The organism is Paenibacillus sp. PvP094 (assembly GCF_040546835.1).
GTDB classification, from domain to species: Bacteria; Bacillota; Bacilli; order Paenibacillales; family Paenibacillaceae; genus Paenibacillus; species Paenibacillus illinoisensis.
On record NZ_JBEPOM010000001.1, the window covers coordinates 3,973,261 to 4,030,746 of the forward strand.

General features: G+C 47.5%; 59 protein-coding genes and 4 tRNA genes (1 of these 63 only partly in view). 52 read left to right on the top strand and 11 right to left on the bottom strand.

Annotation, left to right across the window (positions count from 1 at the left end; translation table 11 throughout):
* Together ileS and ABIC22_RS18255 are read left to right on the top strand one after the other, a co-directional pair.
* Window positions 1-2,858 carry the 3' portion of an isoleucine--tRNA ligase gene (ileS, locus tag ABIC22_RS18250; protein ID WP_354482888.1) on the top strand. It extends 241 nt beyond the left edge of the window, so only the last 2,858 of its 3,099 coding nucleotides appear in the window; the start codon falls outside the window, past its left edge; it ends in the stop codon at window positions 2,856-2,858.
* Between the two features lie 224 nt (window positions 2,859-3,082).
* Window positions 3,083-3,433: a DUF5665 domain-containing protein gene (locus tag ABIC22_RS18255; protein ID WP_193723821.1), complete on the top strand. Its 351-nt coding sequence runs from the start codon at window positions 3,083-3,085 to the stop codon at window positions 3,431-3,433.
* 13 nt (window positions 3,434-3,446) lie between these two features.
* Here the strand turns inward: ABIC22_RS18255 and ABIC22_RS18260 are convergent, their stop codons facing one another.
* Window positions 3,447-4,190 (bottom strand): TraR/DksA C4-type zinc finger protein, encoded by a 744-nt coding sequence (locus ABIC22_RS18260; RefSeq protein WP_354482891.1) that lies wholly within the window; start codon window positions 4,188-4,190, stop codon window positions 3,447-3,449.
* Between the two features lie 219 nt (window positions 4,191-4,409).
* Between ABIC22_RS18260 and lspA the strand changes: the two genes are divergently transcribed.
* From lspA to ABIC22_RS18300, 8 genes are all read left to right on the top strand, one after another.
* On the top strand, window positions 4,410-4,904 hold the full coding sequence (gene lspA, locus ABIC22_RS18265) for a signal peptidase II (RefSeq protein WP_127537794.1): 495 nt from the start codon (window positions 4,410-4,412) through the stop codon (window positions 4,902-4,904).
* 55 nt (window positions 4,905-4,959) lie between these two features.
* Window positions 4,960-5,877 (top strand): RluA family pseudouridine synthase, encoded by a 918-nt coding sequence (locus ABIC22_RS18270; RefSeq protein ID WP_371859957.1) that lies wholly within the window; start codon window positions 4,960-4,962, stop codon window positions 5,875-5,877.
* Window positions 5,878-5,986: 109 nt separating this feature from the next.
* On the top strand, window positions 5,987-7,240 hold the full coding sequence (locus ABIC22_RS18275; protein WP_110821237.1) for an LL-diaminopimelate aminotransferase: 1,254 nt from the start codon (window positions 5,987-5,989) through the stop codon (window positions 7,238-7,240).
* A 182-nt stretch (window positions 7,241-7,422) separates the two neighbouring features.
* The gene (locus ABIC22_RS18280; protein WP_483312552.1) at window positions 7,423-8,337 is read left to right on the top strand and encodes a decaprenyl-phosphate phosphoribosyltransferase; all 915 of its coding nucleotides are present in this window, start codon (window positions 7,423-7,425) and stop codon (window positions 8,335-8,337) included.
* A gap of 36 nt (window positions 8,338-8,373) precedes the next feature.
* Window positions 8,374-9,006 carry an HAD family hydrolase gene (locus ABIC22_RS18285; protein ID WP_354482896.1) on the top strand — a complete coding sequence of 211 codons (633 nt, stop codon included), beginning with the start codon at window positions 8,374-8,376 and terminating at the stop codon, window positions 9,004-9,006.
* Window positions 9,003-9,323, top strand: coding sequence for an EamA family transporter (locus ABIC22_RS18290; protein WP_095359818.1), 321 nt, complete (start codon window positions 9,003-9,005; stop codon window positions 9,321-9,323). The genes ABIC22_RS18285 and ABIC22_RS18290 overlap by 4 nt, the downstream gene beginning before the upstream one ends.
* Window positions 9,310-9,630 (top strand): DMT family transporter, encoded by a 321-nt coding sequence (locus ABIC22_RS18295; protein ID WP_246058217.1) that lies wholly within the window; start codon window positions 9,310-9,312, stop codon window positions 9,628-9,630. The genes ABIC22_RS18290 and ABIC22_RS18295 overlap by 14 nt, the downstream gene beginning before the upstream one ends.
* Before the next feature lie 55 nt (window positions 9,631-9,685).
* A complete protein-coding gene (locus tag ABIC22_RS18300; RefSeq protein WP_354482899.1) occupies window positions 9,686-10,987 on the top strand; it encodes a DUF6080 domain-containing protein in 1,302 nt (433 codons plus the stop codon).
* 136 nt (window positions 10,988-11,123) lie between these two features.
* On the opposite strand, the gene ABIC22_RS18305 is transcribed toward ABIC22_RS18300, so the two are convergent.
* Window positions 11,124-13,799 carry a YhgE/Pip domain-containing protein gene (locus ABIC22_RS18305; RefSeq protein WP_354482902.1) on the bottom strand — a complete coding sequence of 892 codons (2,676 nt, stop codon included), beginning with the start codon at window positions 13,797-13,799 and terminating at the stop codon, window positions 11,124-11,126.
* Window positions 13,800-14,459: 660 nt separating this feature from the next.
* Between ABIC22_RS18305 and pyrR the strand changes: the two genes are divergently transcribed.
* The 15 genes from pyrR to ABIC22_RS18380 all read left to right on the top strand — a co-directional run bounded on the left by pyrR (window position 14,460) and on the right by ABIC22_RS18380 (window position 31,690).
* Complete coding sequence (gene pyrR, locus ABIC22_RS18310) at window positions 14,460-15,023, top strand: bifunctional pyr operon transcriptional regulator/uracil phosphoribosyltransferase PyrR (RefSeq protein ID WP_239299962.1); 564 nt, start codon at window positions 14,460-14,462, stop codon at window positions 15,021-15,023.
* Window positions 15,023-15,934: an aspartate carbamoyltransferase catalytic subunit gene (locus tag ABIC22_RS18315; protein ID WP_371859958.1), complete on the top strand. Its 912-nt coding sequence runs from the start codon at window positions 15,023-15,025 to the stop codon at window positions 15,932-15,934. The genes pyrR and ABIC22_RS18315 overlap by 1 nt, the downstream gene beginning before the upstream one ends.
* Window positions 15,935-16,058: 124 nt before the next feature.
* A complete protein-coding gene (locus ABIC22_RS18320; protein WP_354482905.1) occupies window positions 16,059-17,363 on the top strand; it encodes a dihydroorotase in 1,305 nt (434 codons plus the stop codon).
* A gap of 344 nt (window positions 17,364-17,707) precedes the next feature.
* A complete protein-coding gene (gene carA / locus ABIC22_RS18325; RefSeq protein ID WP_095359436.1) occupies window positions 17,708-18,850 on the top strand; it encodes a glutamine-hydrolyzing carbamoyl-phosphate synthase small subunit in 1,143 nt (380 codons plus the stop codon).
* 1 nt (window position 18,851) lies between these two features.
* On the top strand, window positions 18,852-22,070 hold the full coding sequence (gene carB / locus ABIC22_RS18330; protein WP_127537803.1) for a carbamoyl-phosphate synthase large subunit: 3,219 nt from the start codon (window positions 18,852-18,854) through the stop codon (window positions 22,068-22,070).
* A 101-nt stretch (window positions 22,071-22,171) separates the two neighbouring features.
* A complete protein-coding gene (pyrF, locus tag ABIC22_RS18335; RefSeq protein ID WP_127537804.1) occupies window positions 22,172-22,912 on the top strand; it encodes an orotidine-5'-phosphate decarboxylase in 741 nt (246 codons plus the stop codon).
* Window positions 22,909-23,550, top strand: coding sequence for an orotate phosphoribosyltransferase (gene pyrE, locus ABIC22_RS18340; protein ID WP_127537805.1), 642 nt, complete (start codon window positions 22,909-22,911; stop codon window positions 23,548-23,550). Before pyrF ends, pyrE begins: the two co-directional genes overlap by 4 nt.
* A 451-nt stretch (window positions 23,551-24,001) precedes the next feature.
* Window positions 24,002-24,763 carry an ABC transporter ATP-binding protein gene (locus ABIC22_RS18345; protein WP_483312595.1) on the top strand — a complete coding sequence of 254 codons (762 nt, stop codon included), beginning with the start codon at window positions 24,002-24,004 and terminating at the stop codon, window positions 24,761-24,763.
* On the top strand, window positions 24,726-25,847 hold the full coding sequence (locus tag ABIC22_RS18350) for an efflux RND transporter periplasmic adaptor subunit (protein ID WP_127537806.1): 1,122 nt from the start codon (window positions 24,726-24,728) through the stop codon (window positions 25,845-25,847). The genes ABIC22_RS18345 and ABIC22_RS18350 overlap by 38 nt, the downstream gene beginning before the upstream one ends.
* A complete protein-coding gene (locus ABIC22_RS18355; RefSeq protein WP_354482913.1) occupies window positions 25,847-28,771 on the top strand; it encodes an ABC transporter permease in 2,925 nt (974 codons plus the stop codon). The genes ABIC22_RS18350 and ABIC22_RS18355 overlap by 1 nt, the downstream gene beginning before the upstream one ends.
* Window positions 28,772-28,773: 2 nt before the next feature.
* On the top strand, window positions 28,774-29,637 hold the full coding sequence (locus tag ABIC22_RS18360; protein ID WP_127537808.1) for an ABC transporter ATP-binding protein: 864 nt from the start codon (window positions 28,774-28,776) through the stop codon (window positions 29,635-29,637).
* A gap of 20 nt (window positions 29,638-29,657) precedes the next feature.
* Window positions 29,658-31,106: an ABC transporter substrate-binding protein gene (locus ABIC22_RS18365; RefSeq protein WP_354482916.1), complete on the top strand. Its 1,449-nt coding sequence runs from the start codon at window positions 29,658-29,660 to the stop codon at window positions 31,104-31,106.
* A 146-nt stretch (window positions 31,107-31,252) separates the two neighbouring features.
* Window positions 31,253-31,417, top strand: a complete 165-nt coding sequence (locus ABIC22_RS18370; RefSeq protein ID WP_164764226.1) for a hypothetical protein — start codon at window positions 31,253-31,255, stop codon at window positions 31,415-31,417.
* Between the two features lie 69 nt (window positions 31,418-31,486).
* Window positions 31,487-31,560 (top strand) — tRNA-Met (locus ABIC22_RS18375).
* A 56-nt stretch (window positions 31,561-31,616) separates the two neighbouring features.
* Window positions 31,617-31,690 (top strand) — tRNA-Ile (locus ABIC22_RS18380).
* An 85-nt stretch (window positions 31,691-31,775) separates the two neighbouring features.
* Here ABIC22_RS18380 and ABIC22_RS18385 read toward each other — a convergent pair.
* Window positions 31,776-32,447 (bottom strand): SOS response-associated peptidase, encoded by a 672-nt coding sequence (locus tag ABIC22_RS18385; protein ID WP_127537810.1) that lies wholly within the window; start codon window positions 32,445-32,447, stop codon window positions 31,776-31,778.
* Window positions 32,448-32,714: 267 nt separating this feature from the next.
* Here ABIC22_RS18385 and ABIC22_RS18390 point away from each other — a divergent pair, with 267 nt between their 5' ends.
* From ABIC22_RS18390 to ABIC22_RS18410, 5 genes are all read left to right on the top strand, one after another.
* On the top strand, window positions 32,715-33,140 hold the full coding sequence (locus tag ABIC22_RS18390; protein ID WP_127537811.1) for a hypothetical protein: 426 nt from the start codon (window positions 32,715-32,717) through the stop codon (window positions 33,138-33,140).
* A 197-nt stretch (window positions 33,141-33,337) separates the two neighbouring features.
* Entirely contained in the window at window positions 33,338-34,891 is a 1,554-nt protein-coding gene (locus tag ABIC22_RS18395; protein WP_354482921.1) for a tetratricopeptide repeat protein, read from the top strand.
* A gap of 37 nt (window positions 34,892-34,928) precedes the next feature.
* Window positions 34,929-35,594 (top strand): hypothetical protein, encoded by a 666-nt coding sequence (locus ABIC22_RS18400; RefSeq protein ID WP_354482924.1) that lies wholly within the window; start codon window positions 34,929-34,931, stop codon window positions 35,592-35,594.
* Window positions 35,595-35,695: 101 nt separating this feature from the next.
* Window positions 35,696-35,821 carry a sporulation protein YjcZ gene (locus tag ABIC22_RS18405; RefSeq protein ID WP_095359426.1) on the top strand — a complete coding sequence of 42 codons (126 nt, stop codon included), beginning with the start codon at window positions 35,696-35,698 and terminating at the stop codon, window positions 35,819-35,821.
* Window positions 35,822-35,989: 168 nt separating this feature from the next.
* Window positions 35,990-36,319 (top strand): DUF1904 family protein, encoded by a 330-nt coding sequence (locus tag ABIC22_RS18410; RefSeq protein WP_354482927.1) that lies wholly within the window; start codon window positions 35,990-35,992, stop codon window positions 36,317-36,319.
* Window positions 36,320-36,840: 521 nt separating this feature from the next.
* Here ABIC22_RS18410 and ABIC22_RS18415 read toward each other — a convergent pair.
* Together ABIC22_RS18415 and ABIC22_RS18420 are read right to left on the bottom strand one after the other, a co-directional pair.
* Window positions 36,841-37,230, bottom strand: a complete 390-nt coding sequence (locus ABIC22_RS18415; protein ID WP_354482930.1) for an MFS transporter — start codon at window positions 37,228-37,230, stop codon at window positions 36,841-36,843.
* Between the two features lie 170 nt (window positions 37,231-37,400).
* A complete protein-coding gene (locus ABIC22_RS18420) occupies window positions 37,401-37,589 on the bottom strand; it encodes a DUF6199 family natural product biosynthesis protein (protein WP_127537815.1) in 189 nt (62 codons plus the stop codon).
* Window positions 37,590-37,880: 291 nt separating this feature from the next.
* Between ABIC22_RS18420 and ABIC22_RS18425 the strand changes: the two genes are divergently transcribed.
* Window positions 37,881-39,035: a sensor histidine kinase gene (locus ABIC22_RS18425; protein ID WP_354482933.1), complete on the top strand. Its 1,155-nt coding sequence runs from the start codon at window positions 37,881-37,883 to the stop codon at window positions 39,033-39,035.
* A gap of 119 nt (window positions 39,036-39,154) precedes the next feature.
* Window positions 39,155-39,640: a NucA/NucB deoxyribonuclease domain-containing protein gene (locus ABIC22_RS18430; protein WP_110821222.1), complete on the top strand. Its 486-nt coding sequence runs from the start codon at window positions 39,155-39,157 to the stop codon at window positions 39,638-39,640.
* A gap of 83 nt (window positions 39,641-39,723) precedes the next feature.
* Here the strand turns inward: ABIC22_RS18430 and ABIC22_RS18435 are convergent, their stop codons facing one another.
* Complete coding sequence (locus ABIC22_RS18435; RefSeq protein WP_095290050.1) at window positions 39,724-39,960, bottom strand: hypothetical protein; 237 nt, start codon at window positions 39,958-39,960, stop codon at window positions 39,724-39,726.
* Between the two features lie 227 nt (window positions 39,961-40,187).
* Here ABIC22_RS18435 and ABIC22_RS18440 point away from each other — a divergent pair, with 227 nt between their 5' ends.
* The 7 genes from ABIC22_RS18440 (at window position 40,188) to ABIC22_RS18470 (ending at window position 46,683) form a co-directional block, all read left to right on the top strand.
* Window positions 40,188-40,646, top strand: coding sequence for a general stress protein (locus ABIC22_RS18440; protein WP_354482938.1), 459 nt, complete (start codon window positions 40,188-40,190; stop codon window positions 40,644-40,646).
* 283 nt (window positions 40,647-40,929) lie between these two features.
* A tRNA-Leu gene (locus tag ABIC22_RS18445) sits at window positions 40,930-41,015 on the top strand.
* 273 nt (window positions 41,016-41,288) lie between these two features.
* The gene (locus ABIC22_RS18450) at window positions 41,289-44,210 is read left to right on the top strand and encodes an insulinase family protein (RefSeq protein ID WP_354482941.1); all 2,922 of its coding nucleotides are present in this window, start codon (window positions 41,289-41,291) and stop codon (window positions 44,208-44,210) included.
* A 303-nt stretch (window positions 44,211-44,513) separates the two neighbouring features.
* Window positions 44,514-45,182, top strand: coding sequence for a uracil-DNA glycosylase (gene ung / locus ABIC22_RS18455; protein ID WP_127537819.1), 669 nt, complete (start codon window positions 44,514-44,516; stop codon window positions 45,180-45,182).
* 19 nt (window positions 45,183-45,201) lie between these two features.
* The gene (locus ABIC22_RS18460; RefSeq protein WP_354482944.1) at window positions 45,202-45,621 is read left to right on the top strand and encodes a hypothetical protein; all 420 of its coding nucleotides are present in this window, start codon (window positions 45,202-45,204) and stop codon (window positions 45,619-45,621) included.
* 229 nt (window positions 45,622-45,850) lie between these two features.
* Window positions 45,851-46,438, top strand: coding sequence for an LOG family protein (locus ABIC22_RS18465; protein WP_354482947.1), 588 nt, complete (start codon window positions 45,851-45,853; stop codon window positions 46,436-46,438).
* A 113-nt stretch (window positions 46,439-46,551) separates the two neighbouring features.
* Window positions 46,552-46,683 carry a YjcZ family sporulation protein gene (locus tag ABIC22_RS18470; protein WP_217506391.1) on the top strand — a complete coding sequence of 44 codons (132 nt, stop codon included), beginning with the start codon at window positions 46,552-46,554 and terminating at the stop codon, window positions 46,681-46,683.
* A gap of 170 nt (window positions 46,684-46,853) precedes the next feature.
* Here ABIC22_RS18470 and ABIC22_RS18475 read toward each other — a convergent pair whose 3' ends face one another.
* On the bottom strand, window positions 46,854-47,147 hold the full coding sequence (locus ABIC22_RS18475) for a hypothetical protein (RefSeq protein ID WP_251642453.1): 294 nt from the start codon (window positions 47,145-47,147) through the stop codon (window positions 46,854-46,856).
* 239 nt (window positions 47,148-47,386) lie between these two features.
* On the opposite strand from ABIC22_RS18475, the gene ABIC22_RS18480 reads away from it, so the two are divergent.
* From ABIC22_RS18480 to ABIC22_RS18500, 5 genes are all read left to right on the top strand, one after another.
* A complete protein-coding gene (locus tag ABIC22_RS18480) occupies window positions 47,387-48,121 on the top strand; it encodes a glycerophosphodiester phosphodiesterase (RefSeq protein WP_354482951.1) in 735 nt (244 codons plus the stop codon).
* A 234-nt stretch (window positions 48,122-48,355) separates the two neighbouring features.
* On the top strand, window positions 48,356-49,411 hold the full coding sequence (locus tag ABIC22_RS18485) for a FecCD family ABC transporter permease (protein WP_127537824.1): 1,056 nt from the start codon (window positions 48,356-48,358) through the stop codon (window positions 49,409-49,411).
* 2 nt (window positions 49,412-49,413) lie between these two features.
* On the top strand, window positions 49,414-50,445 hold the full coding sequence (locus ABIC22_RS18490) for a FecCD family ABC transporter permease (RefSeq protein ID WP_127537825.1): 1,032 nt from the start codon (window positions 49,414-49,416) through the stop codon (window positions 50,443-50,445).
* A gap of 180 nt (window positions 50,446-50,625) precedes the next feature.
* Entirely contained in the window at window positions 50,626-50,946 is a 321-nt protein-coding gene (locus tag ABIC22_RS18495; RefSeq protein ID WP_354482955.1) for a hypothetical protein, read from the top strand.
* A 94-nt stretch (window positions 50,947-51,040) separates the two neighbouring features.
* On the top strand, window positions 51,041-51,628 hold the full coding sequence (locus tag ABIC22_RS18500; protein WP_354482958.1) for a DUF3221 domain-containing protein: 588 nt from the start codon (window positions 51,041-51,043) through the stop codon (window positions 51,626-51,628).
* 79 nt (window positions 51,629-51,707) lie between these two features.
* On the opposite strand, the gene ABIC22_RS18505 is transcribed toward ABIC22_RS18500, so the two are convergent.
* Window positions 51,708-52,610: a manganese catalase family protein gene (locus ABIC22_RS18505; RefSeq protein ID WP_127537828.1), complete on the bottom strand. Its 903-nt coding sequence runs from the start codon at window positions 52,608-52,610 to the stop codon at window positions 51,708-51,710.
* Window positions 52,611-52,825: 215 nt separating this feature from the next.
* Here ABIC22_RS18505 and ABIC22_RS18510 point away from each other — a divergent pair, with 215 nt between their 5' ends.
* From ABIC22_RS18510 to ABIC22_RS18525, 4 genes are all read left to right on the top strand, one after another.
* Window positions 52,826-53,119 (top strand): hypothetical protein, encoded by a 294-nt coding sequence (locus tag ABIC22_RS18510; protein ID WP_127537829.1) that lies wholly within the window; start codon window positions 52,826-52,828, stop codon window positions 53,117-53,119.
* Window positions 53,120-53,172: 53 nt separating this feature from the next.
* The gene (locus ABIC22_RS18515) at window positions 53,173-53,493 is read left to right on the top strand and encodes a DUF3889 domain-containing protein (protein WP_127537830.1); all 321 of its coding nucleotides are present in this window, start codon (window positions 53,173-53,175) and stop codon (window positions 53,491-53,493) included.
* A gap of 146 nt (window positions 53,494-53,639) precedes the next feature.
* Window positions 53,640-53,852: a hypothetical protein gene (locus ABIC22_RS18520; RefSeq protein WP_127537831.1), complete on the top strand. Its 213-nt coding sequence runs from the start codon at window positions 53,640-53,642 to the stop codon at window positions 53,850-53,852.
* Entirely contained in the window at window positions 53,846-54,127 is a 282-nt protein-coding gene (locus ABIC22_RS18525; RefSeq protein WP_174818689.1) for a hypothetical protein, read from the top strand. The genes ABIC22_RS18520 and ABIC22_RS18525 overlap by 7 nt, the downstream gene beginning before the upstream one ends.
* Window positions 54,128-54,209: 82 nt before the next feature.
* On the opposite strand, the gene ABIC22_RS18530 is transcribed toward ABIC22_RS18525, so the two are convergent.
* The 3 genes from ABIC22_RS18530 to ABIC22_RS18540 all read right to left on the bottom strand — a co-directional run bounded on the left by ABIC22_RS18530 (window position 54,210) and on the right by ABIC22_RS18540 (window position 55,495).
* Window positions 54,210-54,446: a DUF3892 domain-containing protein gene (locus ABIC22_RS18530; RefSeq protein WP_095359408.1), complete on the bottom strand. Its 237-nt coding sequence runs from the start codon at window positions 54,444-54,446 to the stop codon at window positions 54,210-54,212.
* Window positions 54,447-54,572: 126 nt separating this feature from the next.
* A complete protein-coding gene (locus ABIC22_RS18535; protein WP_354486020.1) occupies window positions 54,573-55,016 on the bottom strand; it encodes a GNAT family N-acetyltransferase in 444 nt (147 codons plus the stop codon).
* Between the two features lie 233 nt (window positions 55,017-55,249).
* On the bottom strand, window positions 55,250-55,495 hold the full coding sequence (locus tag ABIC22_RS18540; RefSeq protein WP_127537833.1) for a hypothetical protein: 246 nt from the start codon (window positions 55,493-55,495) through the stop codon (window positions 55,250-55,252).
* 140 nt (window positions 55,496-55,635) lie between these two features.
* On the opposite strand from ABIC22_RS18540, the gene ABIC22_RS18545 reads away from it, so the two are divergent.
* From ABIC22_RS18545 to ABIC22_RS18560, 4 genes are all read left to right on the top strand, one after another.
* Window positions 55,636-55,708, top strand: a tRNA-Val gene (locus ABIC22_RS18545).
* A gap of 251 nt (window positions 55,709-55,959) precedes the next feature.
* Window positions 55,960-56,379, top strand: a complete 420-nt coding sequence (locus ABIC22_RS18550) for an organic hydroperoxide resistance protein (RefSeq protein WP_095290080.1) — start codon at window positions 55,960-55,962, stop codon at window positions 56,377-56,379.
* A 188-nt stretch (window positions 56,380-56,567) separates the two neighbouring features.
* The gene (locus ABIC22_RS18555; protein ID WP_127537834.1) at window positions 56,568-57,143 is read left to right on the top strand and encodes a YdhK family protein; all 576 of its coding nucleotides are present in this window, start codon (window positions 56,568-56,570) and stop codon (window positions 57,141-57,143) included.
* Between the two features lie 99 nt (window positions 57,144-57,242).
* The gene (locus ABIC22_RS18560) at window positions 57,243-57,425 is read left to right on the top strand and encodes a hypothetical protein (RefSeq protein WP_354482965.1); all 183 of its coding nucleotides are present in this window, start codon (window positions 57,243-57,245) and stop codon (window positions 57,423-57,425) included.
* The last annotated feature ends 61 nt before the right edge of the window (window positions 57,426-57,486 follow it).

The following is a 57,486-nucleotide window of genomic DNA, read 5'->3' on the forward strand; positions in this document are numbered from 1 at the left end:
AAGCTGGCTGGGATACACATGGATTGCCTGTTGAGCTTGGTGTACAGAAGAAGCTCGGCATTTCCCATAAGTGGGAGATCGAAGATTACGGCGTGGAAAAATTCATCAATGAATGTAAAGCGAGCGTATTTGAATATGAACAGCAATGGCGTGATCTGACAGAAGGTATTGCTTACTGGACGGATATGGATAACCCGTACATCACGCTGGACAACAATTACATTGAGAGTGTATGGAATATCCTTGCTACGATTCATGAAAAAGGACTTCTCTACCGCGGACATCGTGTGAGTCCGTACTGTCCATCTTGTCAGACTACCCTGAGTTCCCATGAAGTGGCCCAAGGGTACAAGGATGTCAAAGACCTAAGTGCCACAGCCAAATTTAAGCTGGATGACAGCGGCGAATTTGTGCTTGCCTGGACGACTACGCCTTGGACACTGCCTTCACACGTTGCACTCGCGGTTAATCCGGACATGGATTACTCCCGTGTACGCCAGGGCGAAGAAGTGTACATCATGGCAACCAATCTCGTGGAAAAAGTCATGAAGGACTCGAAAGGCGAGTATGAAGTCATCGGTACACTGAAAGGCTCTGATTTAGTTGGTAAAACGTATGATCCTCCATTCAACTACGTGCAGGCTGAAAAAACAAATGTCATTCTGGGTGCGAGCTTTGTAACGGATGCAAGTGGTACAGGGATTGTACACATGGCACCAGCACATGGTGAGGACGATTACCGGGTATGCCGCGAGAATGGCATCAGTTTTGTCAACATGGTGGACCTTGAAGGTAAATTTGTGGCACAGGTTACGGATTTCGCGGGACGCTTCGTAAAGGATTGCGATATTGATATCGTGAGAAGTCTGTCCGAGAAAGGCCGACTGTTCAGCAAAGAGAAATATGAGCACAGCTACCCATTCTGCTGGCGTTGTGATACACCGCTTCTCTACTATGCAATGGACAGCTGGTTTATCCAAACCACAGCGATCAAGGATCAACTGATTGCAAACAACAGTGAAGTGGAATGGTACCCAGGCCACGTTCGTGAAGGACGTTTCGGAAAATTCCTGGAGGATCTGGTGGATTGGAACATCAGCCGTGATCGCTACTGGGGAACACCGCTGAACATCTGGGTATGTGAAGAGACTGGCGAACAGTTCGCTCCGCACAGCATCGCTGAGCTGCGTGCACGTGCCGTTGGAGATGTACCAGAGAACCTGGAACTGCACAAACCATACGTAGACGAAGTCAAAGTACTCAGCTCCTGTGGTAAATATGAAATGAAACGTACTCCGGAAGTGATTGATGTCTGGTTTGACAGTGGATCCATGCCATTTGCTCAGCAGCACTATCCGTTTGAAAATAAAGAAACGTTTGAACAGCAATATCCGGCAGATATGATCTGCGAAGGAATTGACCAAACACGTGGCTGGTTCTACAGCTTGCTGGCTGTATCTACTCTGTTGACAGGCAAAGCACCTTACAAGGCGGTTATGGCAACAGGCCACGTATTGGATGAGAACGGACAGAAGATGTCCAAATCCAAAGGCAATGTTATTGATCCATGGGAAGTCATTGAAGAATATGGTACAGATGCGTTCCGTTGGGCTCTGTTGTCTGACAGTGCACCGTGGAACAGCAAACGTTTCTCCAAAGGTATTGTGGGTGAAGCGAAATCCAAAATGGTGGATACATTGGTTAACACGCATGCATTCCTGACGTTGTATGCGACCATTGATGGTTTTGATCCACAGGAACATCCGTTTAAGCCTTCAGCGCACAAGCTGGATCGCTGGATCCTGTCAAGACTGAACAGTCTGATCATCGTTGTGGAAAAGGCACTGTCCGTCAATGACTATCTAAATTCATCCAAAGCGATTGAAGCCTTCGTCGATGAGCTGAGCAACTGGTACATCCGTCGTTCCCGTGACCGTTTCTGGGGAAGTGGATTGACCGAAGATAAACTGGATGCTTATCGCACACTTACAGAGGTGCTTGTAACTACAGCCAAGCTGGTTGCGCCATTTACACCGATGCTTGCGGAAGATATCTATCTGAACTTGACTACAGGTGAAAGTGTCCATATGGAAGATTACCCTGCAGCAAATGAAGCGTTGATCGATCTGGATCTGGAACAGGATATGGAGACAGCTCGCCGAGTGGTCGAACTCGCTCGTAACGTGCGTAACGAAACAGGTATCAAGAATCGCCAGCCGTTATCCGAGTTAATCGTTTCGCTTGATAAAGGATTTGATCTGGCGAGCTATGAAGAAATCATCAAGGATGAGATCAATGTCAAAGGTATCCGTACGGAGCATAACGATGCCGAATTCGTTGATTTCACATTGAAACTCAATCTGAAAGTAGCGGGTAAAAAATACGGCAAGAACGTAGGCTTCCTGCAGAACTTCTTCAAAGGCATGTCAGCAGAGGAGACACGCAAAGTGGTGACAGAGGGTGTGCTGAATGTGGTTTCTCCGGAAGGAGAAGAGCTGCAAGTGACAAGTGAGGAACTGCTGGTAGAGAAACAAGCCAAGTCCGGTTTTGCTTCGGCATCCGGGTACGGGTTGACGGTAGCACTCAACACCGAAATCACAACTGCATTGGAACAGGAAGGCTGGGTACGTGAAGTTGTACGTTCCGTACAAGACACACGTAAAAAATTGGATCTGCCGATTGAGAAGAGAGTACGCCTGACACTGGATGTTGATCCTGAGCTCCAGGCTGCAATCGAGGCATTTGATGAGGTCCTGCGTGAGAATGTACTCGTTACTGAAGTCACATTTGGTACCCATGAAGCTATGGAACGCATTGAAGCTGGCGGTAAGGCAATGGGCGTTTATATCGAGGTGTAACCTCATTCTCTTTGATACAAATGAATCGATGAACTCAAGTTACAAATGGATCCCAAATGAAGTAGAGTATCTCTATTCCATTTAGGAAAGGATATAGAGTATAGCAAACGAGCCTTAGACTCAGGGAACAATCCCTGTATCTTGGCTCGTTTGGTTTTTATGCAAATGGGCAATGATTTCTATTGTGCAGTTACTCTATGATACCAAAGGAACTGAGCGAACACATGAATGAAGACAAGCAGGCATCGTCCGCTTCACCATCCAATCCACCACGCAGCGATAATGACAAAATTGAGGAACTCCATACCCTGACGAACCGACTCGCTAACGAGCTTGAGCGTTCACGTATTGCACAATATACGGAATTGTTAAATCGGCCGTGGAAACTGATTGGGCTCAACCTGTTATCAGGCGCAGCACGAGGTGTAGGGATCGCCATTGGTTTTACTTTTTTTGCGGCCACCATCATTTATGTGTTACAGGTGCTGGGAGCCCTCAATCTGCCAATCGTAGGAGATTATATTGCAGATATCGTCCGTATCGTACAGCGTCAGCTTGAATTGAACACATATTAGAGATGCAGCATGTCTAGTACATGTCATATGGATCAGAATCGTTGTCCATTTCGAGCAAGCCTTCACCCTCACGATTCTCCAAATACTGCCGGTACTGTCTGTTGCGAACGATGGATACGTCATGACCATAAATATCGGTTGCTACGAAGCTCTCATAAGCTTCGACGCAGCCTTCAACCTCATCTGTAGCTTCAATGGCCATCACATCGTAACTGTCAATATCGCGACCTTCAGCCATGGCTGGTGTGTTCGATGTGCCCCAACTTTCAACGATCTGCCATGCATCTTCACCATCGAAGCCGTTCTGATCATCGCGCTCATCGAGACTCGTGCGTCCAAAGGCCGGAGCGAGGAACTCTTCTTCCACTGGGCGGTTATCGGATACTACCGTTTCAGGCTGATGTTTTTTGCAATACTTGGTGTAAGGAACGGCTTGCATACGCTCGTAAGGAATGGGCTGCTGACAAACTGCGCAAGTTCCGTAATGGCCTTCTTCGATGGAATGCAGGGCAGAGTCGATACGCTCCAATTGGAATTCATCATGCTCCAAAAGGGAAATATCTTTCTCCCGGTCATACATTTCGGTAGCTACATCACCGGGATGATTATCGATAGGGGATAATTCACCCGTTTGAAATCTCATGGATCCACTGAGGCCGTAATGGTCATTTTGCTCAAGCCGATGTTCAATACCACGTTTTTCAGCCATCAATTGGGAACGCAAGGATTGGATTTGTTCTGAAGTAAGATGTGCCATCGTTTTCCCCTTTCTGTCCGTCTGGAATCCGAATTTGGTCTCTGGTCTAGGATGTGCCAATGAGCCCTTGATTACAGAAGGGAAATGTTATCGATTTTGCCATTAAGAAAGGGAAAACGCCTGTCGTGGACGACTTCCAAACAGCTGTGCTACAATGAACAAGTCTGGCGTAAAGCCTGGTATGGTTTGGAAAAGACAAGAACGGAGTGACGAACAAACGTGGTGTATTATATCCTCGCTTTTATCGTATTTTTGGTGGATCAGGGAACAAAGTATTTAATTGCGACGCAAATGGAACTACGGGAAGAAATTCCGGTTATAGGCAATTTCTTTGTCATCACTTCACATCGCAACTCAGGCGCAGCTTTTGGTATTTTGCAGGACCAACGCTGGTTCTTTATCGTCGTTACCGTGATCGTGGTGATTGCTTTGGTCTGGTACTTGCAAAAAGTGAAAAACTCCCCGCACAAATTGCTGCCAGTAGCACTTAGTCTGGTGCTTGGTGGAGCCATCGGGAATTTTCTGGATCGCGCTTTGACGGGTGAAGTCGTGGATTTTGTGCAGCTTAATTTTGGCAGTTATACGTTTCCGATTTTCAATATCGCCGATTCAGCCATCTGTATCGGGGTTGCACTGATTATTGTGGAGACGTTTCTTGAGGGGCGGCGCGAGAAGGCAGCCGCGAAGATTGAAGGGAATGAACATCATGAGTAAAATGCACAATGAAGAACAAACTACTGGGGATACGTCTGTACAAGACGATGACCTGATGACCAATGAACGATTGGAATGGACTGTTTCTGCTGAACATAAGAAGGAACGCGTTGACAAATATATTACTGAAGCAATGGATAATGTCTCCCGCTCTCAGGTCCAACTATGGATCGGAGATGGTCTGGTTACCGTAAACGGAGCTGGTGTAAAGTCTAATGCCAAATTGGCTGAGGGTGATCGGATTGAACTTCAGATTCCTGAACCGACGGCTGTAGAGATCATTGCCGAAGATATTCCACTTGAAGTGGTATATGAGGACAGCGATGTCATCGTCATTAACAAACCACGTGGTCTTGTAGTGCATCCGGCACCGGGACATACATCAGGTACACTTGTGAATGCACTCATGTATCACTGTAAAGATCTTTCCGGCATTAACGGAGAGCTGCGTCCTGGAATTGTGCACCGGATCGACAAGGATACGTCAGGCCTGCTGATGGCTGCCAAAAACGATCGTGCTCACGCCTCACTGGCTGCCCAGTTGAAGGATCACAGTGTAAACCGCCGGTATATTGCACTTGTTCATGGTCATTTGAGTCATGATCAGGGAACGATCGATGCCCCTATTGGGCGCGATACGAATGATCGTAAAATGTATACCGTGACCGAACGTAACAGCAAACATGCTGTCACGCATTTTAATGTTACGGAGAGAATTAACGATTATACACTGCTTGAACTGAAACTAGAAACAGGTCGAACGCATCAAATACGTGTGCATATGAAGTTTATTGGTCACCCGCTTGTGGGAGATCCAATCTATGGACGCAATAAAGGTATCAAAATGAACGGACAGGCATTGCATGCCGCGGTTCTTGGTTTTGTTCATCCGGCAACAGGCGAATACATGGAATTCTCAGCTCCGCTTCCACAAGACATGGAAGATGTCCTTGCATCACTGCGCAGCCGCTGACCCCTCGGGAAAGTACAAATGTTCGGATAATTTGTCCATGGCTATACATGGGCAAATGCTTCATATTAGATTGTAGAAATTTGCGTCAAATGAGGAGATGAACATGAGTATGAGTATCGATAAATATCAAGAAACATACATTCAAACCAATTTTGCCGACCGTATTGGCGGCTCCAACTATGGTAAAGACACCAACATTTATAAATTCGAGAAAATCAAACGCGCCAAAGCTTCGGCAAAGAAAGATTTTCCAAATGTTGAACTGATCGACCTTGGCGTAGGCGAACCGGATGAGATGGCTGATGCAGGCATCGTAGCTGCACTCGCGCAAGAAGCTTCCAAACCGGAGAACCGTGGTTATGCTGATAACGGAATCCCTGAATTCAAGGAAGCGGCAGCCGCTTACCTGAAAAATGTATTCAATGTTGAAGGCATTGATCCGGCAACGGAAATTGTGCACTCCATTGGGTCCAAGCCAGCTCTGGCAATGATGCCTTCGTGCTTCATTAATCCAGGTGATGTAACGATCATGACGGTTCCTGGTTATCCGGTTATGGGTACACATACCAAATACCTGGGTGGAGAAGTCTACAACATCCAGCTGACGAAGGAAAACAATTTCCTGCCTGATCTGACAACCATCCCAGAGGATATTGCAAAACGTGCAAAATTGCTGTATTTGAACTATCCAAACAACCCGACAGGTGCTGGCGCTACGGTTGAATTCTTCACTAAAGTGATTGAATGGGCGAAAAAGTACAGCGTAGTTGTTGTTCACGATGCTCCATATGCTGCACTGACGTATGACGGCAATAAACCATTCAGCTTCCTGTCCGTACCTGGAGCGAAGGATGTTGGCGTTGAGCTGCACTCCTTGTCCAAGTCTTACAACATGACAGGATGGAGAATTGGCTTTGTTGCAGGGAATCCGCTCGTGGTCAAAGCTTTCAGTGATGTGAAGGACAACAACGATTCGGGTCAATTCATCGCGATTCAGAAGGCTGCTGCCTACGGTCTGAACCATCCGGAAATTACGGAGAAAATCGCAGAGAAATATTCCCGTCGTCATGACCTGCTGGTTGCTGCACTGAATGAACTGGGCTTCCAGGCGGAGAAACCAAAAGGTTCCTTCTTCCTGTATGTTGAAGCTCCAAAAGGTGTAGTAGGCGGACGTCGTTTCGAGTCCGGGGAAGACTTCTCCCAATTCCTGATTCGTGAAAAATTGATTTCTTCTGTACCTTGGGATGATGCAGGTAACTTTGTTCGTTTCTCCGTTACCTTTGAAGCCAAAGGGGAAGAAGAAGAGAAACGCGTTATCGCTGAAATCAAACGTCGTCTGAGTGACGTACAATTCGAATTCTAATGGAATTCACCAATACAAGTGAATGAAATAAATCGAGAGACCGGAGACGGTCTCTTTTTTTATGTCCGTAATTTTATAATAAATTCCGTTTTATCCCTTTACAAAATTAACCAACAAACTTATGATTAAGTCTTTACGTTATTTTTATATACATAAGTAGGTTTGGAAGGGAGTTATGGAAATTGTTTACTTCAAGAACAAATACGGTGTCCTCACATACAGCAGGAACGGGTAACACCATGACAGGGTTGTTTAAGCTGCTGAGACCGAAACAGTGGACCAAAAATTTACTGTTATTTGCTGCGTTATTGTTTTCCTTTGAGGAAATTCGCACAGAGACCATTTTATCGACATTGCTTGGTTTTATTTTGTTTAGCCTCGTGGCAGGCTGTGTGTATATTTTAAATGATTACGTGGATCGGGACAGGGATCGACAGCATCCGGTGAAGCAGTTCCGGCCGATTGCCTCTGGACAGGTTCAACCTGCCTATGCTCTGCTGTTTGGCATAATCCTGTTGATTCTTTCTGCAGGCATTGCTTTTGTGATGAACCCGCTTTTTGGTGGACTATGCATTGTTTATTTCCTGTTGAACGTATCTTACTCTTTTGTTCTTAAACATCTCGTTATTGTGGACATGATGACCATTGCAGCAGGATTCGTTCTTCGTGCCATAGCGGGAGGTGTTTTGATTCACGTACCTTTTACACCCTGGTTTCTGATCTGCACCATGCTGCTGTCCCTATTTCTGGCGATTGGCAAACGGAGAAATGAGCTTACGTTGCTTGAGGGAAATACCGGTTCGCATCGTAAGGTACTGGATAACTACTCTGTCACACTGCTGGATCAGTTTAATACCATCGTGACGACAGCAACGATTATTAGCTACTCTTTGTTCACATTCACCTCTGACCGTACAATTCACCTGATGTGGACCATTCCGCTGGTAGTCTACGGCATGTTCCGATATCTGTATCTCATTCATATGAAAAACCAGGGGGGCTCACCGGATCGTGTTTTGTTTGAGGACAAGCCCATTTTGGTTACCGTCATTCTGTACGTGGTTAGTGTGGTGGTCATCTTTGCGATTTTTGAATAAGGAACATATCGATTATAAAGTTTGAGGGGGATCAGGGTGAGAAGCAGTAAAATTGCCATTTTTGATATTGATAAAACGATTATACGCCGGGATTCGATGTTTCAGTTTGTACATTACAGCGTTCGCCGTTACCCTGGGCAGGTATGGAGACTTCCGCTTATTGCCTTTCATACCGCGATGTTCAAGGCAGGGCTAATGAGTGTGGAACAAGTCAAGCGTTCGTACTTTAAGAGTATTGAGCGCATGACCGAACAGGATCTGGAGCATTTTTTTGATACCCGATTGCGTACTGCCATTTTTGCAGAGGCCAGTGTGGAAATGCAGCATCGCAAGGAAGCGGGTTATCATGTGTTGCTCGTGACTGCGTCTCCGCATGCTTATATGAAATATTTTAAAAACTTCCCTTGGGTAGACCATGTCATTGGAACCGAACTGGTGCGCCACCAGAATGGGTATACCTGTACGATCGAAGGCGTTAATTGCAAAGGAGAAGAGAAGGTACGTCGGATACAAGCTTACCTGCGTGAAAAAAACATGGTTATTGATTACGAACAATCCTGCTCTTACTCTGATTCGTTGTCCGACCTACCGGTGATGCAGCTTGTGGCACAGCGCTATTTTATTAACAAAAGGGTTCCGGATATGGAGGCATTATCGTGGGGGAAATGAAGGGACGTCATACGGGCAAGGGGTTAATGCTTGTCTCCGCTTTCCTCACGGCCACCGGACAGTTGTTCTGGAAATGGGGGCTGACGGAGTGGATCTATCTGGGCATCGGATTTGTGTGCTATGGACTGGGAGCGATCTTGATGATTAAGGCTTTTGCTCTGGAAAAGTTGTCTGTGGCTTATCCGTTGATGTGTGCAAGCTATGTTTTTGCGCTCATTTACGGTCACTTTCTGCTGGGAGAAGAGCTCACGATACAGAAGTTTGCAGCCGTTGTACTGCTCGGAATCGGGGTGACGTTAACCAGTGTTGATCGATAGCTGGATGGTGGTTGTACTGATTGTAATGACATTATGCGGTGCTATGGGTGGTGCTGGTTTGAAAGCCTATGCCACAAGTCGCAAAAAGCTGCATGTCCTCATGGGCCTCGGTTTTTATGGTATGGGTGCGCTTCTGAACATTGTGCTGCTGAAGTTCCTTCCCTTAACAGTGGTCCTGCCGGCCAATGCGCTGACGTATGTCTGGACACTTTTTATTGCAAAGTTTGCATTCAGGGAGAAGGTAGGCCCGCTTCGCTGGCTGGGTGTGGTTTGTATTATGGGAGGTTTGTGTTTCTTGGTTTGGTAATACGGATAGGAAATGCACAGAGTATTTTGAAAAATGACATATTGGATGTGAATGCATGAAATTTCTGGACTACATATTATATGATCGTAAAACGAATTGGACGGCACTATGCCTGTTCGCGGGATTTGCCCTTTTTTACGCTCTGATGAACGTGCCCTATGTTCTGTACATTGCGGATCAGCCACAGGTTCTTGGAGCATATACCCCGTTTAATACACAACAATTTCCACTGAATTTATTTAATTTTGATCCGTCCATGTACTATGGGGCAAACAGTTCTTCGGTTATTCATCCGTTAATATCATTTCTTGTCGTCACGCTTGGTGCAGTATCGCAGTTGCTGGGAGGGAACTGGTTCTTCCTCATTCTGCAATCCCTGATCAATGCAGGATCTGTAGTGCTGGTCTTTATTTTTCTCAACCAAAAGGATAGACAGATCGGGGCACCACTGCTCTTCGCGATGCTATTCGGATTTAGTTCATATTTGATGTTTACGGCACTTATTCCGGATTCCTATCCGTACGTGCAGTTTTTTATCCTATGGTCTGTTCTTTATATGCAATACACACGTGAACGGAATGACGTTCGCTATGTGCCAAATGCCCTGATTGCAACGATTAATTTTGGACTGACCTCAACGAACGTTGTTCCTTTGGCTGCTGCTATGTTTTTCAATTGGCGTACCTGGCGCAAGGCTTCCTCATGGAAAAAGTATATTGGAATCATGGCACTAGCGGTCGCCTTCATTATCGTATTGACAGGTATTCAGTATATCGCATTCGGAGGAAGAAGCTGGGTTAGCAATTGGCTGCTCGGAATTCAGAATGGAGGCACCAGCTATGCTACGCCTTTCCAGTTTGCCGCTCATTGGAAGGCACTGACTCTGCTGACGATTAATCCGATGCTCTCTCCCAAAGTTCATTTGCTGGATCCGGGGCTGGTCGCTTTTGTAACAGATCTGTCCCGCTCCAACCCGATTCATGTTCAGCTTGTCGGTATCTTTATCTTGCTCCTGGCGCTGATCGGGTTCATCATGAGAATTCGTGAACGGGAAGTATGGACCCTTGCACCCTATATTTTGTTTGCACTTCTGCTGCATATCGTAGTTGGCTTCGGGCTGGCTGTGTTCCAATACGATATGTACCTGTATGCTGGTCACTATCTGTTTGCCTTTTTCCTGCTTGGTGGAGGGTGGGTGATTGGTCTTCGTCCGGGGATCGGCAAAAAAATAGTGCTCGGTTTACTCTTCATTAGTGTACTAGTAATGGCAGCGAATAATATCTACCGTCATGTAGAAACACTCACCACGATCAAACAGTCATATGAACAATTGCAGCAGGCTCAGACTGCGAATTGATGTAAATAGTAAAAGAGAGACAAGTCATATGGATATGATATCCACTCGGCTTGTCTCTCTTTCTTTTAATTCAATGTGTAATTCAATGGGTGAATTCTAAGCAACAACCCTCTGCAGCAACATCTTTCTATTGGAATCAGGCTATGATTTTGGTCTTCTTTGCATTCTCGGCTGAACGCTTGGTGAGACTGCTAAGCGGACGTTTCAGCACAAGTGCAAGGATAAGACTAAGTGCTATAAATATACACAGCCATAGAATATCCTTGAGAGCAGCCTGCCACAATATGCCACCGACTGATTCACGAAGAAGGCTGATCGCATACGTGAAGGGCATAAACGGGTTCAATGCCTGGAAAAAGGGAGAAGTCATGCTGATCGGGAATGTTCCTCCCGAGCTTGAGAATTGAAATACCATAAATATAATCGCAATTCCTTTTCCAATGTTTCCGAAAACGGACAACAGGGTGTAAGTAATGGTGACAAACACGGCGCTTACCAACATGGCAAACAGGACAAACCATATTTTATCTGCTACATATGTTCCGAGAATCAGGATATCTCCGACCGTTACGCACACAGCCTGAAGCAACCCTATAGTTAGGAACGTACCTAAGCGTCCAAGGTACAATTGGTACCCTCGAAACTTGCCGTCCGGATTTTCTGCCTCAGCTCGAAGCAGGGAAATCAGTAGCGTGGAGCCGACCCACAGGGACAGTACGCCGTAAAATGGCGACATGGCAGATCCGTAGTTGGGAATCGGGTACAATTGATTTTCCTTGATTTGAACCGGACTCGCAAGAAACGCACTTTCTTCCTCAATATCTCCGCGCAGCAGTTTGGCAAGTTCGGCAAATTGATTATTGCCTTCCACCTCTCTGAGCTTATCCGCCGCCTTGCTGATGGCACTTTCCAGGTCCGGCAGGTCCTCTCGCACAAGTGTGGCAACGCGGTGCACGCCTTTTTCAACCTCTGGCAATTGATGTTGTACAAAGTCGGCTGCTCTGCCAATCTGCTTCTCCGCCTGAGGCAGATCGTTGCGGACAAAATCGGCTGCTTCGTTCAGTTTGGCCCCAACTTTGGGCAGGTCATTCTGAATTAAAGGCGCTACTGTATTCAGTGCCTGGATGAAAGCTTCACTTTTACTTTGCAATGTCTGTGATATTTCATGAATCTTGTTCTGTATTTGGGGCAGATCGCTTTGGATTTTTCTTAATTCCGTCTGTCCCAAAGTAATACCTTCCTTGGTAGCTGACAGGATGTCCGCTACATCCGGTAATTTGTCTTGGGCATCTTGTAAAGTATCTGCTGATGCCGAGAGAATAGATCTTAGTTTATCAGCTCCGGTAGTAAGAGCAGGTGCAATTTCAGCGTCATAGGCTCCAAGAATTCGGTCCACACCGCCGTTGATTTCCTCTGATAACTTGCTCAGTTGATCAATGATATCAGCTGGTGGAGTGGTATTGCGACGTAATGCATCGCTGATGATACCGGCAAGCTTCATTTGGAGCTGTAACTTGTCCGATAGGGTATTCAATCTGGTGATTTTATCGGCTAACGGATGGTTTGGAAGGAGATTGTCCATCTTGCCCAATAGGTCGGCCATACCGTCAACCAATTTTACGGCAACGGCAAGCCGAACAGCTATGCTGTCCAGTTCGTCTGCTGTAGGGAGTGCGCTAAGGTCCGTACCTTGAAGTCGATCAAACAAATCTCCGCCAGCACTTGCAATCTGCTGCACCAGCAATAGATTTTGCCGGATCACTGGTCCGATGGTCTGAAATGCTTCTTCACTGGCATCCACGAAACGATTCATGCCTTCAGCGAGTTCTACTCCGTTTTCTGTAATGCCTGAGACCGTGACAAGTTTATCTTGAGCAGCGGTTACGATAGTTAGAGCCTTGTCCGTTTTGGTTAAAGCCGTATCAATGACACCGGATACTTCACCAAAATGTTCATCCACTTCTTGAATACGTTCGACTGCGTTTCGAATATCCGGAATTCGCTCCTGTATGGCTAGTACCTCGGCAGAGGCATTCATAATCTGTGGCCAGTATTCCTGCACCTTAAGTATATACTTTGCCGCTTCGTTAATTTCGGGCAAACGCTTCTCGACTTCTACAATTTTTTGGGCTTCTTTGACGATTTCCGGCATCGCCTTTTCTACTTCCAACACTTTTTGTCCCGCAGACTGTATGGCAGGAAGATTCTTTTCCAGTGTAAAGATTCCATTTTCCATCTTGCGCAGGGTAGGTAGCTGTGCATCGATCTCCACACCAGCTTCTTTTAATTTGGTTAATACCGCCTCGCTAACCGCTTCGGTAAAACTTTCGTTTATTTGCGTTGTGATAGAAGAGACGCCTGATCCCGTGATTTTGGGAGCAATGGCATTGACTTTCTCATTCACGGTATAGATGACTTCGGGACGTTCCAGTTTTCCATCGACAATACCGGTGATTTTGGATGAGAAGTCACCTGGGATAAGCAGACTTGCATAATATTCACCCGTCTGCACACCACGGCTGGCCTCCGCCTGATCCACAAATGTCCAACCCAGCTTATGATTCTGCTTCAGGCTGGTCACCAATTCGTCTCCTATGTTAACCGTTGTTCCAGCGACGGTTGCTCCCTGATCTTCCGTGGTTACCGCGATTTTGATTCCTTGAGTATTACTGTACGGATCCCACACCGATTTAACGTTGACCCAGTCATACACCCCTGGCAGTAAAATAATGGCTACAATTAAGAATATGCCGGTTGGTACTTTTAAAATGTGAAGCCAGTCCGTTTTGTAAATTTGCCATATGTTACGCATGATGTCCTCCTAATTCTAATCAAATTCCAGGTTTTATATCATTCCCATCTCAGGAAGATACAAATCTTTATGTATATCGGTTCCTATGTTCGGAATGTGAACGGGCTTGCATTAAAGTTGTTTACCCCGTTCTTGCGTGAATAATCGACCTTTCTTGTAATATAAGCAGCTATAAAACAGAAGGGTTATATTGGATCGATTCAAGTTTGCAAATACCTATGGATAAATATGCAGAATCATTGTATAATTATGAGTAATGAATGAAATGTGATGTGCATGGATGTTTTTCAGCCGACCTGTTGATTCTAAAGGGAATACAGCAGGGGAGTTCGCCTGCTAAGGTGAGGTGTTGACAGGGGGTTGTCTTTCTGTCATAATTCATGAAGATAAACGAGCATATTGATCAATAACGCCCTGTGAGGCACTTCAGTATGTTCGACATGAATAGCACCTTTAAATCAGTCCCGTGAGACTGGCAAGGTAACGTGAACGATACATCGTTTTTTGCTGCGGCAATATAACGGTGCATCCCGAGAGTAAACTTTCTTCAGAGCGGTCTGAAGTTCGGAGACTCCTTGCCAATAAACACGGCAAGGAGTCTTTTTTGTTCTCCTGTCACGGGGCCATGATCTGGAGGGAAATCCTGAGGAGGCTGAACGCATGAGCACAGAAACACATGTCATTATGGATGAAACGGCGATCCGCCGCGCATTAACACGGATTGCCCATGAGATTTTGGAAAAAAACAAAGGGATCGACGGTTGTGTGCTGGTCGGTATCCGTACGCGGGGGGTTTATCTCGCAGAACGGATTGCCGCGAAGATTGAAGAAATCGAAGGCGCCAAGGTCCCCTGGGGAGAACTGGATGTAACTCCTTATCGCGATGACCGCTTGGACGAGAACAAAGCGAATCGCAAGGAACTGTTGATAATGACACCTGAATCACTTTCGATTCATGACAAGAAAGTGATTTTGTTCGATGATGTGCTCTATACCGGTCGTACCATTCGTGCAGCGATGGATGCCCTGATGGACTGTGGAAGACCGCAGAACATTCAGCTGGCCGTACTCGCGGATCGCGGACACCGGGAACTTCCGATCCGACCTGATTTTATCGGCAAAAACGTGCCGACTTCCAAATCAGAGGAGATTGAAGTGGCACTGATGGAAACGGACGGACAGGACGAAGTCAAAATCATTCAGAACCGGGGGGAGCAAGCATGATGATTACACAGACAGCATTGAAGGACCGGAGCTTGCTTGGACTGAAAGAACTTAGTCGCAGTGAGATTGAAGCGATTCTGAACAGAGCAGCCCACTGGGAAGCTCAGAAGGATAAATTGGTACCTGTACTTGAATCACGCTTTGTTGCCAACATGTTTTTCGAGAATAGTACACGTACTCGCTTCTCATTTGAGATGGCTGAGAAACGACTGGGTGCACAAGTGCTGAACTTCACGGCAGCAGCTTCAAGTGTAGAGAAGGGCGAGTCCATCTATGATACGGTACGAACACTTGAATCCATGGGCATTGATGCGGGAGTCATTCGGCTGAAACCAGCAGGTGTTCTGCAGCAGCTGGCTCAGAAGGTGAATGTTCCACTGGTAAATGCGGGAGACGGAAATAACGAACATCCAACTCAGGCATTGCTGGACCTGTACACCATGCGAAAAGCCTTCGGTGAGCTGAAAGGTCTGCGTGTATCGATCATTGGAGACATCATGCACAGCCGGGTTGCACGCTCGAATCTGTGGGCGCTGCAAAAGTTCGGAGCAGATGTACGCTTCTGTGCTCCGCAAACGATGCAAGCACCGGAACTCGCAGAGCACGCTCCTTATGTAGGTCTGGATGAAGCACTGAATGCGGATGTAGTTATGATGCTGCGGGTTCAGCTGGAACGCCATAAGCATGGTCTCATTACCTCGGCAGAGGATTATCGCGAACATTACGGATTGACGGAAGAACGGGCGGCACGCCTGAATCCAAACACCATTATCATGCACCCTGCTCCTGTTAACCGGAACGTTGAAATTGACGACGCGGTTGTAGAGAGTACAGCATCGCGGATTTTCCCGCAGATGGCGAACGGTGTTCCGATTCGCATGGCGGTCATGGAACGCGCATTAAAGCTGTAACAGGGTCTGGCTATGGGTCATAGGCTGACAGGGCGGATCTTCTTTAGAACGGTAAAGTACACGATAAATCCAAATCATTCGGATCCTCTGGGAATCCGGGTGAGAACCGAAGCGGAGGGCAATTATGCTACAGATTATTAAAAATGCGAATGTTTTGAATGCTCAAGGGGAACTCGAACGGAAAACAATCATTATAAATGAAGGCAAGATCCAAAAGATCGTCGGTGTGGAAGACGAAGCGGTCCTGCAAGCAGAACAATCTGCGCACAGCGCTACAGATGCTTCAGGCAAATTGGTAATTCCGGGCTTGATCGACATGCACGTGCATTTGCGTGAACCTGGTTTCGAACACAAAGAGACCATCGAGACAGGTGCCAGGTCAGCGGCCCAAGGTGGGTTTACAACAATCGCCTGCATGCCTAACACAAGACCCGTAACCGATAGTCCGGATGTAGTAAAGTTGGTTCTGAATAAAGCCAAGGAAGCTGATTTGGTAAAGGTTCTGCCGTATGCGGCCATTACCAAAAACGAGCTTGGTCGTGAACTTACCGATTTTGCCGCTTTGAAAGAAGCAGGGGCCATCGGATTCACGGATGACGGGGTAGGCGTGCAGAACGCGCAGATGATGAAAGATGCCATGAGCCTCGCGGCAAGCATGGATATGCCAGTCATCGCTCACTGTGAAGACGACTCTCTGGTTGTAGGTGGATACGTGACCGAAGGAGAATTCTCCAAGCGCCATGGTATCAAAGGCATTCCGAATGAATCCGAAGCGATTCACGTTGGCCGTGATATTCTGCTTGCCGAAGCAACAGGAGTGCACTACCATGTCTGCCACGTAAGTACGGAACAATCCGTTCGCCTGATTCGTCTGGCCAAATCGATCGGCATCAAGGTTACGGCTGAGGTGTGTCCGCATCATCTGGTTCTGTCCGATGAGGACATCCCGGGCATGGATGCCAACTGGAAAATGAACCCGCCACTTCGCTCACCGCGTGATGTCCAGGCTTGCATTGAAGGCTTGCTGGACGGAACGCTGGACATGATCGTAACTGATCATGCGCCGCATAGTGAAGAGGAGAAAGCCAAAGGCATGGAACTGGCACCATTCGGAATCGTTGGATTCGAAACAGCCTTCCCGCTGCTGTACACCAAGTTTGTAGAAACAGGACTTTGGAGCCTGGACTTCCTGGTTAAACGCATGACAGCCGATCCGGCACGGGTATTCCGACTGGATACAGGCAGGATGGAAGAGGGAGCACCTGCGGACTTGACCATGATTGATTTGAATCAGGAACAGGCAGTTGACCCTGCGACGTTTGCTACCAAAGGAAAAAATACACCATTTACGGGCTGGAAGCTGAAAGGCTGGCCGGTACAGACTTGGGTGGATGGCAAAAGCGTATGGAATAATACGGTACAACAGTAAATCGGCTTACCAATGAGTTATTAACTCTTTAATGCAATAACATCTTTTCAACTAACTCGAGGCAGACCATGCCGAGAGCCTAACATACGAAACAAAGCAAATTTGAATGGCATGGTTTTGAACTTGGGAGCCACAGTAGCACACGAAGTGGACAGAAAAGACCCGAAGAAGCGCAGCGTTCGCCTTTATCCCCGGATTACATCCATTTGAAAAATGGATAAAGAGTAATCTGGGGATAACAGCGATCGAAGGGCTTTCCGTCCACGAAGTCACCGCTACCGTGACACGCACCCCATGTTCAACGAAATGCATTCAAGTTTATAAACACAGAGGAGTGAAATGGGATGCAGGCACAGGCAAGATTATTGTTGGAAGACGGCACACTGTTCACCGGGAAAGCGTTCGGTGCTGAAGGTGAAACAACGGGTGAGGTCGTTTTTAATACGGGAATTACAGGCTACCAAGAGGTGCTTTCGGATCCTTCTTATTGCGGTCAAATCGTAACCATGACGTATCCGCTGATCGGTAACTACGGCATTACGCGTGACGACTTCGAGTCCATCCGTCCATTCGTGCATGGTTTCGTAGTTCGCCGTCATGAGACGGTACCGAGCAACTGGCGCGCTGAATACAGCCTGGATGATCTGCTGAAAGAGTACGGCATCGTCGGCATCAGCGAAATTGATACACGCATGTTGACTCGCCGGATTCGTCATCACGGCACAATGAAGGGAATTCTCACAACAGGATCGAAGCCTGTGGAAGAGCTGCTGGAGATGATGGGAGACACAAGCATCGCCGAGCTGCGCAACCAGGTACCTCTGACGTCTACGCAGCATGTGTACAACAGCCCGGGAACGGCTGAGCGTATCGTTCTTGTAGACTATGGTGCAAAAACAGGAATTCTGCGTGAACTGAGCAAGCGCAACTGTGACGTTGTTGTCGTGCCGCATGATGTAACTGCAGAAGAGATTCGCCGTCTTAACCCGGATGGAATTCAGCTGTCCAACGGCCCTGGGGATCCAAAAGATGTACCACATGCCGTTAAAATGATCAGTGAACTGCTTGGCGAATATCCGATCTTCGGTATCTGCCTCGGTCATCAACTCTTTGCACTGGCAGCAGGCGCGGATACAGAGAAGCTTAAGTTCGGACACCGCGGTGGTAATCACCCAGTCAAAGAACTGGAGAGCGGACGCTGCTTCATCACATCCCAGAATCACGGTTACACGGTTAACGAAGAGTCAGTGAAAAACACTGAATTGGAAGTTACACACATCAATAACAATGACAAGACCATTGAAGGTCTGAAACATAAAACATTCCCTGCGTTTTCGGTACAATATCACCCGGAAGCAGCGCCAGGACCTTATGATAACAGTTATCTGTTCGACCGTTTCATCGAAATGATTCGTGAGCACAAAATCACTAACCCGCAAAAGCCGCGTCAAGCCGTATTGGCAGCCGCAGTGAAAGGAGCGCAATAACATGCCGATTAACAAAGACCTCAAAAAAATCCTGGTGATTGGTTCCGGTCCAATCGTCATCGGTCAAGCGGCCGAGTTCGACTATGCCGGTACACAGGCTTGCCAGGCACTGAAAGAAGAAGGCGTGGAAGTTGTACTCATTAACAGCAACCCGGCAACAATTATGACCGATACCAATATGGCGGACAAAGTGTATATCGAGCCGATTACACTCGATTTCGTCACTCAGATCATTCGTCAGGAACGCCCAGACGGATTGCTGCCTACGCTTGGCGGTCAAACCGGTTTGAACATGGCCGTGGAACTGGCTCGTGCCGGTGTCCTGGAACGTGAAAACGTGAAATTGCTCGGAACACAGCTGACATCCATCGAGAAAGCGGAAGACCGTGACCTGTTCCGTGATCTGATGCGTGAACTGGAACAGCCTGTACCAGAAAGTGTTATTGTAACGACACTTGAGGAATCCCTTGAGTTTGCAGGAGAGATTGGTTATCCAATTATCGTACGTCCAGCTTATACGCTTGGCGGAACAGGCGGCGGGATCTGTGCGAATGAAGAAGAGCTTCGCGAGACCGTCGCAGCAGGACTTCGGTACAGCCCGATTGGACAATGTCTGGTCGAGAAGAGTATTGCAGGCATGAAAGAAGTCGAGTACGAAGTCATGCGTGACAAAAACGATAACTGTATCGTCGTCTGCAACATGGAAAACTTCGATCCGGTCGGCGTTCACACAGGTGACAGTATCGTTGTGGCACCAAGCCAGACGCTGTCTGACCGTGAATATCAAATGCTGCGTTCAGCATCCCTGAAAATCATTCGCGCCCTTAACATTGAAGGTGGATGTAACGTACAGTTCGCCCTGGATCCGCACAGCTTCCAGTACTATGTTATCGAAGTGAATCCGCGGGTAAGCCGCTCCTCGGCACTGGCTTCCAAAGCGACCGGTTATCCGATTGCAAAAATGGCTGCCAAAATCGCCATGGGTTATACGCTTGATGAGATTGTCAACCCGGTAACAGGCCAAACCTATGCTTGCTTTGAGCCAACACTGGATTATATCGTGAGCAAAATCCCTCGCTGGCCGTTCGACAAGTTCACTTCCGCGAACCGCAAGCTGGGTACACAAATGAAAGCAACAGGCGAAGTTATGGCTATCGGCCGTACCTTTGAAGAGTCGATTCACAAAGCAGTTCGCTCCTTGGAGATCGGTGTGCACCGTCTGTACTTGAAAGAGGCAGAAACATTGGACGAAGCTACGCTCAACGAACGTCTGGTCAAAGCCGATGATGAGCGCATGTTCCTGGTGGCTGAAGCATTCCGCAGAGGGTATACATTACAACAACTGCAGGATCTGACGAAGATTGACTGGTGGTTCCTGGACAAAATTGAAGGTCTGGTCGGCTTCGAAGATCGTATCCGTGAGGAATCCGAGCTGTCATCCGAAACGCTGTATCAAGCGAAGCGTCTTGGATTCACGGACCGTGCAATTGCTGAACTGCGTGCCCAAGGTCAACCTGGAAGCACACTGACAACGGAAGCAGAGGTTAGAGCTCGTCGTGAGCAGGAAAACCTTCGTCCGGTATACAAAATGGTTGATACATGTGCAGCGGAGTTCGAAGCAACAACGCCATACTACTACTCGACGTACGAAACCGAGAATGAAGTTATCCCTTCGGACAAGAAAAAAGTCGTAGTGCTTGGTTCGGGACCAATCCGGATCGGTCAAGGGATCGAGTTCGACTACTCAACAGTACACGCAGTATGGGCCTTGCAAAAGGCAGGCTACGAAGCGGTTATTATTAACAATAACCCTGAAACAGTATCCACGGACTTCAATACATCCGATCGTCTGTACTTCGAGCCTCTGTTCTTCGAAGATGTCATGAACGTGATTGAACAGGAACAGCCGGTAGGCGTTATCGTACAGTTCGGTGGTCAAACGGCTATCAACCTGGCTGCACCACTGCGTAATGCAGGTGTGACCATCCTCGGAACGGACCTGGAGAGCATCGATGAAGCAGAGGATCGCAAGAAATTCGAACGTCTTCTGTCCCGTTTGGAAATTGCACAGCCTAAAGGTAAAACAGTCATTTCCGTAGATGATGCAGTAGAGACGGCGCAAAGCTTGGGTTACCCTGTACTGGTTCGTCCTTCCTATGTACTCGGTGGTCGTGCGATGGAGATCGTATACTCTGATGCCGAATTGCTGACATATATGGAACAGGCGGTTAAAATCAATCCCGAGCACCCAGTACTGATTGACCGTTACATGCTGGGTAAAGAGGTTGAGGTGGATGCCATCTGTGATGGTGAGACGGTCCTGGTTCCAGGCATCATGGAACATATCGAACGCGCAGGGGTGCACTCCGGTGACTCCATCGCAGTTTATCCGCCACAGCACCTGTCCGACGATTTGAAAGAAAAAATCGTTGACATCACGATTAAGATTGCAAAAGAACTGAAAACGATTGGTCTGGTCAACATCCAATTTGTCATCCATGATGGCCAAGTGTATGTCATTGAGGTGAACCCGCGTTCATCCCGAACAGTACCTTTCCTGAGCAAAGTAACGAACATTCCGATGGCGAACCTGGCAACACAGGCGATCCTGGGTGTGAAGCTGAAAGATCTGGGTTACGTAGACGGTCTGTGGCCTGAGTCGGATCATGTATCGGTGAAAGTTCCGGTCTTCTCCTTCGCGAAGCTGCGTCGTGTGGAACCAACCCTTGGACCTGAGATGAAATCCACAGGTGAGGTTATGGGTCGTGACCCGAATTACGCCAAAGCGTTGTTCAAAGGTCTCATCGGAGCTGGAATGAAAATTCCGGCAACCGGAGCGATTGTAGTTACTGTGGCAGACAAAGATAAGGACGAAGCTGTACCGCTGCTTGAAGGTTTCTACAGACTGGGTTACAAAATCATGGCTACTGGAGGAACGGCAGCTGCGCTTGAAGCGGCAAACATTCCGGTAACGACGGTGAACAAGTTGAGCGAAGGTTCGCCGAACATTCTGGACATGATTCGCAGCGGTGAAGCGAACTTTGTCTTCAACACACTGACCAAAGGTAAAACACCGCAGCGTGACGGATTCCGAATTCGTCGTGAAGCGGTAGAGAACGGCATTGTATGTATGACTTCCCTGGATACGATTCGTGCCCTGCTGATCATGCTGCAAACGATCAACTTCTCTTCAGAGGCAATGCCAGTCTTTGTAAAATAAAAAGGTACTGATGAAGGACATCAGTCAGCCTGCGGGCTGGCGGGATGTCCTTTATATCGGGCAAAAACGGAAAAAACAAGCATGTGGAAGGAGCGGACTGGATGAATCACCCTAATTTCAATGAAATGGCTGGCCGTTTGATGGTCGCACTCGATTATCCTGATGCGGAGCAGGCCCAAGAGCTGGTACAGGCTCTCGAAGGTATTCCGTGTTATCTGAAAGTGGGAATGCAGCTGTTCTACGCAGCGGGTCCGAACTTTATCCGGGAGCTGAAAGCGAGAGGGTATTCGGTATTCCTCGATGTGAAGATGCACGATATTCCCAATACCGTTCGCGGTGGTGCCGAGAGTATAACCCGCCTCGGTGTAGACATGTTCAACGTACACGCAGCAGGCGGTACAAGCATGATGCGTGCTGCACGCGAAGGAGCGGAAGCAGCGCTGGCTGCAGATCCTTCTCTGAGAAGGCCGGAAATCATCGCAGTTACCCAGCTGACGAGCACAAGTCAGGAAACAATGAACAGCGAGATTGGCATTGAGGGAAGTGTGGAAGCGGCAGTGGTTCGTTATGCTGGACTGGCTCATGAAGCGGGCCTGGATGGCGTTGTGGCTTCTCCACTTGAGGTGCCGGCAATCCGGGCAGCATGCGGCAGTGATTTTCACACCGTTACCCCGGGAATTCGGCCGGCAGGCAGCGGTCTTGGTGACCAGACTCGTGTCCTCACGCCAGGGGAAGCCATCGCCAGAGGCAGTCATTACATTGTTGTAGGCAGACCGATTACAGGTGCGCCCAATCCACGTGAAGCAGCAGAAACCATTTTGAAGGAGATGTTGAACGCATGATCGCACTGAACGAGATTCCTAATCATATTGCTTCCCAACTGCTGAAGATTAACGCCGTGGCACTGCGCCCGCAGCAGCCTTTTACCTGGACGTCGGGGATCAAGTCCCCGATCTATTGTGACAACCGTCTGACGATGTCCTATCCAGAGATCCGCAATGACATTGCCGAAGCCTTCGCTGCCATTATTCGTGAGCAGTACCCGGATGCAGAAGTCATTGCAGGTACAGCAACCGCAGGTATTCCGCATGCAGCATGGGTAGCTCAGAAGCTGAATCTGCCGATGGCCTACATTCGTGACAAAGCGAAAGGACATGGTAAGGAAAACCTGATTGAAGGCATCATTGCCGAAGGCCAAAAGGTGGTTGTTATTGAGGACCTGATTTCTACAGGAGGTAGCTCAATCAAAGCCGCCGAAGCAGTACGTGCAGCAGGGGCAACACCGCTCGCCGTGCTGGCGATTTTCAGCTATCAGCTGGATAAAGGGGTACAAGCATTTGAAGAAGCCGGCATTCAGCTGCAAACCCTCTCCAACTATACGGCCCTAATGGACGTGGCTTTGGCACAGGGAACCATCCAGGAGAGTGATTTCGAGCTGCTCAAATCCTGGCGTGAAGATCCTTCTTCATTTGGTAAATAATATCATCTATGCATCTTGTGCTGTTCGACGTGTGAACAGTATCAAAATTGTAATGATTGGCGCTATAGAGGCAAATTATAGATTTGGCAAGAAGCATCCCGCACTCTGGGGTGCTTTTTTCGTTTGTTCATCAAAATATTAACTTTTTCCCGGCTACGTTGTAAAAAGCTTGTAACTTTTAGTTGGGACCGGTCGTTTATAATGCAGTGTAGTATGGAATAGATTTCTAATTTTAGTACCCTTAATGAAATGAATGGGATGTTAAGAAAGGATGAGCGTGATTGCTGGCATGAAGAAATTATTTTCCAGTATGAAATCTGCCAAAAGCCATTCAGGCGGGAAGCATGCAAAAGGGCACACGGAGCAGCAGAACACCGCCGGGCAGGAAGCCTCGGCATACATAAGTGACCCCGATAGTCCTTCCATCGACTCGCAATCCATAAGTGATGGAATGATCCAGGATGAGGTGGCCGTTGCCGCTGCCGAACCCGAAGCGAAGTCCCAGCCCAAGACAAAAGCCAGCTTGCTGCCTCCGTACGACGGACCTGTGCTGGAAGTTCGTAATGTACATCGGAGCTTTCAGACGGGCAGCCGGATTATCCATGTACTTAAGGGCATCGACATGGAAGTCAACCCGCAGCAGCTGGTTATGCTGAAAGGGCGATCAGGCTCGGGCAAAACGACACTGCTCAATATGTTGGGCGGACTGGATCAGCCTTCCAGTGGGGACATACTGTTTTCCGGACAGCCTTTGCAGGATTGGGGTGACCGGAAGCGGACCTCTCTGCGGCGTAAGGAAATTGGTTTTATTTTTCAGGCCTATGCACTGATGCCCTTGCTGTCGGCATGGGAAAATGTAGAGCTGTCATTGCGAATGGCAGATGTGCCTCGCTCGGAATGGAAGGACCGGGTTGGCCATTGTCTGGATCTGGTCGGACTGTCCAAACGGGTGAAGCACCGGCCGTTCGAGATGTCCGGGGGGGAGCAGCAGCGGGTCGCGATCGCCAAGGCCATTGCCCATAGACCCAGACTGCTGCTTGCGGATGAGCCGACAGCTGAGCTGGATTCCAAGATGGGAGCACAGGTTATGTCCGTATTTCGCAATATTATCGAAGTAGAACAAGTAACCATATGTATGACTACACACGATCCTACGATTTTGGAGGTTGCGGACCATGTTTATGAAATGGCGGACGGCAGATTTATTCAGTAAAGAGGCCGCTCCGAAAAGGGGGAAACGTGCAGCGCTGATTGTAATTGGTGCAATCGTGGCTGCAACGATGTCGGGCTGCTCATTGCTGCCGGCAGAAACAGAGGAAGAAGTGCTTCCACCGATCACGCCGCCTACGATTTCCAAAAAGCCGGAATATGAAGTCCGGACAGAAACGCTGGAAAAAAAGGTTAGCGGCAGCGGTAAAATGATGAGTCAGCGGGAAGAGAAGGTGTATTTCACGCTGGACGGTATGCACATCAAGGAACTGAACGTAAAGCCGGGGGATAAAGTGAAGAAAGGCCAGCTCCTCGCAGAGCTCGACGTGGAGAGTGTAGAAAAGGAAATTCGGGCCAAAAAGCTGCAGATTCGCAAATCGGAAGTACAAATGAAAGAAACGCTTCGTAAACGAGATGAGATGGATCCGGTGGAGTTCGAAGAAGCCACCATTGCATTTGAAGAATTGCGCCAGGAACTGGCTGATCTGGAGGAGCAGTTAGGTAAAGCGACGCTGACCGCTCCGTTCGGAGGAACGATTATTGCAGTTCAGGTGGAGAAGGGTGCAGCAGTCAAAGCCTATGATCCGATTGCAACGATCGCGGATACGTCAAATCTGGTTGTCGCAGCTACATTTGCCAAGGAAGACCTGGAGAAATTCTCGGCTGGCATGAAGGCGGATGTCGACATCAATGGAGCGGGTAAGGTATCCGGCAGAGTTAAAGTGATGCCTGTTGCTGAGGCTACTGGAAGTGGAAGTGGAAGTGGAAACGGTGGAGGTACAGGCGAAGGTGGCACTCCGCCAGTTAAAGAAACCCTCGACCAGTATGTTATCGTCTCCCTGACGAAAATGCCCAAGGGTGTGGAACGCGGAACCCCTCTGTCAGTATCCATTGTGACCCAGCGTACGGAGGATGCTATTGTCATTCCTGTATCGGCGCTGCGCTCCATCGGTTCAAGAACATACGTGCAGGTCGTTGAAAGTGATGGCAGCAAGCGCGAAGTGGACGTTGAAGTGGGGCAGCAGACATCCACGGATGTTGAAATTCTGAAGGGTCTGACCGTTGGACAGAAAGTGGTGGGCCGCTAATGGGGCTGCCATTGCTCAGACTGTTGTTCCGGAAAATGTGGAACACCCGTTGGATGACATTCAGTACACTGATCGGACTGATTGTGGCGGTAGCATTCACTGTCAGTATACCGATGTATGCCGACGGTGCACTGAAACGGGTGGTGGCACAGACCCTGCAGGATAACAGTGAGGGGCTGCCTGCAGGTTCGTTGCTTATGAGTTATCAGGCTCCAGGCGGGGTTAAGACCGACACGCGCGGATTAGATGAGGTGGATCGCTATATTCGGGAGGATGTGCCTCGCGATATCGGTTTTCCATTTCATACGTATGTGAATTCCAGATCCATTCGGAGCACCGAGGTGAATCCGGAGGATCCCACCAAGGTCGATGCCAGCCGGGTTCGGAGCATGACGCTCGGAACGATGAGCGGGCTGGATGCACAGGTGAATTATACTGCCGGCGTGAAGCCAGGCAATCAAGTGAAGGACGACATTATTGAAGCGGTTATGCTGGAGGAAGGCATGTACCGGAACGATCTGCATGTCGGTGATATTCTGGAATACCCCGTGTACAGCGGGCTTGATATCACATTGCGTGTCAAAATCACCGGTTCCTTCAAGGCAGATGATCTGAATAGTCCGTATTGGGTTCAGGGATTCGATGGCATGATGAATGGGCTGTATGTGGATGAGTCCGTGTTCAATGATGTGTTGCTGAAGGAAAAAGGAATTCCTCTTCAGAATTCGCGCTGGTATTATGCGTTTGATCTGAAGGAAATCCAAACCAGTCAGCTGCCGGGTCTGACATCCATGCTGGAACGTTTGGATATCGATCTGTACCAGCGGCTCAAGGATACGAAGGTGGATATCACCTTTGGTGATCTGTTGAAGCAATTCCGCAGTCAGAGTCTGCAGCTGCAGACAATGCTGTTTACACTGGCAGCACCGATGATTGCGATGGTTTTTTATTTTATTGCAATGAATGCCAGACAGTCCCTGCAGAAGCAGGAAAGTGACATTGCGGTACTGCGAAGCCGGGGAGCTTCAGCACGGCAAATTTTCTCCCTATACCTGCTGGAGGGTATCTTTCTGGGGGCAATCGCGCTCGTGATTGGTCCAATGCTTGGCTGGTTTATGGCCAAAAGCATTGGATCAGCCAGTGGGTTCCTGTCATTCGTGGATCGCAAGTCGATTCCAATCGGTGTGTCCAAGGAAGCTATCCTGCTGGGCCTTGTCGCCGTACTCGTAGCCATTATTGCTTCACTTATTCCGGCAATAACCTATGCACGAGCGACGATTGTTTCGGCCAAGCGACGCCAGGCACGTACGGATCGTGCTCCCATATGGCAGCGTTGGTTCCTCGATATCCTGCTGCTGGGTCTTGCAGGATATGGATACTACCTGTTCTATGAACGTCAGATGCTGACGTTCCAGACGGGGATGACGACAGATCAGCTGCAGGTACAGCCGTTTCTATTCTTTGTACCTGCGCTTGCGATCTTTGCCCTGGGGCTGTTCTTCCTGCGGTTGTTCCCGTGGATTCTGAAGCTCATTCAGTGGATTGGGCGCAAATTCCTGCCGGTTCCACTCTACTTGACCCTGACACAGTTATCGCGGTCATCATCGTCTTATTACCCGTTGATGATCCTGCTTGTTTTGACACTCGGGCTTGGTGTGTACAACTCGGCTGCAGCTCGGACCATTGATCTGAACTCCACTGAGCGTACGTTGTACCGATATGGTTCTGACGTCATTATGCAAACGGTATGGGAAGGAACACCTGAAGTTAAGCCTGGCGGTTCCGGTCAGAACGGTGGTTCAGGCGGAGGGCAGCAAGGTGGTGGAAACGGTGGCGGAGGTTCTGGTGGCGGTGGTGCTGCCGGAGGCGGAAATGGCGGTGGAGGTGCTCCAGGTGGGGGCGGTGGGAATTCCCAACCATCCAAAGTCATTTACTCCGAACCTCCATTTGAAGTATTCCGCAGACTGGACGGTGTGGAACATGCAGCGAGAGTGCTGCAGACGAAAGGGAATATCATTGTATCCGGCAAATCCGGCGGCCAGGGCATGCTGGTCGGGATTGATAATGTGGACTTTGCTAAGGTGGCGTGGTTCCGTAACGACCTGTTCCCGGCACATCCATATAAGTATCTTGATTTGTTAGGCAAGTACGAAGGGGCTGTGTTGATCTCATCCAAATTTGCGGATAAGTTCAAGCTCAAAACGGGAGATCTGATCTCTATTGGCGTTCAGGGCCAGGCTATTGAATTCGTGGTTTTCGGCATTATCCCATACTGGCCTGCACAGTATCCGGACCAGACGCCATTCTTCGTGGCCAATCTGGACTATATCTATGATCAGGTGCCGCTGATTCCGTATGAGGTCTGGCTGAAAATGAAACCTGATGCCAAGGTGGCTCCATTAATGGAGAAGCTGGCAGCAGAGGGCATTGAGCTATCCTCCGTACGCGATGTACGTACAGAATTGGTATCCCAAGGCAAACATCCGTCGCGTGGCGGTGTGTTCGGGATTCTGAGTCTGGGCTTCCTGGTCTCGGTCATCATATCCCTGATTGGGTACATCCTGTATTGGTTCTTTAACCTATCAGGTCGTGTTGTCCAGTTCGGTGTATTAAGAGCCATGGGATTATCACGTGCACAGCTGAGCGGAATGCTGCTCCTGGAACAAGTGTTCACGGCAGGTCTTTCCATTCTACTTGGCATCGGAATCGGTCAGGTATCCAGTCGTCTGTTCCTGCCATTCCTGCAAACGACAGATAATGTATCTGCACAGGTACCTCCGTTCCGGATTGTATTTGAACAACAAGATATGCTGCAGCTGTACGGCGTGACTGTGGTCATGCTGATTGTGGGAGCAACGATGCTGCTGTGGCAGATTCGCAGATTGCGGGTTCACCAAGCGGTCAAAATGGGAGAGGAGAGGTAAACGTGATCCAATGCGAAGGACTCGTAAAAATTTTTAAATCCAGCGATGTGGAAGTCGTTGCCCTTCAAGGTCTCAACCTGACTGTTAATCAAGGTGAAATGATGGCGATCATCGGCAACAGCGGCAGCGGTAAATCCACATTGCTCAACATTCTGGGGGGACTGGACCGCCCAACGGCCGGTACTGCGGTTGTTGGAGACTGGGATTTGTTGAAAATGACAGACGCCCAGCTAGTAGAATACAAACGACATACCGTAGGTTTCATCTGGCAAAACAACGGGCGTAACCTGCTGCCTTATCTAACGGCACTGGAGAATGTGGAAACACCCATGATTCTTGGCGGCAAGCGGGATCGCGCGTACGCGATGCAGCTGCTGGAATGGGTTGGACTGAAGGATCGGATGCACAACAAGCTGCATCAATTATCCGGAGGGGAGCAGCAGCGGGTGGCTATAGCCATCTCGCTCTCCAATCGTCCCAAGATTCTGCTTGCTGATGAGCCAACAGGGTCGGTCGATTCCGAGACTTGTGATACGATCATGAACATTTTTCGCAAAATGAACAAGGAACTGGGCGTTACGATCGTGATTGTTACCCATGATCTGACGCTTGCCGGCAAGGTGGACCGCATTGTAGCAATACGTGATGGGTTGACCAGCACCGAGTTTGTGAAACGGAATCCGAACCTGGATGATGAACATGGATTATCTGAAGCGGGAGCACCGGATATCCATGAAGCCTTTGTCATCATTGACCGGGCGGGACGCCTTCAGGTACCCAAAGAGTATTTGGAGGCCTTGGCCATTGACAACAGGGCAACATTGGAATTTGACGGTGAGCGCATTGTGATTACACCGCCAAGATAAATTTGAGGGGGAATTGGGAGATGAAGAACAGGTTTTGGGGAAAACGCGTGCTTGCTGTGCTGGCTACAGCCAGTCTGGCATTGCCGCTGATTGCGGGCTGTACAGCAAGTGAGGCCAAGGATACAGAGCAGCGTGTATTGCGTGTGGCTACATTGTGGGGAAGCCAGGATGACAGCTACTTCCGTCAGCAGTTTACGGATGCATTTGAATTGACACATCCAAATGTAACGATTGAAGTGGTGGCGGCAGTAGATCAGGGCAGCATGTATGGCTATGGCACTCAGGAAGAACAGCAGGAAATGCCGGATAGCCTGGAAAACATGAAGAAAATCATGACTGGCGATAATCCTGTGGATGTCGTTGTGGCTGACACAGCTACGATTAAATCGCTCATCCAGGAGAATATGGTGAAACAGCTGGACCCACTGATGCAGGAGGACAAATTCGATACCAGCGATATTGTGCCAAGTGTTATTGAAGGCATCAAGGATCTGGGCGATCAGAGCATCTATGCGCTGACACCGACCTTTTCCTCGTCCGCGCTGTTCTATAACAAGGCAATGTTCCAAAAAGCAGGCGTAGAGCCACCTACTGATAACATGACGTGGGATGATATTTTCAACCTGGCAACACGTCTGACCAAAGGTGAAGGAAAAGATCACGAATTCGGGTTCTCATTCTCTACGTACCAGGGTGGTTCGCCTTACTACACCATGCAGCAATATTACAGTGCTCTGCAATTGAAGATCTTCGATGATAAAGCAGAGAAAATGACCGTAGATTCACCGCAATGGGAGAAGGTATGGAGTACCATTAGCAAGCTTGCTATTGATAAAGTCATCCCTAAAGGAGACGAACAACAGGATCAGGATCCGAACGGACGTTATAACCCGCTACAAGGTGATCTGTTCATGAGCAGCAAGGCAGCTATGGTTATTGGGGATTACAGCTACATCAACCAATTAATTGACGCTAACAAAAATGCAGATAAAATGGAAGGATTCACCAAGGTGGACTGGGACGTGGTGACACCTCCGGTGCATCCGGAAGCACCTGAAATTGGTGGTAATATCTATCTCAGCAGCCTGATGGCGATTAATAGTTCAGCTCAAAATCCGGATGATGCCTGGGAATTGATCAAATATATGAACAGTGAAGACTGGGCTAAGATTAAGGCGCGCAGCAGTTACGAGATGGTATCCCGCAAAAGCTTCATTAAACCGAAGGACGGTTTGGATTACAATATCCAGGCGTTCTATACACTGAAGCCTGTGCCTCCTACCAATACCAACCTGGATAAACTGTACCAAAAAATGCCTAGCCTCTGGCAAGTGAGCGAGAAAGGCATGGAATACTTCACGCAGGTGCTTGAGAACAAGAAGACGCCAAAAGAAGCACTTGGTGAGTGGGCAGCCAAAGGTAATGAAATGTTAGAGAAATTAAAAAAGGATCCCAAGGCCACATTTTAAGCCTTAACAAGGAAGCAGACAGGTTTGATATTGGCATAGTGCAAAATAGTCGCTGGAGTTTTTAACCTCTGGCGGCTATTTTTTTGGGAAATGGGGTATTCTACAACAAGCAGAGATGAATCATAACTCCGGAAAGGAAGAGAAGGATGCGCTGGGTATATTTCAGCAAGCTATATGCAACTAAATTTCAGGCAGGGTGTCTTGCCAAACGTATGGAGCAGGACGGGTGGATTTACGGTCATAATGAGCCAGCAGAAGTGGAAGTATATCGTTCAAAAAGAGGAAGATATGGCGTTCGTTTTATTCCCTGACATTACCCCTTGACTTATTAGGGTGGCATGGTGTATATTAATTAAGTCGCTGTTTTAATATTTTACTGACGCGGGGTGGAGCAGCCCGGTAGCTCGTCGGGCTCATAACCCGAAGGCCGCAGGTTCAAATCCTGCCCCCGCAATTTAGCTTCACTTGGATGATTCACAGCCATCATCTGCACGTTATACATTATGTCTAGGGCCCTTAGCTCAGTTGGTTAGAGCGGTCGGCTCATAACCGATTGGTCGGGGGTTCGAGTCCCTCAGGGCCCATTCTCTTTAAACCCTTGCGCAGCAAGGGTTTTTTTCTGTCTTGTTTTTCATGTGGTGATTACCTTATGGAAGATGATCGCTATGGCTAATCAACTTCCTTCAACAGTTCTTCCGAATTGTTTTTGACATTCCCCACATCCCTGGACACCTTATAGGCCCTCATTTCAGAAGACTTATACGGTTTCAGAAGCGACAGCAGGGAAGGGACGTCGTTATGATTTCGATCCAGCCATTCTTCTTCATCCTGTGGACGCAAAATAACAGGCATCCGATTGTGTATGTCTGCCATCAGTTCGTTTGGTTCAGTAGTAATAATGGTGCATGTACTTAATTTGTTTCCTTCGGAATCTGCCCAAGTGTCATATAATCCAGCGAGCGAGAAGATCTGTTCGTCCTTCAGCAGAATACGGAGAGGCTGATTATGCGTCCCTTCCTTCTTCCACTCATAAAAGCCATTCGTGGGAATAATGCAGCGTCTGGAGCTGATGAGGCGTTTAAATGAAGGCTTCGTGTCCAATGTCTCTGCCCGTGCGTTGATCATCTTATTTCCAATCTTGTCGTCTTTCGCCCACGTAGGGACGAGGCCCCAGCGAAGGGAACCCAGACGGTTTCCTTGGGTGCTTCCAATGATGGCTGGGATATACTGCATGGGTGCAGCATTATAATTGGGTTGATACTCGTAGTCATCACTTATGGAAGCCATGTACCTGTCCATTAATTCCTCTAGAGGGTCAATTATGGTAAATCTGCCGCACATACGAGTCACCTCCTAAACTGTCATTAGCCATATTTAATCATACTAACGGGGGATTAAACACGGTAAAAATTAGATGAGCCGGACGGCTGTCTGATCCTCGCTCAAAAGGATCATGGAAAATCCTCCTGAAGAGTTTCAAATACGGGTCTAGTCAAGATGGAAGCAGTACTTGATGAGGTGCCTTTTTTTTGGGATATCCTTGTCTGTCCATGCCATCTCTAGTATCTCGCATATACTATCCTATTCCAACCATAGGAGGTAGATTTCATGAGTCAATTTATTGATGCGAGAACCTCGCAGAATGCTAGCTTGGCTAACTCCATTGCTGTTCCGATCCTCGTAGCGAATACACCGCAATTGTTTGGACAGATTGGCTTGGTAACGACTGCCGGCATAGGGGCGAATCCGCGTGTGCAAATGAAAGGTACGGTATCCGTGCAGCTTCCATTGGCGCTCGTCGGAATCACGATTACGGTTGTTCGCGGAACGGCTCCAACGGATCCCATTGTATATTCCGCAACGTCCACCTTCAGCTTAAGCGTACTGGCACCTCAAGTTATTACATTCTCCGCGGATGACTTCAATCCACCGGTTCTGCCGCAACTGACGTACACCGCTTTTATTAGCTCGAACTTGCTGGGTACCATTCGTGTAGGTCCTGAGAACTTTGATGGAGCATTGTACTCCGACTAATCCCGTACCTGCTTGCTGAAGTTCAAAAGAGCTTTTAAACGATGACCCGAGACCGAAGAAGTTTGGGGTTATCACTGCCTGCCTGATAAGGCAGGTTTTTTTTATTATTGGGGGAGTACGAATTTATTGGGTTGTGTCAGGCTTATGATATAATGAAAACCAATGAATTTATGGACAGAAAGCGGGTTTTAAATGAAATGATTGAAAACGATGGACAGCGCTTCCGTTTCAGTGAAGCTCCGGTATGGGCTTGGCAGCGAGCCTATTATGAGCAGCAAGGGCTGCAGGCCTGGACGGATAATCAGGTTCCACAATACATTACAAGCAATCCCATGATTGCGACTGCATACGCGGAAATGATCTTTGGCTTCCTTCAAGACTTGGCTGCCAAGGGACAGACATCGGAGACAGTAACCATTCTGGAGTTGGGTGCTGGCGTAGGACGCTTGGCTTTTCAAATGGTGACCAAACTATGCGAGCTCAGGGACTATGCTGCAACAACGCTGCCATCCTTTCGTTATGTAATGACGGATCTTGCTGCTGACAATGTTACGGGGTGGAGGGATCATCCGTCCATGCAGCCGTTGATCCAGCAAGGATTGCTTGATTTTGCACAATTTGATGCCATGCAGGACACGGAATTAAATTTGACGGTAGCGGGTACGGTTATTCGCCCGGGTGAGCTGGGTCAGCCAATACTGATTATTGCCAACTACTTCTTTGATAGTATTCCTCAAGAATTGATCTATGTTGGTGAAGGGCAGATCTTTGAATGTGATGTTATGATATCGAATGCCGATGTTTCCACGAATCTTCAACCTAATGAAATGTTGAAAAACATGGAGCTGAGTTATGCGTATCGTCCCGCACCGCAGTACAGTAAACCGGACTTTCCGTATCGAGATGTCATATCACTATACCAGGAAGAACTGGAAGACTCCCATATTTTGTTCCCGGCCGCAGGACTCGCTTGCCTGGAACGTCTGGAGACTTTATCCCAATCCGGGTTTGTGCTTATTACAGCTGATAAAGGGGATCATCGACTGGATCATTGGAAGTTTGCGGAGCCGCCTGAATTTGTTCTTCATGGCAGCTTCTCGTTGACGGCGAACTATCATGCAATTCAACATGTTTTTGAGCAGCGCGGAGCGCATGTTCGTTTTACATCACATCATTACAAAGATCTGAATATCGGATGTATGTTGATGGTAGAAGAGCCAATAAGCTACGTAAATATAAGACTGGCTTATCTGCGAGAGATTGAGCGTTTTGGTCCAGATGACTTCTTCAGTATAAAAGAATGGTTCGACCATCAGCTAAGCAGAATGGAACTTAAGCAGCTTTTGCCCTTTTGGCGTTTGGGCAGGTATGATGCCGAATTTTTGATACATAGTGCCCAGAGAATATCTGATCTTCTCCCTGAGGCAAGTGATGAAGAGATGTTAGATATCCAGCATGGGATTCAGAGCATGTGGTCCTCCTATTACACAATGGAACAGGTGGGGGATATTGCATTTCTAGCAGGGCAATTGTTGAATGAAATGGGGATGTATGAGGACGCGAAACATTTTCTTGAAATTGCTCTGGAAGCAGATGGAGTGAAGCGCAGCTCGGCAGTATTATACGATTTGGCCGTGTGCTGTTATGAGCTGGAGCTCGAAAACGAAGCCTTGAATTACACCCGAGAAGTACTTGTGATAGAGCCTGATCATGAAGAAGCGTGTTCGTTGCTTCAAAGTTTGGAAAGTTGATCGTTATTCTCTTATTCATGAATGGGGGACAAATGAGATGAAAATCCTGATTGGACAACCGAAACTGGAGCCAGCCCTTAACCAATTGGAAAGGGAACTTAGATCCAACCCTGATGTAGATATTGTGCTGTATCCAGAGGGTTATCTGAATCAGAATGTGGAAGAGGCACGAAGGTTGGCTGCGAAGTATGAAACGATGATTGTGTCCGGACACCGCAGATTGGATGAGAGACCCAAGGATCGAGCCATCATTATGAATAAGGCTGGAGACATCGTGCTTGAAAAGGCGAAATACACACCTGCCACTACGGTTGAGGAGGCTGGCTGGGTAATCAGTACTTTGTTGTGTGACGAATTGGTGCGGCAGGGTTTTCGTAAGGAGTCTGATGGGCAGATTCATCTGGTCATGCATTCCATCGGTGTTGGGATGTTCAGTGAGGAGCAATATGCGGAATGGTTGGAGGAGGCAAGGCAGATTGCGATTGCGGAGCAGTGTGTGATTATGGGGACAAGCCATGCTGACGGAGCTTATCGGGACTCGGACATCAGTATTCCAATTGCCTACTGCATCGCTCCGAGTGGCAATATTCTGCTCGAATCGAGAAACGATACTCGGACCCGAATCATTGACCTGAAGTCAGTGGGGACAGGGCAGGACTGGATGGCGGCTGACTTGAATATCAGTGTATTTTGCCTGGAATAGTTAATTTGGATTGGGCGTAGTAGATTGGGGATATGCCCGGTCAATCGAGCTGATATGGCATATGTTATGGCATACCTTGAAATTCAAAGGAGGCCAATCAAATGAGTCAAGTTGGATACGGTTGTAACAATGTTGGTGGAGTAGGATACGGTATGTGTACTTCTACTGCGGCAATTCTGGTACTCTTCATTCTGCTCGTCATCATCACAAAATCGTTCTGGTGTTAATTCGTACCTGGTAACGGAACGGAAGGATCATTCAAGGCTCTGCTGAGATCTCAGCGGGGCCTTTCCTATGTGGATAAGAGAAGTATCAGCGAGCCTTGCATTTGACAAGCGAAAACAATGTGCTTAAAATCACATAAGAGACTAAATTTAGAGATTGAAGGGATCGTAATGCCGTTTATTCGCTTTAGAGGATTCACAGGTCATCAATTGGAGGAAACTGTCCCCCGGATTACTGAGCAGATGGCTCTCATTTGTAATATTCCACGAGAAAGACTGAAGGCAGAGCGTTATGATGTACAAGCTCTCACCCCATCTCCCGCCTCGATTGAGATCCTGATGTTTCAGCGTGATCAGGAAGTTCACAATCGCATTGCATCTTCCATCCATGGTATTCTGGCAGACGAAGGCCTTTCTGATGCTCATATTTTTTTCAATATCCTTTCCCCGACTTTATATTACAAGCAAGGCAAGCCGCTAACCGATTACCCGTTAGATTAGATAATGAACCGACCAGCGCATATGGTTTTCAAAAAAATTAGGCTGTTCCGCCAATGTTCGGAACAGCCTGGGACGAGCAGAGATCTGCTCGTCTTTTATTTTATTCAAAAATGCCTATGCTCGGATCGAGCGGGCTGGCGTGCTTGAATTATTCCGGAAGAAAACATAGATGAAAGAATTAGCACGGCTCCTCCCATGAGATAGACCAGCCAAATTCCTGACTCATCCGCAAACCATCCAAACAAGATGGCAGACACACCGAAAGCTGCAGTCAATAACAGGCCCTCCCGGAGGACATTTCGATAAGGGCGTTCAAGATGTCTGAGGTCCTCCATTGCAGTAGTGTCATCGAGGAGTAAACCGATGGCGACCATAAGCGTCAAGCTGGCCCATGACATGGCTGCAGCTGCCCAGAATGTCTGTAAAGCTTCCCATTGACTGACAAGCAAACCGGCTATTGCATATCCAACAATGGTTGCGGTTTGGCTGGAGAAGGATAGTAGGCGTTTCGTTTTTGCGAGCTATTCGTCTTGTACAGCAAGGCGGGGGGTGATGTTGTCAAGCACCAGCGACTCCCAGCCCTCCAGATAGGAAAGAACGGTGATAACAGCCAGTAAGACCGGGATATGTAAAGTCAGGTAAGGAAGTGATGTGGCAATTCCGGTGAACATAAGCGTCTTAGCTACTGGAATGCCAATAAGCAGTTTGGCCACAGCGAAACGTCCCACAAGCCAGGGAGAGGTTAAGGCTGCCACAATTCGTGCCGTCATCTGAATGAAAGGAAAGAGTACGGCATAGAGTACCGATCCGGTCTGTCCATAGACCAGTAAAGTGATAACCATGATATATAATACATGTATAAAGGATAGGAGTGTCTTCGCAGCCCAGTATGGGTAGAAAATGATGTTCATGCATAGATGCCCTTTCTAGGTTCATATATATTCAGTACTCGCTGAAATAACAATACTAATAGTAAAGGGATGGAGGTCAATGCACCACAAATAAAATTATCATTTTCTGTTCATTGATAGCTCAAAAAGCAGTTATCCGTGTGGACAACTGCTTCATAAGTATATGCTCTTCAGGCTGCTGCAAGTGTAAAAGCAATAATCAGCATAACCAAACTGGTCATTCGGGTGAACGTCATATAAGGCTTACTGGGTTCGGACTCTCCCTTGGAAATCCATCCATAACGGAGATACCATCCGAATTTGGGAAAACAGAGATTGATAATGCAAAGTGTCATGAAAATAAAAAAGAGGGTTCTCATGCCCAATCTTCCTTCCTTGTTTGCATGACCCGAATCGAAATTAACGACGTCTGCGTCTAGTGAAGAAGTACAATACCAGAATAACAATAATAACAATCAACAGAAATTTCATGATGTGTTCCTCCTGACGGATTGGTGTGAGTTAAGCGTATTTTACCCACAAACCACATCATTTGAATAACTGTGTTACAATTAAATATATTGATTTCGGTTGATCCAAGACCCAATTGTTATCATTCTAATTATATATTCATTTGATGCAACGGACCACAAGAAAACAGGAGGGGAAGCATGAGCATCCAAAATAAGCACTCCATACCCATTCAGTGGGAGTTTTTAATATCCAAGCTTAAATCTTCCGTAACTGTGGTCGATGCAACTTCACCAGAGCAACCATTGATATATGTCAATGAACAGTTCACTGCTCTGACAGGCTATACCTTTGAAGAAGTCGTTGGACAGAACTGCCGATTCCTTCAGGGCAGGGACACGAATCCTGAGACTGTAAGCAAAATTCGTAAAGCTCTTAATCGGCAGGAGTCCATTAAAATTGATATTTTAAACTATACCAAAAGTGGTCAACAATTCTGGAACGAATTGAACATTGATCCCATATTTGATGATGAGGGACAGTGTCTCTTCTTTGTTGGCATACAATATGATATTTCTGAACGGAAATATGCCGAAGAGCAGCTTCGCAGGGCGGCCAGGATGGCGGAGATGAACAGCAGGGGACACCTGGAGTTTATCGGAAAATTAAATCATGAACTGCGCACCCCTCTCAATGGGATTATGGGCATGATCGAGTTAACGAGCATGGGTGAAATCAGTGAGGAGCAAAAAGAATATTTGGACCTCGCCCGTCAGTCCGGTGAAGCCCTGCTCAATATTGTGAATAACAGTCTCGACATGGCGAAGCTGGGGCGCGGCAAGATGGAAGTTGAACAGATCGAATTTCAGCCCCTTAAGCTCATTCAACAGATCGTTAGAACGCACGAGCCTGCGGCTAAACAGAAGAAGGTTCAATTGCGCTGTCAGGCCGACATGCAGGTACCGGACGTTTTGGTCGGGGATCCGTTGCGTTTACGTCAAGTACTGGATAACCTGCTGAGCAATGCGATTAAGTTCACGGAGCAAGGTGAAGTGTTACTGCAGCTTGATGTGAAGGAACAACACGGGGACTCCACTACCTTGCTGTTCACCGTAAGTGATACAGGAATTGGCATTCCTGAAGAGAAGCTACATCAATTATTTGAGGCGTTCACCCAGACGGATGTATCTCATGCCCGCAGATTTGGTGGCAGTGGATTGGGATTGACCATCTGTAAGGAACTGCTTGAATTGATGCAGGGGGACATTGCTGTAGAGAGTGTACCAGGGCAGGGAACGCATTTCCATGTAACACTACCGCTGTTACGGCAGCAGGTTATCCCACATGTAGGCTAACAAGCGGTTAATAAGAATAAACGGAAATAAGACAGTTCGGGGTAATGCGGACTGTCTTTTTGGTATTGTTTCACGAACGAACGTTCTGATATAATGCAAGAGGGAACGGGGGAGACAGCATGAAGAGGAAGCGCACAAGGAAGAAGAAAAACAAAGGTTGGAGCAATCTTAAGAAATCGTTTATTACGCTGGTAACGCTGGTGGTTTTGGCTGTCTTTGCCTGGTTCGAGGGAGAATTGCCGCTGGATCTGCCATCCCCGTTTAATGGGAGCAGTCAGGGCGTGGATCACACCATCACCTTTCCCTCAGATCGGTATCCGGAGACGGCGAAGCATATCAAGGACGCCATCAAGGCAGGGCACTCGGATGTATGCACGATTGATCGTGAGGGCGCAGACGCCAATCGCGACCTGTCACTCAAGGGTGTACCCGTGAAGAAAGGGAAGGATCGGGATGAGTGGCCCATGGCCATGTGTGCTGAAGGCGGGTCAAATGCAGATATCGAGTACATTACGCCCAAGGACAACCGCGGAGCGGGTTCATGGGTTGGTAATCAGCTGAGTACATATCCGGATGGAACACGGGTGAAGTTTGTTGTAAAGTAGCTTGAGATTTTATTAAGCCCAACATATACCAAAGCAAAACCAGACCCGTGAGGGTCTGGTTTTTGGGTTAATCAGCGATAGAGCTACAGATCTGCAATACTCAACTGCAGGCCCTTCATATGATGGGAACGGATACTCAGTATGCGGGTAACCTGCTCAACCTCATCAAAAGGAATCCAAAGGTTTCCCTGGACCGTACGAAGGGTAAGAATGGATGAGTCAGCAGAACGCTCGGGAAATCCGGTCACCGTTTGACCGCTGGTGTTGCGAACTACAATTTGTTGATTACGACGAATGGCAATTTCTACCTCTTTTTTCATAAGACATTGCTCCTGGTTATGAGATGGTTGCTTAATATGTCAATAATTTCAATGGTTAATTTGGCTTCTTTATCTAGTCTATCAGAACTAGGTATGGATTTCCAGAAAAGAAATAAATCCTTCCGGTTTAGGTGAATTGTCTTATGGAATAGATGGTTTGTTTAGAGCTTTGATCCAAGACGGATTAACGTTACGTTTATTACATGTCCTATTAGGGAGGGAACAGAATGACACAATTATTGGTTGGGCTAGTTCAAACGGAGAACGAAGCGATTATCATGCTTAACAAGCTCAAGGAAGCAGGATTGGAAGCGGAAGCGATGGGGGTTGTGGCGAAGGAGCATTTGGATCTTGATTTGATCAGCGAAAAAGCAGGTCTGGACAAACCGTTGAAGGGTGCTGGTACAGATGGTGCATTCGGCGTCTTCAAGGGTGTACTCGCAGCATTGGGAAAACGCATGGACCAGACGATCTCTGCGGGCAAAGCGGTTCGCCGACTGGCTGGCAATGAAATTGGAGGAGAAACGGATGATCTCGTTCTTACTTTGGCAGAAGCCGGCATTGCTGAAGAGGATGCTCAGTATTATGAGCAGTGGCTTCTTCAGGATCACTTCCTTATCGTGGTGGAATGCAGGGAGGAAGATGCTGCCCACATTGCACCGATTGTGAAGGGGGAAGATGCGTAGAACAGGATTCTTGCAACTTTTTAGTTTAATTTAAGCCTGATTTTAGGTTTCTTTAATGTTGGGGCGGTATTATGATCTCACACCTCCCTTAATATAGATGGTTTATAGAAAGTCCGGGACCGCAACTCGGACTTTCTAGGCACTGCCAGCTGACGCTGGTAGTGCCTTTTCACTTTTTTATGGTAGTTGTATTTTAAAAAAAATAAATTATATGTTGCATAATGTTCAGTCCTATGATAAGATATTTCTTGTCGCCTCAAGTAATAAAGTAATACATACATATGCCGGGGTGGCGGAATTGGCAGACGCACAGGACTTAAAATCCTGCGGTAGGTGACTACCGTACCGGTTCGATCCCGGTCCTCGGCATCCTTATTAAGAAGATCGCATGACGCTTGTTGAACAAGCTGTCGATGCGATCTTTTTTTATACCCTTTTTGAGCCTATGGAATTGAATTTCCGGGCCTTTCGGGTTCATAAACCGAAATTGTACATAATACATATCAGGAGACGTCTAGTTGCCTCAGGCTGTAAGTTAGGAAGACATGAAACGATGGTGTATACTATCCATAGGCATAAATTACCTTTATCTTGCGGAACTCAAGGAAGCAAAATAAATTTCTTTTGATGGAGGATCAGCATATGTTGAAACAACTTCAGTCTTACCAGGTTTTACAGGAACGCAGGATGGAGGAACTGAAATCAGATGGTTACCTGCTTGAACACAAAAAGTCAGGTGCCAGAATTGTCGTTTTATCCAACGAGGATGACAATAAAGTATTCAGTATCGGGTTTAGAACACCTCCGAGTGACAATACGGGTGTGCCTCATATTTTGGAGCATTCCGTACTGTGCGGGTCCAAGAAGTTTCCTGCAAAGGACTCCTTCGTGGAGCTGTTGAAGGGTTCACTGAATACCTTCCTGAATGCAATGACGTACCCTGACAAAACGATCTACCCGATCGCCAGCCGCAATGATCATGACTTCCACAACTTGATGGATATTTATCTGGATGCGGTACTGAACACCAACATTTATGAGAACGAGAAAATATTCCTGCAAGAGGGCTGGAACTACAATCTGGCCTCGCCTGAGGATGAATTGACATATAACGGTGTGGTGTACAACGAGATGAAGGGGGCATTTTCCTCACCGGAGCGTGTTGTACGCAGAGCCGTCCTGAATTCACTTTTCCCGGATACAACCTATTCCTGCGAGTCTGGAGGCATTCCGGATGAGATCACGGATCTGACCTACCAGGGCTTGCTCGATTTCCACACGAAATACTATCATCCTTCGAACAGCTACATATACCTGTACGGTGATATGGATATGGAAGAGAAGCTGAAATGGCTGGATGAAACCTACCTGAACCAGTACGATCGTATCGAGACGGACTCGGAGATTGGGGTACAGGAAGCCTTCAGCGAGCGGGTTGATGTGGTCAAAACCTATTCCGCGGGAAGTACCGAGTCGGAAGTGGATAACAGCTTTTTGACGTATAATGCCGTCATTGGAACCACGCTGGATCAGGAACTGAACATTGCCTTTCAAATTTTGCAGTATGCCCTTCTGAGTGCGCCAGGAGCTGTTCTGAAGCAGGCACTGCTGGATAAGGGGATTGCCAAAGAAGTCTATGGCTCGTATGACGACAGCTTGTATCAGCCTGTGCTGACCATCGGTTTGAAGAAGAGTAACCTGGAGAGCAAGCAGGTATTCTTGGATACAGTGCAGGAAGTGCTTCAGCGTGTGGTGAAGGAAGGAATTGATCCCAAGGCGCTGCTTGCGGGCATTAACTCCTATGAATTCAACCATCGTGAAGCTGATTTTGGAAGAATGCCGAAAGGGCTCATCTATGGCTTCTACACGCTTCAGAGCTGGCTCTATGATGATCAGGCGCCATTTGCACACCTGGAGGCCAATGACGTATTTGCAACGCTGCGAACCAAAATGAATGAAGGATACTTCGAGCAGTTGATTGAGCAGTATTTGCTGCAAAATACACATACCTCATTTGTTGCCGTGACTCCGGATAAAGGGCTGAATCAGCGGAAGGAAGAGGCGCTGCGTACCCGGTTGAAATCTTATCAGTCCAGTCTGAATGAGACCGAAATCGCAGAGTTGGTGCAAAAAACGAAAGAGCTTGCGGATTATCAAAATGAGCCTTCGACCAAAGAACAACAGCAGGTTATCCCAACCTTGTCGATTGAAGATATTGAACCCAAAGCATCCACCCTCTACCAAACCCTGAAGACGGTAGAGGGCACAACGATCCTGCATCACAATCTATACACCAACGGGATTGGTTATCTGAAGCTTTTATTTGATGTCAAAGAGATACCGCAGCATCTGCTGCCTTATGCCGGTCTGCTGAAAAGTGTACTCGGTTATGTGGATACGAAAAATTTCTCGTTCAACGAGTTATCCAATGAAATCCATATCCATTCAGGCGGAATCAGTGCAAGCGTAGGTGCGAGTGCTGATGCGAAACAGTACAACGCGTACCGGGCTCACTTTGAATTTGGCGCAAAAGTACTGTACAGCAAGCTGGGATTTGCTTTTGACATGATCAAAGAAATCATATTGACTTCCCGGTTCGACGACTCGAAGCGCTTGTATGAGATCATTTCCCAACTGAAGGGGCAACTGCAGCGCAGCTTGATCAACAGTGGGCACTCTGCGGCCATGGGCAGATCCTCTGCCAAACATTCAGCGGTGGCTGCCTTCCGGGAAGCTGTGAGTGGAATCGCCTTTTATCAATGGCTTGAAGACCTCCAGGCGAACTATGATGAGAGAAAAGAAGAGCTTGCTACTCGTCTTCAAGAATTGACTGGCATGATCTTCAGACCTGAACTGCTGCTTGTCAGCTATACCGCAGATGAGAAAGGGTATGAAGGATTGGAGCAGCAGGTGTCTGACCTGAAATCCAAGCTGTATACACATGATGTGGCGAAGGAGCATGCTGAATTCCAAGAGGTTCATCATAATGAAGGCTTCAAGTCACCTTCGGAAGTGCAATATGTTGTTCAGACAGGCAACTTCCTCACCAAGGGCTTCCAGTATACAGGCTCGCTGCGGGTTCTTCAGGGGATCCTATCTCTTGATTATCTGTGGACGAATATCCGGGCCAAGGGTGGTGCCTACGGCTGCATGAGCGGTTTTAGACGGAATGGAGACAGCTATCTGGCCTCATACAGAGACCCTAACCTTGAGAAAACCTACAAAGTGTATGAAGACATTCCGGAGTACTTGCAAAATTTCAAAGCGGATGAACGTGAAATGACGCGGTATATTATCGGTGCCATCCAGGATCTGGATACCCCGAGAACACCATATTCGGAAGGGAACTTCTCACTGGAATGCTACTTGTCCAACGTTACCGAAGCAGATCTTCAACAGGAGCGTGATGAAGTGTTGGGCACAACGGAAGCTCATATCGTTGATTCGGCTGCTCTCGTATCTGCAATTCTGGAACAAGGAAATCGCTGCGTTGTCGGCAACGAAAGCAAGATCGAAGAGCAAAGCTTCCTATTCGACGAAACGCTGGATCTGATTAAGTACTAAGCATAAGTAGTACATGGGTTTTCGCAAAGTGGAAGCATGAACAAAAAACGGGTCCCCAAGTGGTTTAGCCATCTGGGGGCTCGTTTTTTAGTTTATAGCTCATGAAAATGGCTTATAGAACAATCAGAGTATAGTAGTCTGAACCTGAACAGACATGCCCTTATAGCACATTTCTGGCCTGCCGCCCGGAGGTATGTTAAAATGATGGATAGTCTATGAGCCTTGACTCAGGCTCAACACAAGGGCAGCCAGAGGTTTCTGGCAGCACGGGAATGTTTTCATCAGCGAAAGGAGCCCATACATATGTTTGAAAACGATTGGGACACAGTGCTTAGAGAAGAGATTGAATCGGAGTATTTTAACGATATACGTTATGCATTAGCGGGAGAATACAAAACACAAACGGTATATCCGTCCAAAGAAAATCTGTTCTCCGCGCTCAAACTGACCCCTTATCATCAGGTCAAAGCAGTCATTCTGGGTCAGGATCCATATCACGGAGCTGGACAGGCCCATGGATTAAGCTTTTCGGTCATGCCAGGTGTACGCATCCCGCCTTCGCTGCTAAATATATATAAGGAGCTTCATGCAGATCTGGGATTGCCAATCCCCAAACACGGGTACTTGGTGCACTGGGCGGAACAAGGTGTATTGCTGCTTAACAATGTACTTACGGTACGCGAGGGCCAGCCGAATTCTCATCAGGGGCTGGGTTGGCAAAAGTTCACTGATGCGGTGATTCGTGCCTTGAATGAACGCTCGGAACCGATGGTGTTCATGCTGTGGGGCAGTCATGCACAGAAAAAAGGAGCCTTTATTGACCGGGACAAACATCTGGTGCTGGAATCAACACACCCCAGTCCACTTGCCGCACATCGTGGTTTTCTGGGCAGTCGGCCCTTCTCCAAAGCCAACGACTTCCTGACCTCCAAAGGTATTCAACCGATTGATTGGACTATACCGGAAAACTAGATAAGCGGAGGTGAGGACATTGCGGCATTGGGTTGGACGAAAAGTAGCAGTATATCGGGCAACAGGAATAAGAGAGCCACTGAAGGGAACCCTGGTAGAGTGGGATGAAGAAGCGGATTGTGTACGAATCGGACCGAAACGGATCAAGGTGTCGTTCGACAATATCGCAATGATCAGACCTCTGCCCGAAGAGAGCCTTCCTCTGAAGAAAGCACGTTCTGAGGTGCATAAGGTCGGATATGTGATGAAAAAGGCCATTCAGTTTGACAATGCCATCTATTTTAAGTCACAGGTCATGATATGGCGGCGGGCTAAAATTGTAGCCCTGTCCACGACGATTCTTCGTCATGATGAAGATCAGGTCGAGCTTGCAGATGGTCGGTTGCTTCGCAAGGACAAGCATATGTTTGTAGTGCGTACCAGACGGGGCATACGCTAATATGGCACGTATATTTAATATTCATTTCATGTAAAGATCATATAGATTTAATCTTCGGCCTTTATATTAAATGTAACAACCCCTTCTAAATGATGTGTAATAACATGGGAACCCGGCCGGCTGCAAACGGTCGGGCTTTTTTTGTCTCCAGACAATATGAAGGGGTAACATAGCAATGACATTCTTGTTATATACTAATGAGATAGACAACCAGAAGGAGTGAAGCCCTTTGAAACGTATATGTGTTTTTGCAGGTTCCAACCCCGGGAATCATCCGGACTATACACAGCAAGCCACCAACTTGGGCAAGCAAATTGCAGATAACGGATTCTCCCTCGTATATGGCGGGTCGTGCATGGGATTAATGGGTGCGGTGGCTGATGCAGCTCTGGAGAATGGTGGAGAGGTCATTGGCGTTATGCCAACCGGATTGTTTCGTGGGGAAATTGTGCATGGAGGCCTTACACAGCTGATTGAAGTAGGGACAATGCACGAGCGTAAGGCAACAATGGCGGAACTGTCGGATGGATTTATCGCCCTTCCTGGTGGCATGGGCACCTTTGAGGAATTGTTCGAAGTGCTGTGCTGGGCTCAAATCGGTATTCATCGTAAACCAGTTGGTTTATTGAATGTAAACGGTTATTACGAACCTTTGATGAAACTGGTGGAGCATAGTGTCCATGAAGGATTTTCGAATACTTCTCATCTCAGCCTGTGGAGTCTTGAATCCGAACCGGCCGAACTGCTTGCGAAGATGTCGGCTTACGTTCCCGCGCAGTTGACTCAGAAATGGACTCAGCTTAATGAACAGAAGTAAATCAAGATAGGGGTTGACCACCGGCATCTGCGGAAAACTTTCCGTTCTGCCCAAGCAATTTGCGGCCCGAGACATAGTCTATAGTGTACTTTCTTAAGAGGGGAGTGTCACTCATGAGCGAAATCAAAGGCACAGGTTACGGGTATGGATACGGAGGCTTCGGCGGCGGAGCATGGACATCTACAGGCGCGATTCTGGTACTGTTCATTCTGCTGGTTATCATCTCCCGCACCTTCATTCTGTAATTCGGTCAGCCTTTCCTGGATGGGAAGACTTGATCTGAAGCACACCGAATGAGGAATAAGCCTTTCCGAAGAGACGCCGGCAGCTGTCGGCGTCTCAGGGGAACGGTTTTTTTGTTTGCAAAAAAGAAAAACCCTGTTTCCCGGATAACGGTATACAGAGTTGTGAAGGGTTAAACGGCAACAACCGTATTGCTATCGCCAGGAATAAGTAGTGTTTTCCAGGCAATGTACACACCAATCACAGCGGCGATCAGAGCGAGGATCGCTGCTATTAAAGCTAACTGATCAAGTCCACGCTGTGCGTCATCAGTTGAAAATTGACTACTCGTTTTGTCAGGTACAGCCAGCCCTCGAATATATGCATGACCTGTTCGACGTTTATGCCCTGTAGAGGTTCGGTTTTTGCGACCGGGAGCATGTGAATGAGGGTGTATTACCGGTTTATGGGAAGTTATGCGCTTCAATAGTCAACCTCCTTATGGCGGAGTACGGAACTTCTATCGCTCATACTATGTTATGTCGATTTGCAGATTGAGTTCGCAAAAATGAGTGAATCCCCAATCTGAATGGACATCTCCCCCAAGCCATCTACGTCCATTATGGAATCGAACACGCATTAAACGTTCTGTTAATACGGTTATGACAAACCGGTCGTATAGTGGAATTGCTAGAGTTGATGTGCGAATACAGGAGGTGCTGAGGAATGGCGATTGAAATTATTGCGCATAGGGGAGCTTCCGCCGTCTGTCCCGAGAATACAATAACTGCGTTCGAATGTTGTCTACAGCTTGGAGCCACGGGTATTGAGACGGATGTTCAGATGTCCAGTGATGGCAGATTGGTACTGATTCATGATGAGACATTGAACCGGACTGCAGGTGCATCCGGCTGGGTTAAGGATACAACATACGAGCAATTGCGCACACTTGACGCAGGTAGCTGGTTCCATGCCGATTTTGCCCAAGAGCGAATCCCTTCACTGGAAGAACTGTTTGAACTCGTGCGGGGAAAAAGGATTCTGCTTAATCTGGAACTGAAAAATGGAATTGTTGCTTACAAGGGCATGGAGGAAAAGATCGTGCAAGCCATTCGAAATTGGGATTTGGAACAGCAAGTGATCCTTTCCAGCTTCAATCATGCATCTTTGGTGAAGTGTAAACGTATTGCTCCCGAGATTCGGACGGCACTTCTATACATGGAAAAACTTTATCGTCCTTACGACTATGCAGCCAAACTGGAGGCCTCGGCACTGCATCCATACAAGCTGGCTGTAACACAGGAGGAAGTAACTGCAGCGCAGGCTCAGGGGATTTCGACACATCCGTTTACCGTAAACGATCTTGCAGAGATGCATGCATTGATCCAGATGGGTGTGGAAGCGATCATTACGGATGTTCCCGATGTACTGGCCGCATTGATTGGAGTACATAGCCGTTAGCATCAAAAAAAAAAAGCTGCACCGGAGCCCTTATGCTCGGTGCAGCTTTTTTGGATCTAAAAAATGTTTAATGTAATAAACTTGTCCGATTTGTCCATTGCCAGCGAGAGATTGTTGACATACAATGATGTATGGGAATGAGAATCAATATCAGTAAAAGAACGGCAATAACAGAGAGGTGATTGTTATGTACATAGGATTGGTCTACTCCACTCATAACAAGGGTGGGCACATATGAGTTCGAAGGCTTCATCGGCAAGTCATAATACGGAATCTCCGACAGCCAAAATACATACTCGTCCCTGGGCTGCTACCTTGATCCTGACTGGTGGTCTCGTACTTCTCGCCCTGGGTATGGCTTTGTCCATTTCTTTTGGAGCCGCAGATATTAAACTCGGTGTAGTCTGGCAAGCCATCTTTAACTTCAACCCGGATCTTACCCCGCATCAGATCATCTGGGAAATTCGATTGCCGCGTATTCTTGGCGGGGCGATGGTTGGTGCCTGCTTCGCTGTAGCTGGTGCAATCATGCAGGGGATGACCCGCAATCCACTCGCAGATTCGGGCTTGCTTGGGCTCAATTCCGGGGCAGGATTTGCCCTGGCTGTGTGTTTCGCTTTTTTCCCTGGTATGCCGTACATGTATATCATTATGTATTCCTTTATCGGTGCAGGGCTTGGCGTACTGCTTGTATACGGATTCGGTGCAGCGTCCAGATCCGGCCTTACGCCTCTTAGGCTGGTGCTCGCGGGAGCAGCGGTATCCGCCATGTTGTCCGCACTGAGTGAAGGGATCGCATTGTATTTTAAAATTGGACAGGATCTGGCCTTCTGGACAGCGGGAGGTGTTGCCGGTACAAAATGGTCTCAACTGGAGATTATGTTCCCCTGGGTCCTGGCTGCACTTATTGTAGGCTTGATTATTTCTCGTTCTATCACGCTTCTTAGTCTCGGCGAAGAGATTGCCGTCGGACTGGGACAGCGTACCGGCTTGATTAAGCTCGTTGGTCTTATCGTTGTGCTTATTCTTGCGGGTACGGCCGTATCCGTGGTTGGTGCTGTAGGTTTCGTTGGACTTATCATCCCCCACCTTACACGTAAAATCGTCGGGGTTGATTATCGCTGGATCATTCCATGTTCCGCTGTCATGGGCAGCTTGCTGCTGGTGTTCGCTGATCTGGCTGCACGGATGATCAATCCGCCATACGAGACACCAATCGGTGCTCTGGTTGCCTTGATCGGGGTACCTTTCTTCCTCTATCTGGCCCGTAAAGAAAGGAGGTCTCTGTAATTATGGGATCCTCAACTCTCACTGGTGCTGAGCGCAAAAAGAGAACGAAAAGCACCATTGTCATGATTGTACTTGGTGCATTGATTATTGCAGCATTTATGATCAGCATGAACACGGGGTTCACGAAGCTGAGCCCTTTTGAGGTGCTGCGTACGTTATTCGGTGGGGGAACACCGAAGCAGGAGCTCATCCTGTTTGAGTTCCGTTTGCCCCGGATTGTAATTTCAATCATGGTAGGTGCCGGGCTTGCCTTGTCCGGATGTATTTTGCAAGGTGTGTCCCGTAACGCACTGGCGGATCCGGGGATACTTGGGATCAATGCAGGTGCGGGGCTCGTCGTAATGCTATTTGTATCCTTTTTCCCTACAACAACGGCGGCCCCTGTATTTCTGCTGCCGATTCTTGCCTTGATTGGATCCAGTTTTGCCGCCTTTCTCATCTATGTGCTTTCGTATAAAAAGGGAGAGGGCATCATGCCTACCCGTATGCTTCTTACAGGAATTGGGGTAGCTGCCGGAATCAGCTCTGCTATGATTGTGCTTACACTTCGGCTCAGTCCGGAGAAGTATCAGTTTGTGGCGACATGGATGGCAGGCAGCATCTGGGGATCAAACTGGAAGTTCGTAACGGCATTGCTTCCATTCTTAATTATTCTTATTCCGGTCGTTCTATATAAGGCGCGTGTGCTGAATGTCCTGAACCTTGGGGACCAGACCGCCAGTGGACTTGGTGCATCGGTTAATCGTGAGAGACTCATCCTGCTTGCTGCTGCCGTAGGTCTTGCCGGGTCCTGCGTATCTGTCAGTGGCGGAATTGGTTTTGTAGGTCTGATCGGACCGCATCTGGCCAGACGCCTTGTGGGTCCGAAACATCAGTTTCTTTTGCCTGCATCCGCTTTGGTCGGTTCTCTTCTTGTTCTCATTGCGGACACGCTGGGCCGTGTCATTCTGCAGCCTTCCGAGATTCCGGCAGGAATTCTGGTTGCGATCCTTGGGGCGCCATATTTCCTCTATCTTTTGAGCAGATCCAGATAGAGCTATTCACATGGTAACAGAACGTCTTCATTTGGCACGCATAGGGCCGGACGAAGGCGTTTTTGTTTTAATTGATATGGATGTGATTAATGTACCGGAGAAGGGCGAAATATAATGGATAAGCAGGAAATGATTCTTCAACATGATAAGTTGGGATTATATTCGAAGGAGGCGGACAAGATGACGCAAATTCTTGGCACGTGGCTGATATTCATTTTGCTTCTGGTCATCCTGTATCGAGGCATTAAAAAACTGTCGCAATCGCATCAAAAGCCGGTGTTCAGACGGTGGGGCGGTTTGATGGCCGTATTATTTATCGTGGGGGCGGTGCCCTTGGGCTTTGCTTTTTATACCGAGTTAACCGATGAACGGCTGGATGCCAATATTGGGCTGGGAATCGCCATGCTTTTTGCCTGGGGCTACTGTGTTCTGCTGTGTTGTGCAGGTCTGATCATTTGGGGAAGGTATGCGTACAAAAGATCCCAAAGAATTAATCGATAAGCATGCTCTTCTTTTGCAACATCGGGTCATGGAAAGCCGTCTATTGGAAGAGAAATAGGCTGCACCACATGTTGCCTATAGAGGGGGAATGGAAGTGGCCAGTCGTATGATCGTTCTTATGCTGCTCATCATATTAATTCTTACAGGGTGTTCGGTACAGGTTCAGAAGGAAGGGGAACTGCCGCGAACAGATGCTCCCAAAGAGAAAGGGTTTACCGGCTATGTGGTGGATCGCAAAGAGAATTCCATCCTTGTTGTGAATTCCGAACATGATGAAATCGGAACGAATGGAGAAACCCGTAAGTATTATCCGGCAAAATGGTTCTCCAATGTGCCTGATTCTCAGATTGGTACGTATGTTGAAGTCTGGACGGATGGAAGTCCGGAGGTTGAGCCTTATCCAGGTCGTGCAAGAGCAAAGTCCATTGCAGAGTATGCTGCGGCAACTCCCGATGGCGCGAAGATCAGTGAGGCGGACGCAATTCGTGGCAGAATTTATTTATCCGATGGTAAGGAGATAAGTTTGCCGGTCATTGAAGACGTTGAGTTTCATGCCGATAAAGGAATTTGGACGGTTCGCATGCGGGATGCCATGTCAGCGGATGATAATCAGGCCCAGATTGAACTCGAAGTCCGGGATGTGGAGCCAGTGGAATCGGTGCAAGAACAAAAAAGTGAATGAAGCATAAAAAAACAAAAGCCCTCAGATCTGCTTATCTAGCAAACGAGGGCTTTATATGTTATGACATGATCATGCTTTATCAATCCGCAATATTTCCCGCCATCTTCAGACGACGTGCAATTTCCGCGAAGTCCTCATGTGAAATGCCTGGGGCGAATTCTTCTTCCACCGCAGGGGCTTCCGGAATCGGAAAGCCTTCTGGAACACCTTGAATGACTTCAAGTGGTTGTCCATCTTCAGGGTGTGTTCCTTTCCAGATTTGGCTGATGGCATTAAAGTCTTTATCGCTATACGTGTACAGCTTTGTGTGTACGCCTTTTTCTTCATATTTTCGGGTCTCGGTGAACGCCTTGTTGTCCAATGAAGGAATAGGAACCAGTTTGGTCACGTTCACGCCTGTTGCAATTTCCAGTGCTTTGGCGTAGGCAACGACGTGTACGCCGCCGCGTACAAGCAGGAACCCAACCACTTCCCGGGCAGCAGGGTGGTCCGTCATTTCGTATACTTTCATTTTATGTGTACGTGCGCCGCATTCGAGGAAAAAGTTATGCAGCAGATCCTCGACCAGATTACCACTGTTGAACACATTTGCACCGGTCCACGGGTTGCCCATGGAATCAAAAGGCATGGCACCTTGGGCCCCCGCCAGGTAATGATAGGATAGACGTGCATCCTTCACGGAACCAAGGGGTGTATCATCGGGTTCCTTGTAGGCGGTTGAACCTCTGAGACATTGGTTTATCCCGTGAGACACCAGCTCCACGTGACCCAATTCTTCGGCTGTAATACTCATGACGAGGTCGTAGAAGGGCTTCAATTTTTCCTTGGAGCGAAAATTAAACGACTGGTAGAGGTAATTGTTCAACGTTGACATCTCTCCGAATTTGCCACCTAGCAGCTCCTGTATGGATGCAGCTGCATTGGGATCCGGCTTCTCGACATTGGGGATTTCAATCAAGATTTCATCCATTCGTTTGAACATTTACATATAACCTCCTCGAAATGGGTGTTCAGATCATACTTCAGTCTATCAAGGCCTATTACACATAGAATGGGAGAATCAAACCGTATATAGCATATTTGGGGCTAAAGACGTATATATCCGATTCAGGATCTAGTTTCCATTGGGGATGTATTAGGGTTACAATTAGAGTCATTGAGGATTTTCGCTGAGGGCAATGAAAAGGAGGACAAGTTTTGCTTAAACGTTGGCTTATCGCTGTATTTACGATAGGTATACTTTTACTTCTTCATGTGGAGCAGGTCTCTGCTTATGTTCATCATGAAGTCGAAGTGGATCAACAAACGAGGGAAGCCTTAAAGAAAAAGTATGGGCTGGATGCACCGTCCGATCCGGACCCCACGAATCATGTATTGTCAGGTGACTGGGGAATAAGCTTCAATCCTCCCCTGGATCGGCATCAAACGATCCTCCAGATTGTTCGCTGGGTTCAGCATCCTGTAACGTTAATCATTCGACTGATCGTGTAAAATCATCCTCCCATGGGCAGGCTAACGGAAACAAGCCCCAAGGAGTGATTGATATGAGATTACTTATCGTTACACTGTTGACGATTATGCTGAGTTTGTCGGGACTAGCCACCAGTTCAGCGGCTCCCATTCCGGATTATGCGAAGTGGGGAATCATCGCGGTAAAAGAAACGCAGACCAAATATAATGTGGACATACTGGATTACAAGCATATTGGACGTACATCGCTGACAGCCAACCAATCCCGGGAGCAGTTTAAGTTATGGGTGCGGGGCAAGGATGGCAAAGAGTTTGCTGTGTATGTCAATGTTGATTTTAATCCGTCTACGCAGCAGTTAAAAAAGGTGCAGTTCAGTGAATCGGATCGACACTAAAAAATAAAAAAAAGCCAGGCATCTCTGATTGATGGGACAAGCCTGGTTTTTTGCTGTATAAAATCCTTTTTTTAGTCATTGAATAAAGAACTTATGTTCGCATATAATAAGGAATACAAACAAACGTTCTTATTGGAGGGATGATTATGCTGGGGAAATATATTGGCCAGATGGTGGAACTCGTGTACATGGATCGAGCAGGACATATTACGCAGCGTCAGATTCGTATTAACAGTGTGCGAGGTGGGAGAATCCGAGCATCCGCAGGAGCAGATGGATCACCCCGGACATTCCTGGAGCAAGGTATTCTGGCATGGCGTCCTATCCTTCATAAGGACGGGAAGGCGGGCATATGTTAAACGATTTTGAACGGAAGATTTTACGAATTATCGTTAATTATGCCGGGCAGCGACGACGTATGCCTCGAATGGATGAGCTCGAGAACAAGACGGGGCGAAGCCGGGATCTTATTCGCGAATCATTGCTTGAACTGGAGCGCAGACAGCATATTAACTGGGCCAATAAGTCCACGCTGGAAGGAATACAAATCTTGCAGGCATGGGAACAGGATCCGCAGCCGATTCGCAAGAGTCAGCCTGCCGGAGATGCCGTCAAATATTTTTTGGAATACTAGGGAAACTTTATTGCGAAATGAAAAAACGCCAATCCGGGATGCGGACTGGCGCTTGCTTCGTTATTGCACATCGTTCATATATTCAGAAAGTGGGGAGTTGATCTAGATTGTTGGTCGGGTCGCCGTCCGCATCGCCGCGAATGTACATTTCCCCGTCCTTGCCTTTAAACACATTCACACCTGCTATGGCTCCTGCCTGTACTTCTGCCAGCGCTTGTTGATAATCAAGTATGCGTCCAGATGAGGTTTGAAAGCCAGTCAGATCACCGTCACCATTTTTTTGTACTGCTGTGAAGCTCTCACGTGTCGTCTGATTCATCATGTCACACTCCTTATCTGAGGAAATGAGAATTTGAGTTCCCCTTTAGCCTGTCCGAATCGAAGAAAAGTATGCATGACATCGTAGAACACTTGTAAACACGTAAGATTCACTGAAGGATAGGGTTTACAGACTCTTTCTCATGCGTACGTGCAGAATGTCGGCATCATAAAAAGGCTCCTCCGAGATCACTTCATATCCGAGCTTCTCATAAAATTTCTGGGCTTGACATTGCGCATCCAGTACAGAGTAAGTCAAGCCAAGCTCCCGTGCCCGCTCTTCCATGGCTAGCAGGAGTACACGTCCATAACCGAATGAACGGTGGGATTGAAGCACAGCAATTCGCTGCATTTTGGCTGTATCCTTGCTGTAATAGATAAGTCGTCCTGTAGCTACAGTCTTTCCGTCCGTACTTAATAAAACATGATGTACATCAGGACTGATGACATCAAATTGATCGATTTCAATCTCGGCAGGCACCTGCTGCTCGATGACAAAAACGTCATGGCGGATGCCCAATGCTTGCTGGAGCTGTTCATCTGTCGTTACATAACTAATTTCGGCTGCCAATTCCATTCCTTCTTTCTGCTCTTGAGCGACATATCAGACTGCATTATACAAAAAATCGCTTTTCCTGTATAGTTGAGTCTGGAACATATTGGGAGAGGGGCGAAGAGGATGGGCGTGGCAGGAATTATGACCATTACACTCTTGATGTCTGCCGGAATGATCGCTTTATTATATTACGTAACCAAGAAAGCCTACTCCAGAAAGTGGGATGAGGATGAGTGATAACAAGAGTGTCAGGGCAAAAGTTCACTGTTTCCCTGAGGCGAATAGACCTCTTCATGGACAGATTTCGAGTAGACATCGAGCCAAACAGGCAAGTCATCCGTTACATTCGGTTGCTGTAGTTGTTGAAATCGCACGGTATGTTCATCCCGTTCCAGACTGCATCCGGAGATCACGAGAATAAGTATGGTGAGGGGGAGAATGAAGCCCAATTTTTTGCAATGGGTCCAGGATTCATGGGAGTTTGCGTGTGGCATAGGAGTCACCTCTTTAATGAAATGGTAATCATTCCTTAGTGTGCTCCAATCTCCACAAAATATAACCAATAAACCATTGACATTGTACGCGTTTACTTGGTATGATACTGTTACTTCATTCGAACAGAATAGGTTATCATGATCTGTTAGCTCAGCTGGGAGAGCACTATCTTGACAGGGTAGGGGTCAGTGGTTCGAGCCCACTACAGATCATAACGAAAAGCCCTTGCGTAGCAAGGGCTTTTTTCTTATTTGTTTCGAAAATTCACAAAAAAACTTGAATCAGACTCAGAGACAATAAAATAAGAAAACGAAGTGTTGAAGTCGCCAAATTGGTGGCTTCTTTTTTTATAACAAAATAATTATTTACAAACAAAATTAAATTGTGTACAATCAAATTGCAAACAATTAATAAACGAGATTATTTTATCAAATAAAATCAATGACGAAGAGGAGAAATTACAATGAAAACTCTATATGAAACGACAGTAATCAATACAGGTGGACGTCAAGGGATCGTACAATCACCAGATAACGTATTTATGCTGGATGTAGCTGCACCGCCGGAGCTTGGTGGTAAAGTGACTACGGCTACGAATCCGGAGCAGCTGTTTGCAGCTGGATACAGTGCATGCTTTAACTCTGCTTTGGAATTTCAATTGAAGAAACACAATGTGGAAATTGAGCGAAGCACCGTATCTGCAACGGTGATGCTTGTTACAGATCCTTCGGACAACGGAGTAAAGTTGGAAGTGGAGCTGGAAGTGAAAATCGAGGGTTTGGATGAAGAGACCGCACAGAAATTTGTCAAACTTGCCCATGACTATTGCCCATACTCCAAAGGAATCAGAGGCAATGTAAATGTAACTCTGGAGATGGCGTAACAATCAATACGAACTAAGAACACCTTCAAATGTCTGTCCCATTACCGTTGCAAAAAGGGGAAAGGACAGAGTTGAAGGTGTTTTTTATTATGGGGGCCGGAGAGTAAACCTTGAAGGTTGAAGGTTGAAATATACCCACGTGGGGTATATTATAAGTATCTAAATTCGTATTTCAAAGGAGAGTTGAGATGAAAAAGTACGTAATGATGATGGTATCTCTACTGATCACCGGAAGTCTGATAGTAAGTGGTTGCGGTAAAAATACGGAACAGAATAGCAGCAATGGCAGCGGAGACAGCAATAACAGTCATACAGCCACTACAGGAGAAATGCACCATTCGGATTCAGGAGAGCTGCCGCAAGGGCTTATGGAAAAGGTGGATCCTACATATCCGGTTGGCAGCCAGGTTATCATGAGTGCCGACCATATGTCCGGTATGAAAGGGGCAACCGCCACGATTGTTGGAGCATATGAAACGACCGTTTATGCTGTTACGTATACACCGACAACGGGAGGAGAGCCGGTGAAGAATCACAAGTGGGTGATCCAGGAGGAAATGAAGGAGCCCAACGACGAGCCCTCTAAAGTTGGAGCAGAGGTTGTATTGGATGCCGATCACATGCCCGGTATGAAAGGGGCGAAAGCCACCGTTGATTCCGCTGAACAGACGACAGTGTATATGGTGGATTACATTCCGACAACTGGAGGAGATCTGGTGAAAAATCATAAATGGGTTACAGAGAATGAGTTATCCGCTGAATAGATAACAGAATCTACTATGAGATTAATTAATTCTTTAACTCAATTCTGGGTTATAATGGAACTTAAAGGCGGAACATAGCTGCTGGAAAGGGGAATGTATATGATGGATTTTAGCAAACCACCGCATGCCTCAGAGACAGAAACACACAGCCAGCGTCATCAGGAGCGTGAAAAACAGCTTATATCGGGTGGAGGTAAAGGCATTTGGTGGGAAATTAGCAACTGGCTGATTCTTGGAGGAATTCTGGTTGTCCTATTCTTACTGTTCAAGTATGTTTTCTGAATAAATAGAGGATCAGATGAAGAGTCCATTGCTGGGCTCTTTTTGCTGTTAGAAAAAGTAC

Bases quoted from the DNA above. Each gene is read 5' to 3' on its own strand.
- ABIC22_RS18480 (WP_354482951.1), top strand. From the start codon at position 47,387: ATGGCGATTGAAATTATTGCGCATAGGGGAGCTTCCGCCGTCTGTCCC.
- carB (WP_127537803.1), top strand. From the start codon at position 18,852: ATGCCGATTAACAAAGACCTCAAAAAAATCCTGGTGATTGGTTCCGGT.
- ABIC22_RS18550 (WP_095290080.1), top strand. From the start codon at position 55,960: ATGAAAACTCTATATGAAACGACAGTAATCAATACAGGTGGACGTCAA.
- ABIC22_RS18525 (WP_174818689.1), top strand. From the start codon at position 53,846: ATGTTAAACGATTTTGAACGGAAGATTTTACGAATTATCGTTAATTAT.
- ABIC22_RS18370 (WP_164764226.1), top strand. From the start codon at position 31,253: ATGCGCTGGGTATATTTCAGCAAGCTATATGCAACTAAATTTCAGGCA.
- ABIC22_RS18490 (WP_127537825.1), top strand. From the start codon at position 49,414: ATGGGATCCTCAACTCTCACTGGTGCTGAGCGCAAAAAGAGAACGAAA.
- ABIC22_RS18425 (WP_354482933.1), top strand. From the start codon at position 37,881: ATGAGCATCCAAAATAAGCACTCCATACCCATTCAGTGGGAGTTTTTA.
- ABIC22_RS18270 (WP_371859957.1), top strand. From the start codon at position 4,960: ATGACCAATGAACGATTGGAATGGACTGTTTCTGCTGAACATAAGAAG.
- ABIC22_RS18405 (WP_095359426.1), top strand. From the start codon at position 35,696: ATGAGTCAAGTTGGATACGGTTGTAACAATGTTGGTGGAGTAGGATAC.
- ABIC22_RS18560 (WP_354482965.1), top strand. From the start codon at position 57,243: ATGATGGATTTTAGCAAACCACCGCATGCCTCAGAGACAGAAACACAC.
- ABIC22_RS18495 (WP_354482955.1), top strand. From the start codon at position 50,626: ATGACGCAAATTCTTGGCACGTGGCTGATATTCATTTTGCTTCTGGTC.
- ABIC22_RS18345 (WP_483312595.1), top strand. From the start codon at position 24,002: ATGATCCAGGATGAGGTGGCCGTTGCCGCTGCCGAACCCGAAGCGAAG.
- ABIC22_RS18440 (WP_354482938.1), top strand. From the start codon at position 40,188: ATGACACAATTATTGGTTGGGCTAGTTCAAACGGAGAACGAAGCGATT.
- ABIC22_RS18350 (WP_127537806.1), top strand. From the start codon at position 24,726: ATGTTTATGAAATGGCGGACGGCAGATTTATTCAGTAAAGAGGCCGCT.
- ABIC22_RS18540 (WP_127537833.1), bottom strand. From the start codon at position 55,495: ATGCCACACGCAAACTCCCATGAATCCTGGACCCATTGCAAAAAATTG.
- ABIC22_RS18530 (WP_095359408.1), bottom strand. From the start codon at position 54,446: ATGAATCAGACGACACGTGAGAGCTTCACAGCAGTACAAAAAAATGGT.
- ABIC22_RS18290 (WP_095359818.1), top strand. From the start codon at position 9,003: ATGAAGGGACGTCATACGGGCAAGGGGTTAATGCTTGTCTCCGCTTTC.
- ABIC22_RS18395 (WP_354482921.1), top strand. From the start codon at position 33,338: ATGATTGAAAACGATGGACAGCGCTTCCGTTTCAGTGAAGCTCCGGTA.
- ABIC22_RS18470 (WP_217506391.1), top strand. From the start codon at position 46,552: ATGAGCGAAATCAAAGGCACAGGTTACGGGTATGGATACGGAGGCTTC.
- ABIC22_RS18400 (WP_354482924.1), top strand. From the start codon at position 34,929: ATGAAAATCCTGATTGGACAACCGAAACTGGAGCCAGCCCTTAACCAA.
- ABIC22_RS18435 (WP_095290050.1), bottom strand. From the start codon at position 39,960: ATGAAAAAAGAGGTAGAAATTGCCATTCGTCGTAATCAACAAATTGTA.
- ABIC22_RS18450 (WP_354482941.1), top strand. From the start codon at position 41,289: ATGTTGAAACAACTTCAGTCTTACCAGGTTTTACAGGAACGCAGGATG.
- ABIC22_RS18485 (WP_127537824.1), top strand. From the start codon at position 48,356: ATGAGTTCGAAGGCTTCATCGGCAAGTCATAATACGGAATCTCCGACA.
- ABIC22_RS18555 (WP_127537834.1), top strand. From the start codon at position 56,568: ATGAAAAAGTACGTAATGATGATGGTATCTCTACTGATCACCGGAAGT.
- ABIC22_RS18385 (WP_127537810.1), bottom strand. From the start codon at position 32,447: ATGTGCGGCAGATTTACCATAATTGACCCTCTAGAGGAATTAATGGAC.
- ung (WP_127537819.1), top strand. From the start codon at position 44,514: ATGTTTGAAAACGATTGGGACACAGTGCTTAGAGAAGAGATTGAATCG.
- ABIC22_RS18430 (WP_110821222.1), top strand. From the start codon at position 39,155: ATGAAGAGGAAGCGCACAAGGAAGAAGAAAAACAAAGGTTGGAGCAAT.
- ABIC22_RS18320 (WP_354482905.1), top strand. From the start codon at position 16,059: ATGCTACAGATTATTAAAAATGCGAATGTTTTGAATGCTCAAGGGGAA.
- ABIC22_RS18305 (WP_354482902.1), bottom strand. From the start codon at position 13,799: ATGCGTAACATATGGCAAATTTACAAAACGGACTGGCTTCACATTTTA.
- ABIC22_RS18365 (WP_354482916.1), top strand. From the start codon at position 29,658: ATGAAGAACAGGTTTTGGGGAAAACGCGTGCTTGCTGTGCTGGCTACA.
- carA (WP_095359436.1), top strand. From the start codon at position 17,708: ATGCAGGCACAGGCAAGATTATTGTTGGAAGACGGCACACTGTTCACC.
- ABIC22_RS18520 (WP_127537831.1), top strand. From the start codon at position 53,640: ATGCTGGGGAAATATATTGGCCAGATGGTGGAACTCGTGTACATGGAT.
- ABIC22_RS18300 (WP_354482899.1), top strand. From the start codon at position 9,686: ATGAAATTTCTGGACTACATATTATATGATCGTAAAACGAATTGGACG.
- ABIC22_RS18275 (WP_110821237.1), top strand. From the start codon at position 5,987: ATGAGTATCGATAAATATCAAGAAACATACATTCAAACCAATTTTGCC.
- ABIC22_RS18390 (WP_127537811.1), top strand. From the start codon at position 32,715: ATGAGTCAATTTATTGATGCGAGAACCTCGCAGAATGCTAGCTTGGCT.
- pyrR (WP_239299962.1), top strand. From the start codon at position 14,460: ATGAGCACAGAAACACATGTCATTATGGATGAAACGGCGATCCGCCGC.
- ABIC22_RS18505 (WP_127537828.1), bottom strand. From the start codon at position 52,610: ATGTTCAAACGAATGGATGAAATCTTGATTGAAATCCCCAATGTCGAG.
- ABIC22_RS18515 (WP_127537830.1), top strand. From the start codon at position 53,173: ATGAGATTACTTATCGTTACACTGTTGACGATTATGCTGAGTTTGTCG.
- ABIC22_RS18315 (WP_371859958.1), top strand. From the start codon at position 15,023: ATGATTACACAGACAGCATTGAAGGACCGGAGCTTGCTTGGACTGAAA.
- pyrF (WP_127537804.1), top strand. From the start codon at position 22,172: ATGAATCACCCTAATTTCAATGAAATGGCTGGCCGTTTGATGGTCGCA.
- ABIC22_RS18355 (WP_354482913.1), top strand. From the start codon at position 25,847: ATGGGGCTGCCATTGCTCAGACTGTTGTTCCGGAAAATGTGGAACACC.
- pyrE (WP_127537805.1), top strand. From the start codon at position 22,909: ATGATCGCACTGAACGAGATTCCTAATCATATTGCTTCCCAACTGCTG.
- ABIC22_RS18415 (WP_354482930.1), bottom strand. From the start codon at position 37,230: ATGAACATCATTTTCTACCCATACTGGGCTGCGAAGACACTCCTATCC.
- ABIC22_RS18255 (WP_193723821.1), top strand. From the start codon at position 3,083: ATGAATGAAGACAAGCAGGCATCGTCCGCTTCACCATCCAATCCACCA.
- ABIC22_RS18420 (WP_127537815.1), bottom strand. From the start codon at position 37,589: ATGAGAACCCTCTTTTTTATTTTCATGACACTTTGCATTATCAATCTC.
- ABIC22_RS18410 (WP_354482927.1), top strand. From the start codon at position 35,990: ATGCCGTTTATTCGCTTTAGAGGATTCACAGGTCATCAATTGGAGGAA.
- ABIC22_RS18260 (WP_354482891.1), bottom strand. From the start codon at position 4,190: ATGGCACATCTTACTTCAGAACAAATCCAATCCTTGCGTTCCCAATTG.